Raw genomic sequence first — 57,671 nt, forward strand, 5'->3', positions numbered from 1 at the left:
ACCCCCACCCCCCCCCCCCACCCCCCCCCCCCCCTCCCCCCCCCCCCCCCCCCCCCCCCCCCCCCCCCCCCCCCCCCCCCCCCCCGGCAACTGGTGGAACTGGCCACCATCCTGCTCGTCGCGGGGCACGAGACCACGGCCAACATGATCTCCCTCGGGACCTACACCCTGCTGCGCCACCCCGAGCGCCTCGCCGAACTCCGGGCGGACCCCGCGCTCGTCCCGGCCGCCGTCGAGGAGCTGCTGCGCTTCCTGTCCATCGCCGACGGACTGCTGCGGGTGGCGCGCGAGGACATCGACGTCGACGGGACCGTCGTCCGGGCGGGCGAGGGCGTGGTGTTCTCGACCTCCGTCATCAACCGGGACACCGACGCCTATCCGGATCCGGACACCCTCGACTGGGAGCGCCCGGCCCGCCACCACGTCGCGTTCGGGTTCGGCATCCACCAGTGCCTCGGGCAGAACCTCGCCCGCGCGGAGCTGGAGATCGCCTTCGGGACACTGCTGCGCCGGCTGCCGGAGCTGCGGCTGGCCGTGCCCGCCGACGAGATCCCCTTCAAACCGGGCGACACGATCCAGGGGATGCTCGAACTCCCCGTGACCTGGTGAGAGGAGCACCGCGATGCGTGTCTCGATCGACGGCGACGTCTGCATCGGCGCCGGACAGTGCGCCCTGACCTCCCCGGACGTCTTCACCCAGGACGACGACGGCTTCGGCACGGTGCTGCCCGGCCGCGAGGACGGGGGCGGCGGGGCGATGGTGCGGGTGGCCGCCCACGCCTGTCCCGTACGCGCGATCACGGTCCACGAGACCGACGGGCCGCCCCGGCCGTGACGGCGGACCGGCACCGTGCCTGGGGCGCGGTGCCGGTCCGGGGGGGGGCGGGGCCCTGCGGGGTCCGTCAGGCGGAGACCTCGGGGAGCAGGCCGGTGGCCGGTGCGGCCAGGTCGGTGAGCTGGTGGAGCTGGTTCAGGTCGTTGACCCGGTTCAGGCCGCCGAGCTGCTCGGCGATGCCCGGCAGGCGGTCGCGGGACTCCTCGGGGATACCGGTCGCCGTGAGGGAGTCGATCTCGGCGATCGGGCTGATGGGCGGGCCGAGCGGGCCGGTGGCGGCGACCGCTTGGGTCGCGGCGCCGCCGAGGCAGGAGAAGGCGGCGGCGACGGCCAGGACGGAGGACATGCGTCGGGTTGAGATCACACCCACACAACGGACCGCGGCGCCGACGGACACGGTCCCGCCCGGCGGGCACCCTCCGAACGGGGGTCCCACGGAAGACCCCGGCCGCGGGGGCCGGGGTGACCTGGCGGGGCGAGCCGGGCTCCGTCGTCGCCCGGGTCGCCCGCTTCGGCCCGACGGCCCGTCAGGCTGGTCCGGTCAGCCGAAGTCGGGGATGGGGTGGTCCGGGGCGAGGGCGGCGGCGATGCGCTGGGCGATCACGTGGGCGCTGTGGCCGGCGGCCGCGGAGGGCCCGTTCGTGGTCGAGACGGCGAGGGAGAGGCGCTCGGACGGCAGGTACGCCATCGAGGCCGAGTAGCCGAAGAACAGCGGGTGCTGGGCCACCCAGTCACCGAGCACGAGCACGCCGGCGCCGTAGTGGGTGGCGGCGGTGTTCGCGCGGCAGACCGTCGCCGGGCACGTCTTCGTGGGGCGGCCCAGACCGACCGTCCCCGGGTCGAGCAACTCCCGGTACCCGGCCGGGGAGAGCAGGCGGCCGGAGCCGATCGCGGCGGCCGAGCGGGCCAGGTCGCAGATGTCGGTGGTCTGGACGGCGCCGGGCGCGGTGGTCCACGAGGGGTTCCAGAAGGTCGACTCCTCGTAGGTCCCCCGGTCGGCGGTGAAGGCGTGCAGGACGGGGGCGGGGATCTCCGGGGTGAAGGCGTTGCGGGTCTCGCGCAGTCCGAGGGGCCCGAGGACCTCCCGCTGGAGGAGGACGTCGAGCCGGGTGCCGGTGATCTCCTCCAGGGCGGCGCCCAGGAGCACGAAGTTGGCGTGCGAGTAGCTCCAGTTGGTGCCCGGCTCGTACCACCGCTTCTCGGCCGTCGCGAGGGCGACCAGCTCCTTCGCGGTCCACTGGCGGAACGGGTCGGCGACGACCGCCTGCTGGAACCCGGGCAGGCGGACGTAGTCGACGAGGCCGGTCGTGGAGGCGGCCAGCATGCGCAGCGTGATCCGGTCGCCGTCCGCGAGGTCGGGCAGCCAGCGGCCGACGGGGTCGTCGAGGCCGACCCGGCCCTGGTCGACGAGGCGCAGCAGCGCGGTGCCGAGGTAGCTGATGGCCACGTTGCCGTTCCGGAAGTGCATGGCCGGCGTGGCGGGCACGCCCGTCATCGACTCGCCGAGCGCGGTGGTGACGACGTCCCGGCCGTCGGCGGTGACCCGCACGATGACGGAGGCGAGACCCATCTCGGCCTTCGCCCGCTCGGCGATCCGCCGGACCTCGTGCGCCGGACCCCGTTCCGGCACCTTCGACGCGGCGCAGGGCCGCCGGTGCCCCGACTCCCCGGGCGCGGTGCCGGAGGCCGGCACGGCGGCCCCGATGACGCCGAGGGCGAGCAGTGCGGTGAGCGCGGCGAGGCGCGCGCGGGACGGGGTGCGGGCTGGGCTCATGGTCGGAGTATCGGCAGGTCCCCGCGCCGCCGGGGACGTACGCGCTGCCGGACCGCGCGAACATCACCCGTCAGGCCCGCCGTCACGGGAGGCGTGGCGGGCGGGTTCTCCGACGCCCGGCGGCGGGAGCGGGACGGGGCCCGGCGCGCTCCCGGACCATGCCCCGGTCGTCAGGGCGTCCGGGGCCGGGGCGGCGGCGGGATCGCCCAGCGCAGGGCCCCGGTGATCGCGCGGCCTCCGGGGCGGGCCAGCGGCAGCGTGAGGCGGGTGAGGGCGGGCGGGTCGAGGGCCGTGACGGCCCAGGCGGGGAGCAGGTCGACGGCGGCGGCCGCCAGGAACGCGTACGGCAGGCGGGCCGGGGCCGGGAGCGGGGGGTCCGACAGCAGGAAGCGGGCCGCGGAGCGGGACTCGGGGGTGGCGCGGAGCTCCGGACGGTACGCGGCCAGGCGGGCGATCAGTCCCGCCCGGGTGACGGGCGGGTCCTCCACGCCGAGGCGCCGCGCGACCCGGGCCATGTCGGCGACGTAGCCGTCCATTCGGTCCGGGGGCAGCGGGGCGCGCCCGTAGCGCTGGTGGGCGTGGAGGAAGCAGGCCGTCTCGGCGACGTGGACCCAGCCGAGGAGGTGCGGATCGGAGGCGTGGTACGGCACACCCTCGGAGGTGGTGCCCCGGATCCGCCCGTGGACGGCCCTGACCCGGCGCACCGCCTCCTCCGCGTCCCGGGCGGTCCCGAAGGTCGTGACGGCGAGGAACGTGCTGGTGCGCTGGAGGCGCCCCCACGGGTCGCCCTGGAAACCCGAGTGGGCGGCGACGGCCGCCATCGCGGTGGGGTGCAGCGACTGGAGGAGGAGGGCGGCGAGACCGCCGACGTACATCGAGGCGTCCGCGTGGACGGTCCGGACGGGACGGTCGGGGGCGAACCAGCGCGGGCCGGGCGTGCCGTGGATGCGGTCCCGCTTGCGGTGCGCCTCGGGACCCGCGACCCGGTGGAGGAGGGCGTCACCGGCCCGCTCCCGCAGGGCGCCGACGTACGACGGTGACCGGAGCACACCCCCATTATGCCCCCGCGCCGCCGCCGGAGGGGAGGGCGCGGCCCCGGGACCGCTTTCCCGTCACGAGGCAACCGGCCCCCACCCGTTGCCGTCCTCCGGGGGCAGAGGGGCGCGGGGGAGGCTGGGGCCGGCGGTGGCGACGGGGGTTCCCGGCGGCGTGCCGCGCGGACCGGACTCGGGCCCGTGCCCCACCGACCGATCGTGAGGAAGACCGCTTTGATACGTGTCACACGCGCCGTGGCCACCGCCGCGGCGTTACTCGCGCTGGCCGCGGTGGCGCCCGGGCCGGCGTTCGCGGAGCCCGCTCCGGCGGACCCGTCGGCCGCGTCCGCGGGGAACCGCCCCGGTGACCGGGGACTCCCCGAAGGATGGCGGGTCAGCGGGACCGGGGCGGGCCGGCAGCTGGTGTGGACCTCGCCCGAGCCGGTGCCCGCGGGCGACGCCCGGGTGGAGTTCCACGCCGGAGACCGGCTGCTCGGCCGACCGGTGCCCGCGCCCGACGGCCGCACCTTCCGGCTGCCGCTCGGCGGCACCCGGCCGGCCGAGGGGGCGCCGCTGCGGGTGACGGCCGCCGGCCGCCGGCTGGACGCGGCCGCTCCCGCGCGGGCCGCCGTCGAGCGTCCCGGAGCGCCGTCGGCCGTGCCGCCCGCCCCCCTGCCGGTGAACGGCGTCGACCCCGGGGTGCCGGGCCCCTTCGCCACGGTGACCGGCCGCTACGACCTCGCGCCCGTCCGCCTGCCGGGGTTCGCCGCACCCGTCGAGATGCGCGCCGTCGTGGTGGGACCGGCCGGCGCGCCGGGGAAGCGGCCCGTGGCGCTCTTCCTGCACGGCCGCCACGCCACCTGCTACGCCCCCGGCACCGAGGAGGTCCGCCTCGCGTGGCCCTGCGAGGCGGGGACGCGGCCGATTCCGAGCCACGAGGGGTACCTGCGGGCCCAGCGGCTCCTGGCCTCCCAGGGGTACGTCACGGTGTCGGTGTCCGCCAACGGCGTGAACGGCCAGGACTACCTGGCCGAGGACGGCGGTGCCCAGGCCCGCTCGTCCCTGGTGCGGCTCCACCTGGCCCGCTGGGCGCAGTGGTCCACGCACCGGTCGGCCGCACCCGCGGCCGTCCGCGCCGTCGCGCCCGCCGACCTGGCGCGCGTGCTGCTCGTCGGCCACTCCCGCGGCGGCGAGGGCGTCAACCGGGCGGCGGTCGACAGCGTCACCCCGCCGCCGGCCGCCCAGGACGGCTACCGCGGACCCGTACGGTGGACGATCCGCGGCACCGTCCCGATCGGGCCGACGATCTTCGGCAACAACCCGGCTCCCGACGTGGCCTCGATGACGATCCTGCCCGGGTGCGACGGCGACGTGTCCGACCTCCAGGGCCAGAACTTCGTGGACGGCACCCGGGGCGTCAGCCGCGGCGCGGCCCTGCACGGCGCGGTCTACGTGATCGGCGCCAACCACAACTTCTTCAACAGCGAGTGGACCCCGGGACAGGCGAAGGCGCCCGCCCTGGACGACTTCTCGTCCGAGGACGGGACCGACCCGGTCTGCTCCCCCGGCACGGCCACCCGGCTGACCGCCGGGCAGCAGCAGGCCGTCGGCGCCACCTATGTCGCGGCCGCCGCCCGGCTGTTCGTCGACGGCGACGACCGGGTCCGTCCGCTCCTCGACGGCACCGGCCGCCGCGTCCCCTCGGCCGGCCAGGCCCGGGTCCTCGCCCACGCCGTCGGAGCGCACCGCACGCCGGTCGTGCTGCCGGACCCGGCCGTCACGGTCTCGGCGGGCGGCAGGCTCTGCGGCCAGGTCGACCCGGACCCGGCCCGGTCCTGCCTGCCGCCCGAAGAGGGCGGCCGGTCACCGCACTTCGCGTACTGGGACGCCTCGCCCGAGCCGGGCCGCGACGCGGTCGCGCTGGAGTGGGAGCGCCCCGGCACCCCGGTCACGGTGCGCCCCTCCCGGCCGGTGTCCCTCGCCGGCGCCGACGCCCTGGCCCTGCGGCTGATCGTCCCGCCGAACACCGCCGGCACCCTGTTCGACGTGTCCGTCACCGACGCCTCCGGCCGCCGGGCGGAGCTGGGCCGTGCCCGGGTCGACGGTCTGCCGGGCAGCGAGCGGACCGCCTCGTACTGGGCGCGCGAGGTCCGGGTGCCGCTGTCGGCCGCGCGCCGCGGCGGCCTGGACCCGCGGCGGATCTCGGCCGTGTCGCTGACCCCGCGCGGCGGCGCCGGCCGGGCCTGGCTGATCGACGCCTGGGGCTGGCGTCCCGGCACGCCGGCCGTCCGTCCCGCCCCGCTGGCGCGGGTGGACGTCGGCCGCCTGACCGTCAAGGAGGGCGACTCCGGGACCCGGACCTACCGGGTGCCCGTCACCGTCTCCGGGCGGGGCAGTGGCCAGGTCCGCCTGTTCGTCCCCCGGCCGGACTCGGACGAGGTCACGTCCCGGCTGGTCACCGTGCGGCCGGGACGGCACGACATCGACCTCCCGGTGGAGGTCCGCGGCAACACCCGCTACGGCTACGACACGGTGCGGGACGCGTTCGTGAAGGCGGTGCGCGGCACCGTGGTCGGCTCGCACCGGGGCGGGGTCACCGCGCTGAACGACGACGACATGCCGACGCTCCGTCTCGACCCGGTCGCGGACGACGTGGCCGAGGGCGCGGCCCTGCGCTGGCGTCTGACGCTCTCCGACGCCGCCGACGCCGACATCACGGGCGAGGTGTCCTTCCTGGCTCCGGCCGGGGGCCCCGAGCTCACCACGGCCGATCTCGATCGCGCGTGGCTGGAGGAGCGGCTGGGCAGTGTGCCGGACCCGGCCGTGCCGCTCTCCGAGGCGGGCCGGCTCGGCCTCTACCTGTTCGCCACCGTCCCCGCCGGGCGGACGACCGCGGAGCTGACCGTCCCCACCGGCCGCGACGACGCCGCGGAACCGGCGGAGTTCCTCCGCGGGCGGCTGACGACGTACGACGGCTCCTGGGAGCCCGTGCCCGGACCGGAGTTCACGGGAACGGTACGGGACGCGCCGTGAGCGTGGTCTGATCACCGGCCGGGGCCGTCGCGGAGCGATCCGGGGCGGCCCCGGCCTCAGCCGGCCGGCGTCAGGTCCGCCCACAGGGCGGCGGCGTCCGGCGACAGCGCGACGATCTCCCGGCCGGGTGTCGGGCCTGACCCGTCCCACCACACGCCCTGGCCGGGGGTCATCGTGGGCCCGTCGGTGCCCGCCCGCCAGCCACCGCTCAGCACGTGGAACACCCCGGCGTGCCCGGCGGGCGGCGCCACCGGACCGGTGACCCGCTCCACCGTCGCCGCCCAACGGCCGCGCCGCACCATGATGTTGAGCACCCGGCAGGGCCCGCCGGCGAGTTCGGCCGTCAAGGTGAGGTCCCCGGGGAAGGCGGTCGGCTCGCCGACCCGCGTCAGCAGCCGGTCGAACACCCCGGGAGCCGTCAGCCGCACGCCGTCGCCGGCCAGCGGGGTGAGCGTCCGGTCGACCCCGGGGAACGCCGAGAACGGCCCGTCCCGGTCGATGTCGGCGATGCTCGCCCGCCACCCGAACTCCTCGGCGCCCGAAGGCCGCGAGGCGACCTCCCGGGTGGCGCCCCCGCCGTTGCGCCACCGGCCCGCCGTCAGGGTCTCGACGTCGTAGGGGTGCATGCGTGCTCCTGAGTCGGTCGCGGTAGGGAAGCGGAGTCTATGCGGCTCCCTCGGCCGGGTGGGCGGTTCCCTCGGCCGAGCGGGCGGCTCCCTCCGCGCGTCGGGGGTTCTCCTCGTGGAGTCGGCGGTTCCCTCCGCGCGGTCGGCGGGTCCCCGGATGCGAGGCGGTTCCCCCCTGCGCGGAATACGGCCAAGAGGAGGGACGCGCTCCGCCGCCGGGGGCGCGCGGCACCGGAACCCGTGCGGCGCCTGCCCCGAAACCCGGTGCGGAGGGGCCGGGACCCGCCGCCGTCGCGGAAGCATCGTCGGCGCGTCGTGGCCCCGTCACGGCTCCGTCGTCGTCCCATCACACTCCGGGCCGCCGGGATGGCCGGAATCCACGCGCTCGGGCCCGTCCGGTCCGGACCGCCGTTGATCACGCCGTTCCGGCCTCACATACTGCGCTGACCAGCGGCGGGCGACGTTGCGCCCCCGGACTGGAATCCCACTCACCGACCTCGTCCCAAGCTCCTGGGGGAGACTTGCGCGCACATGTGAAGCGGTCACACGCCTTCACCCTCGCCGCGGCCACAACGGTGGCCCTGATCGCGGGCATGACCGGCCCGTCGACGGCGATCGCATCGAACACGACGGCCTCCGCGGAGGCCGCCCCGAGACCCGGCGGGACCCAGCGGATCCCGCTCGTCACCGGCGACCGCGTGGTCGTCGACACCGACGGCCGCATGGTGGGCTTCGAAGCCGCCGCGGGCCGTGAGCACATACCCGTACAGGTGCAGCGCACCCCGGGCCACACCCTGGTGGTACCGGGCGACGCCCAGCGCCTGATCGCCACCGGCCGGCTGGACCAGCGGCTCTTCGACCTCGACACCCTCACCGCGCGGCAGCTGCGCGCGAGCCACCGCGACGGCCTGAAGCTCATCGTGCAGTACGAGGGGGCGGCGGGCGCCGCGCGGGCCGAGCTGCGCGCGGCCGGGGACACCCGGATCCGGCGCTCGCTCCCCGCGATGAACGCCGAGGCCATCGGCACCCCGCAGGACGACGTGGCGCGGGTGTGGGAAGCGCTGACCGATCCCCCGCGGGCCGGCGTGCGGACCACCGCGGCCGGCATCGGCAAGGTGTGGCTCGACGGCGTCCGTTCGGCGAGCCTGGACCGCAGCGTCCGCCAGATCGGCGCCGACAAGGCGTGGGCGTCCGGCTTCGACGGCAAGGGCGTCACCATCGCCGTCCTGGACACCGGAGTCGACAAGACCCACGCCGACCTGCGGACCCAGGTCGTCGGCGAACGGAACTTCTCCTCCTCCCCCGACACCGCGGACCGCGTCGGGCACGGCACGCACGTCGCGTCGATCGCCGCCGGCACCGGCGCCGCGTCCGGCGGCCGTTTCAAGGGCGTCGCCCCCGGCGCCCGGCTGATCAGCGGCAAGGTCCTCGACGACGACGGCTACGGCGACGACTCCGCCGTCATCGCGGGCATGGAGTGGGCCGCCGCCGAGGGCGCCGACGTGGTCAACCTCAGCCTCGGCAGCCCCGACAGCCCCGGCGTCGACCCGGTGGAGGCGACGGTCGACCGGCTCTCCGCGGAGAAGGGCGTGCTGTTCGCCGTCGCCGCGGGCAACGACGGCGAGGGCGGCGCCTCGACGCTCGGCTCGCCCGGCACCGCGGACGCCGCGCTGACCGTCGGCGCCGTCGACAAGGACGACCGGCTGGCGCCCTTCTCCAGCACCGGCCCGCGCCTCGGCGACGGCGCCGTCAAGCCGGACCTCACCGCGCCGGGCGTCGCCATCACCGCGGCGGCCGCCGCGGGCAGCGCGATCGACACCAGCCCCGGCACGCCCCACCCGGCCCCGGGCTACCTGCAGATCGACGGCACCTCCATGGCCACGCCGCACGCGGCGGGCGCGGCGGCGCTGCTGAAGCAGAAGCACCCGGAGTGGAAGGCCACCGAGCTCAAGGGCGCGCTGATCGCCTCGGCCGAGGGCGGCGACCACACCGCCTTCCAGCAGGGCGCGGGACGCGTACAGGCCGACAGGGCGCTGTCCCAGACGGTGATCGCCGAACCGGTCTCGATGACGTTCGGCACGGCGCGGTGGCCTCACGCCGACGACCGGCCCGTCACCAGGAAGGTCGTGTACCGCAACCTCGGGACCGACGACGTCACCCTCGACCTCTCGGTGTCCACCGTCGACCCGACGGGGAAGCCCGCCCCGGCCGGCTTCTTCGCCCTCGGCGCGGAGAAGGTGACCGTCCCGGCCGGCGGCACCGCCGGCGTCGACCTGACCGCCGACACCCGTGTGGGCAACGCGGACGGCACCTACTCCGGCTACGTCACGGCCACCGCCGCGGGACAGTCGGTCCGCACGGCCGCGGTGGCCGAGCGGGAGGCGGAGTCGTACGACCTGACGCTCCGGGCCGTCGGCCGCGACGGCGCCGACGCGCGGAACTTCTCCAGCACCCTCATCGGGGTCTCCGGACCCGCCGCCGGCTTCCAGACGCGGATCGACGACGAGCCGGGTGTCCACACGCTCCGCGTGCCCAAGGGCTCGTACACCTTCAACACGGCCGTCTACCAGGACCCTTCGGACTTCACGAAGGGCACCGACTGGATCGCGCAGCCGAAGCTGGAGGTCACCGGCGACACCACGGTCACCGCCGACGCGCGCACCACCAGGCCGGTCAGCCTCACCGTGCCGGGACTCGACACGGTGGACTACGGCGGCACCTACTACGAGCGCGCCACCGACATCGGCCGCGTCGGCAACGGCTGGGTGCTCCGGGGCTTCACCGGCTTCCGCACCGCCCACCTCGGCCCGGCCGTCACCGACGGCTCGCTCCTGCAGACCTGGGACGGGCACTTCCTGAAGGGCGCCGACACCCACTACTCGGTGGCCTTCGGCGGTCCGGCGCGCACCGTCGCGACCGGCTACACCCGGCACGTGAAGGCGGACGAGCTGGCGACCCTGAAGGTCGGCCTCGGCTCCTCCGCCACCGGGAAGACCGCCCTGGCCTCCCCTTTCGCCCATCTTCCGGGCGCCCCCGAGGGCAACGGGTTCTCCGCGCCGCAGGCGGCGCCGGGCACGCGCACCTTCCACGTCTCCACCGGTGACGGCGTCACGTGGCTGACCCGGTTCACCCAGGCCGGACCGCCCGACGAGTGGGGCTACCCGGCCTTCGAGGGCAGCTACGAGATGGTCCGTCCGAAGCGCTACGAGGCCGGCCGGACGTACCGCGAGGACTTCAACACCGGTGTCGTCGGCCCCCTCCTGGACCCGGACACCGGGGTGTTCCGCACCGCTCCCGACCCGGTCACGGGCGAGCAGTCGCTCGTGGGCTCGGTGCGCCTGTTCGCCGACGGCAAGGGTCACACCGGTACGGTCCCGTTCGCCACGGCCACCTCGACGCTGTTCCGCGACGGCGTCGAGATCGGCCGCAACGACGATCCGCTGAGCGGCTCGAAGCCCTTCGCGGTCGACGGCTCCGACGCCGAGTACCGGCTGACGACCTCCGTGGAACGCCCGGCCGGTACGACGGCGGTCTCCACCCGCGTCGACACCTCCTTCACGTTCCGCTCGCGGCAGGTCGCGGCCACCACCGCGCTGCCGGTGTCCACCGTCCGCTTCGCGGCCCCCGTCGACCTCGCCTCGCGGGCCCCCGCGGGCGCGCCGCTGCGGGTCCCGGTGACCGTGCAGGGTGCGGCCGCCGGCGGCAACCTCGCGTCGCTCGCGGTCGCGGTGAGCTACGACGACGGCGTGACCTGGCAGGCCGTCCGGGTCCTCGGCGGCGCGATCACCGTGAAGAGCCCCGCGAAGGACGGGGCCGTGTCGCTCCGCGCCGAGGTGAGGGACCGTCAGGGCAACACGTCGGGGGTGACGATCCACCGCGCCTGGTCCGGCAGGTGACCCCGGTCCGCTGACGCGGAGGTGCCGGGGAACGTCCGAGGACGTTCCCCGGCACCTGTCGTCCCTCGCCGCGCCGGCTCATCCGGCGTCCGGGAAGAGCCCCCTCGTCGGGAACGGCGGCCGCGCGAGGCGGACGAGTTCCAGGGCCTGCTGGGGGAACCAGGTGCCCGCGGCGGGGTCGACCGTGCCGCGCTCGGGGTCCTGGGGTCCGGCGGTGCCGCGCAGGCACAGGCCGTCCGACTCGCCGGGGATCTTGATCCAGAGCTTGGCGTCGTACAGCGGGTCGCCGGTGGCGGTCGTCGGCCGGTCGCCGAGACCGCGGCCGGGCGGGTTGCACCAGTCCTGCGCGTCGGTGTACTTGCCGGCCGGGGCGGTCCACGGGCCGAGGCCGTTGCGGCTGGTGTCGGTGACGAAGTGCTTCCGCCGGGAGGGCGGCGTCGTCACGTGCCCCGCGATCCACGTCTCGGCGTCGGCGCGGGGCCAGTACTGGTTCGGGCAGTCGGCGGCGGCCCCGCCGTCCTCCACGTATCCGACGCACGCGGAGATCAGCGTGCCGTACCAGCGGCTGTCGTCCTCCGTGCGGTAGTTGGAGGCGTTGGTGAACACGCCGGTGGCACCGGAGACGCCGGCCCGGATGAGCCGGGGCACGATGGAGCCGACGCTGTGCCAGCCCGGGTGTCCGGTGTCGAGGTACACCTTGGTGCGGCCGAGCCGGCCCAGGGTGTCGACGGCGTACTTCACCTCCGTGTACCGCGCGGTGGTCCTGGTGCCCTGGGCGTCGTCCTGACCGCAGTCGGCCGGCAGCAGGGCGAGCGAGTCGGGTTCGAGGACGACCATGGCGTCGTGGCCGCCCACACCGCGCGCGACGGCGTCCACCCACGCCTGGTACTCGGCCGTGGTCGACGCCCCTCCGCCGGAGTAGTTCGCGCAGTCGCGCCCGGGCACGTTGTAGAGGGCGAGCACCGGCACGGCGCCCTTCCGCGCGGCGTCCCTCACGACCGTCCGCGCCAGTCCCTCGACCTCGGCCGGCGTCTGGTCGCCGTACCAGACGGCCTGGGGGGTGAGGGCCATGGCGAGGATGCCCGCGGCGTCCTCGTACCGCCCGTCCTTCAGCAGTCCGGCGGCCTGCCGGTACGCGTCCGGGTTGGCCTTCGGGGTGTAGAGGCGGGCTCCGCGCGCGTCCGGAGCGCCCGTGGGCACCCCGGCGGTGGCGGCCTGCGGCCCGGTCAGCAGGGCTGCCGCGAGGACCAGGGGCAGCGCGAGGGAACGGGCGGCGGTTCTGCGGCGCATGGGTGGGGGACCTCCGTCGACGGCACGCTGGGGAACGCTCCCGGACCGTCCTAGTCGATGGGAGCGCTCCCATGAGACTCCCGGAGCTTCTGGCGCGCCGTCAAGAGCCGTGCACCGACGGGGCGTCGCGGAAGGACCGGGTCCGGCTCAGTCCGCCGGCCGGTCCGGCAGGCGGAAGCCGTCGAACAGGTCGTCCATGGCCCGCACCGCCAGGCGGTCGGGGATGGCGCGGACCACGAGGTCGCGGGCCGCGGCGGCGAGCGGATGCCGCAGGGCCCCCACGCGGCCCGCCCGACGGGCACGGACGCGCACGGCGTCGGTGCGGCGCAGACGGGCGGCGGTGTACGCGGCGAGGGCCCGCGGCACGGCGGCCACGACGGCGCCGTCGTGCTCTCCACCGCCGCCCTCTCCACCGCCGCCCTCGTCGCGGTCGGCCCGGTCGCGGTCGGCCCCGCCGCCGTCCCCGGACGGCAGGAGACGGCCGAGGACGACCGCGTCCTCGATGGCCTGGCAGCCGCCCTGGCCGAGGTTGGGCGCCATGGCGTGCGCGGCGTCGCCGAGCCAGGCGATCCGGCCGTGGTGCAGGCGCGGGAGCGGGGCGGCCAGTTCGTACAGGTCGTGCCGGAGGACCGCGTCGGGAGCGAGGGCGTCCACCCGGTCCAGGAGTGCGGGGATGGGGTCGTGCCAGGCGCCGAAGCGGCGCCGCAGTTCGGCCCGCGGGTCCTCCGGCCGCGGACCGGCCGGGACGGCCGCGGTGGCGTACAGGTAGAACCGGCCGTCGGAGAGCGGCGTCACGCCGAACCGCTGCCCTCGCCCCCAGGTCTCGCTCATGGCCTGGACGCCCAGGCCGGGGGCCTCGACGAGGGCCCGCCAGGCGGTCTCGCCGAGGTAGCTCAGGCCGGGATGGGCGGGGAAGTACGCGCGGCGCAGCGGGCTGTGGATGCCGTCGGCGGCGACGACCAGGTCGGCGGGGAGCCCCGGGCCGTCCTCCGTCCGCACGAGCGCGCGGTCCCCCGAGTCGTCGACAGCGGTCACGGCGGTGCCGTACCGCAGCCACCCCGAGGGAAGGGCGGCGGTCAGCGCGGCCGTGAGCGCCGGGCGCGGTACGGCGATCGGCGGCACACCGTGGCGTGCCGCCATGTCCGCGGTGGCGGCGCGGGTGAGCCAGCGGCCGTCGGGGCGGCGGACTCCCATCGCCTCGGGCACGGCGCTGCCCGTCGCGGGGGTGATGTCGACGGCGACGGCCCGGAGCGCGCGCAGCGCGTTGGGGGCGAGGCCGATGCCGGCGCCGGTGCGGGGCGCCTCGGGGGCGGCCTCGCAGACGGTCACGTGCCAGCCGCGGCGGCGCAGGGCCACCGCGGCCGTCAGACCTCCGATCCCGGCGCCGACCACCACCGCGCGCGGTCCCGTCACAGCGCCCTCCCCCTCGTCCACAGCCCGGCCCCTCGTGGAGCCGGCGCTTCCCCCGTTCGGTCGTACCCACCGTACGGCCGCCGTTCGCGTCCGACGGTAGTCCCCGACGGCGGGTCAGAGCGCGCCGACGATGTCCTCGACGCGGTCCTTCGCGTCGCCGAAGAGCATGGAGGTGTTCTCGCGGAAGAAGAGCGGGTTCTGCACGCCCGCGTATCCGGAGGCCATCGAGCGCTTGAACACGATGACCTTGCCGGCCTCCCAGACGGTGAGCACCGGCATGCCGGCGAGGGGGCTGCCGGGGTCGTCCGCGCCGGCCGGGTTGACGGTGTCGTTGGCGCCGATGACGAGGACGACGTCGGTGGCGGCGAAGTCGTCGTTGATCTCGTCCATCTCCAGCACGATGTCGTAGGGCACCTTGGCCTCGGCGAGCAGCACGTTCATGTGGCCGGGGAGGCGCCCGGCGACGGGGTGGATGCCGAACCGCACGACGACGCCCCTCGCCCGCAGCTTCGAGGTGAGCTCCGCGACCGGGTACTGCGCCTGCGCGACCGCCATGCCGTATCCGGGCGTGATGACGACCGACCGTGCCGAGCCGAGGAGTTCGGCGGCGGTCGCGGCGGTGATCTCCTGGTGCTCGCCGTAGTCGACGTCGGAGCCCGAGGGCGCCTCGATGCCGAAGCCGCCGGCGATGACGGAGAGGAACGAACGGTTCATCGCCTTGCACATGATGTACGACAGGTAGGCGCCCGAGGAGCCGACCAGCGCGCCGGTGATGATGAGCAGGTCGTTGCCGAGCAGGAACCCGGAGGCCGCGGCGGCCCAGCCGGAGTAGCTGTTGAGCATCGAGACCACGACCGGCATGTCGCCGCCGCCGATCGAGGCCACCAGGTGCCAGCCGAGCGCCAGGGCCACCACGGTCACCGCGACGAGCAGCCAGGGCTCGGGCGTGATCACGAACCACACGGTCAGGGCGACGGACAGGCCGAGCGCGCCGAGGTTCAGGGCGTTCTTGCCCGGGAGCACGAGCGGCGCGGAGCCGATCCGCGCCGAGAGCTTCAGGTACGCCACGATCGAGCCGGTGAACGTCACCGCGCCGATGAACACCCCGAGGAACACCTCGGCGTGGTGGATGCCCAGCGTGCCGAGGGCGTCCAGCGCCCGGGCCTCGTGGCCGTCCGGTGCGTTCTCGACGTTCAGGAAGCCGTTCCAGCTGACGAGGACGGCCGCGAGACCGACGAAGGAGTGCAGCAGCGCGATGAGTTCGGGCATGCCGGTCATCTCGACGCCGCGTGCCTTGCGCAGCCCGATCAGCGCGCCGGCCAGCATGGCCAGGGCCATCAGCCCGAGGCCGGCCGTGCTGACGTCGCCGTCGATCGCGAGCACGACCGTCGCGACGAGCGCGACGCCCATGCCGAGCATGCCGAAGGCGTTGCCGAGCCGTGCCGACTCGTGCCGGGAGAGTCCCGCCAGCGCCAGGATGAACAGCAGCGCGGCGACGAGGTAGGCCGCCTGTGCGGCGAGGGTGGCAGACATGTCAGCTCCTGTGGAACATGGCGAGCATGCGACGCGTCACCGCGAAGCCGCCGAAGACGTTGATGCCGGCCAGGAGGATCGCCACGAAGGACAGCACGGTGACCGCCGTGCCCGTCCGGCCGATCTGCAGCAGCGCGCCGACGACGATGATCCCGGAGATCGCGTTCGTCACCGACATCAGCGGGGTGTGCAGGGCGTGGTGGACGTGGCCGATCACGTAGTAGCCGATCACGATCGCGAGCACGAAGACCGTGAGGTGGGGCAGCAGCGCCGCCGGGGCGAGGCCCGCGGCGAGGAAGAGGACCAGGGCGGCGAGCGCGACCCCGCCGAACCGCCGCGCCGGGGTCACCGGCGCCCTCCCGGGCTTCGCCGGCGCCGCGGCGGCCGCCGGCGGCGCGGGGGCGGGTGCCGCCGAGACCTGGACGGGCGGCGGCGGCCAGGTCGTCTCGCCCTTGCGGACGACGGTGATGGAGCGCTGCACCGGGTCGTCCCAGTCGAGGACCAGCCTCGCGTCCTTGTCCGGCGTCATCAGCTTCAGCAGGTTCACCAGGTTGGTGCCGTACAACTGCGACGCCTGCGCGGGCAGTCGGCCGGCGAGGTCGGTGTACCCGATGATCGTCACGCCGTTCCCGGTGACGACCCGCTCCCCCGCCACCGTGCCGACCACGTTGCCCCCGTTGGCGGCGGCCATGTCGACGATCACCGAACCCGGCTTCATCGCGGCCACCATCTCCGCGGTCACCAGCGTCGGCGCGGGGCGTCCCGGGATGAGCGCCGTCGTGACGACGATGTCGACCTCACGGCACTGCGCGGCGTACAGCTCGGCCTCACGGGCCTTGTAGTCGTCGCCCATCTCCTTGGCGTAGCCCGTCGTCGAGACCTCGACCTCCGGCGACTCGATCGACAGGTACTCGCCGCCCAGGGACGCGACCTGCTCGGCCACTTCGGGGCGGGGGTCGGTCGCCCGCACGATCGCGCCGAGCGAGCCGGCGGCGCCGATCGCCGCCAGCCCCGCCACCCCCGCGCCCGCGACGAGCACCTTCGCGGGCGGCACCTTGCCCGCCGCCGTCACCTGACCCGTGAAGAAGCGCCCGAAGGCGTGCGCCGCCTCGACCACCGCCCGGTAGCCCGCGATGTTCGCCATGGACGAGAGCACGTCCATCGACTGCGCCCGGCTGATCCGCGGGACCGCGTCCACGGAGAGGGCCGTGAACGGCCGCCGCCCCAGCGCCTCCACCATCCCGGGGTCGAACGCCGGCGCGAACAGCGCGATCACCGTCGCCTCCGCCCGCACCCGGTCCAGCTGCTCCGTGCTCGGCGCGTTCACCCCGAGCACCACGTCCGCGGCCGCCGCCGGGCCGATCGCTGCCCCGGCCTCCTCGAACGCGGCGTCCGTGAAGCCCGCCGCGACCCCCGCTCCGGGGTCCACGACCACGTCGTACCCCAGTCTCCGGATCGCCCCGACCGTGGCCGGCGTGGCCGACACGCGGTGCTCACCCGCCCGGGCTTCCTTGAGGACTCCGACCTTCACGCGCGTTCTCCGTTCGCCGCTGTTCCGCTCGACGGCCGGGCGCCGAACCGACGGACGCCCGGCCGGGCCCCGCCCTTCGGTCTCGCTCCACCGTCCTCGCGAGCCGGCCGTGATCCATGCCACACCATGTGCCCCGCCCTTGGCGAGAGCCCGCACGGCCGAATCACCCGTGGGCGCCCGCGCGCGGGGGCGGAGCGACCGGGACCCGCGGCCCGGGCCGGGAGGCGGAGGTCTCAGGCCACGCCGCGGATCCGGCGGACGAGCAGGCCGCCGACGAGGGTGACCAGGGCCGCGGTGGCGTAGAGGCCGGTGTAGCCGCCGGCGTGGGCGATGACCGGCGCGGCGAGCGCGGGGGCCAGGACCTGGGGGCCCGAGTTGGCGATGTTGATGACGCCGAGGTCCTTCGCGCGGTCGGCGGCCTCGGGCAGGACCTGGGTCACCAGGGCCTGGTCGACGGCGAGGTAGACGCCGTAGCCCGCGCCGAGGACCGCCGCCGCGGCGAGGGCGGCGGGCCAGGTGTGGAACAGGGCGAGGAACAGGGCCGCGGCGGCCATGACCAGGGAGCTGAGGACGACGAACCCCTTGCGGCGCCCGACGCGGTCGGACAGCACCCCGACGGGGACGGCGGTGAGCGCGGCGCAGGCGGTGTAGACGAGCGTGAGGACCAGGACGCCGGTGCCGGGGGCACGGTGGTGGACGGCGTCGGTCAGGAAGTAGAAGAGGTAGAGGGTGCCCAGGGCGTTGCCGAGGTTGACCAGGAAACGGGTGAGCCAGGCCCAGCCGAAGTCGGGGTGACGGCGCGGGCTCACCCACAGCGAGCGGGCGAGCGCGCGGGCGTCGAAGGCGGGGCGCAGCGCTTGGGGCAGCGGCGGCTCGGCGTACCGGAACACGAAGGGGCAGGCGAGGGCGACGGTGAGGACGGCCAGCGTCAGGTAGCCGGGACGGACGCCGGTGACCAGGAGCGTGGTGATCAGTGCGCCGAGCACGAGGCCGACGGACTGCATGAGGCCGGTCCACCCGGAGACCTGGGCGCGCTGGGCGAGGGGCACCCGGTCGGCGACCGGGGTGGCGACTCCGGCCAGCATCGCGTTGAGGCCGGCCTGCGCGAGGCACCAGCCGACGGCGACCCCGGCCACGGTGTGCTGGGCGGCGGTCACCGCGAGCCCCGCCGCCCCGGTTAGGGCGCCGCCGAGGATCCAGGGCCGGCGCCGGCCGAACCGGCCGGTGGTCCGGTCCGACCAGGCGCCCGCGAGCGGATTGGCGATCACCGCCACGAGCGCGCCGAGGCCGGTGACGAGGGAGAGCGCGGCGTTCTTGCCGTCCGGGTCGATGTGCTCCAGCTGGAGCGGCAGCAGGATCTGGATGGGCGTCATGAAGGCCATGAAGACGGCGAGCGTGGCGACCGAGAGGCCCGCCGTCCAGGAGGCCGTGACCGGGGCGGTCGGCTCGTCCAGGACGGCGGCGCCCGCGGCGTCCGCGTCGTCCGTCGCGGGGGCGGGGACCATGGGGGCTCCGTCGCTCAGGGCCGCTGGGAGGCGATGAGGTCGCGGTACCAGGCGAAGCTCGCCCGGGGCGTGCGCCGCTGGGTATCGAAGTCGACCTCGACCAGGCCGAAGCGCTGGTGGTAGCCCTCGGCCCACTCGAAGTTGTCGAGCAGCGACCAGGTGAAGTAGCCGCGGACGTCCACTCCCCGGGCCAGGGCGTCCCCGACGGCGGCGACGTGTCCCGCGAGGTAGTCGACACGCTCACGGTCCTCGATGCCGGCCGGCTGCGAGCAGCCGTTCTCGGTGATCCACACCGGCGGCAGGGCATCGCCGTAGCGGGACCGGAGTCCGGTGAGCAGCTCGGTGAGTCCGTCGGGGACCACGGGCCAGCCGAACGCGGTCCGCCGGTACGTCTCCTGGGGCTCGGCGAGGTCGAAGGGGAACCCGGCGGCGGGGTCGGCGGGAGCGGTGATCCAGGTCGGGTTGTAGTAGTTGACGCCCAGTCCGTCCAGCGGTCGGGCGATGGCCTCCAGGTCTCCGTCCCGCACGATCCCTCCCCACGCGGGGTCGCTCATGCCGTAGGCGGACAGGTCCGGGTACGTGCCCAGCAGGACCGGGTCGTTGAACAGCCGGTTGTGCAGGGCGTCGTAGGCGGCGGCCGCGGCCGTGTCCGCGGCCGACCGGGCGTCGGGGCGCAGACGGACGGGCGTGCAGTTGTTGGAGAGCAGCACCTGCGCGTGCGGCACCGCGGCGCGCAGGGCGGCGGTGGCCAGCCCGTGGCCGAGGAGCTGGTGGTGCGCGACCGGCAGCGCGTCCAGCATGAGCGCGCGGCCCGGCGCGTGGACGCCGAAGCCGTAGCCGAAGGACATGTGCACGAAGGGCTCGTTGAGGGTGATCCACCGCGTGACCCGGTCGCCGAGGCGTTCCGCGGTCACGGCGGCGTACTCGGCGAACCGGTGGGCGGTGTCGCGGTTCAGCCACCCGCCCTCGTCCTCCAGGGCCTGCGGCAGGTCCCAGTGGAACAGGGTGGGGGTCGGCTCGATCCCGGCGCCGAGCAGGGCGTCGACCAGCCGGTCGTAGAAGTCGAGGCCGCGCGGCTCGACCCTCCCCGTGCCGGCCGGGAGCACGCGCGGCCAGGAGACGGAGAAGCGGTACGCGTCGAGGCCGAGCCGGCGCATCAGCGCGACGTCCTCGTCGAACCGGTCGTAGTGGTCGCAGGCGACGCGGCCGGTGTGGCCGTCCCGCACGGCGCCGGGCCGCTGCACGAAGGTGTCCCAGACGGAGGCGCCCTTGCCGTCCCGCCCGGTGGCGCCCTCGATCTGGTACGCGGCCGTGGCGGCGCCCCAGACGAAACCCGCCGGGAACCGCGGCGGTGGTACGGACTCGGTGGAGCTCGCGGTCACGGGCGCTGCCTCCGTTGCCGGTGCGGGAGACGCCGCGGGGACGCCCCGACGGCGCGGGCCGGAAGGGCGGTCGACGTACGGACCGCCGCCCCGGGTGGGCCGCACCCTAACATGAACAGTTGTTCACGTTATAGGGGTCGGACGCGGTCCCGCAGATCCGCCCAGTAGGCGTCCAGCATCCGCTTGAGCTCGTCGACCGTTTCCCGATCGGGCTCGCCGCCGCCCTTGAACACCTCGTGCAGCACGGCGTTGGCCGCCCACACCACCATCCGCGTCGCCCGTCGCACCCGGTCGCCGCCGGGCCCGCCCGTCAGGTGCTCCACGATGCGCGCCAGACCCTCGGCGATCAGCGCGTTGCTCTCCTCGTCGGCGCGCGCGAGTTCGGGACTGAGGTGACGCCCGGCCCACAGCGCCATGCCGCCCGGCTGGGTGCGGAACACCTCGGCGTACACGTCCACCATCGTGCCGACCGGGTCCGGCAGCCCGTGGGCGACGGCCCGCTCCACGAGCTCGTCGATGGCGGTCCGGAACGCCTCCAGGTACCGCCGGCCCAGCGCGTCCACGACGGCGCCCTTGTCGGGGTAGAACTGGTAGATGCTGCCCACCGGCGCACCCGACTCCTCGGCGATCCGCCGCATCGTCAGCGCCTCGTACCCCTCCTGGGACAGGATCCGGTCGGCCGCCGCGAGGACCGCCTCGACCCGCGCCCGGCTCCGCGCCTGCCGCGGCTCCCTCCGCACGCGCGCCCGCGGCCCCGTCGCTTCCGTCACCCCGTACCTCCCGGATCGTGCGAAGCAGGGACCGTATCAGCCGGCCCGGCGCCGGCCCCGGACGCGGCGCGGGTACGGGAAGAGCCGTGGAGGGCGTTTCGCCGCCACGTCCTCGACCCAGCCGAAGGTCAGCACCAGCAGTCCCGTCAGGGGGATCGCCACCAGCAGCGGGAACCACTGGCTGGTGAGCAGCCACTGGAAGTGCTCATAGACGAAGCCGACGGACCAGAGGGGGTCGATCAGCGGGATGGCGGCCACCAGCGCGGTCTCGTGCCAGAGGTAGACGCTGACGGCGCGCGAATTGAGCAGGCTGACGAGGCCGTTCCAGCGTTCCAGCGGCCGGGGCCACCGGTCCCAGGAGGGACTGACGTGGAGCAGCAGCGCGACGAAGCCGAAGGACCACAGGGCCTGGGCGATCGGCCAGCTCTCGATGTCGGTGTGCACGGTCGGGTCGACCGGCCGGGACTGCAGGTACCACCAGCCGGCCACCATGACCAGCGGCGCGACGGACGGCACGACGTACTGCGGGATCTTCTTGAGCAGTCCCTCCTGGTGCGCCATGCCGAGGATCCAGCAGGAGCCGAACATGGCGAAGTCGCTCGCCGTCTCCCAGACCCGGCTGTAGACGAACTCCTGGTCGGGGAAGAACGTGCTCATCACGATCGTCAGCGCGATCGGCACGGACAGCGTCACCACCGGCATCCGCCGCAGCGCCCACAGCATCAGCGGGGAGAGCAGGACGTACCAGAGGTACGCGCGGAGGTACCAGAGCGGGACGATGACCTGCACCGCCCAGCCCTGCCCCACGAGGTGGTCGAACCCGTTCAGGGACTCGGCGTACGGCGGCGTGCTCAGCGGGACGATCCAGAAGAGCAGCTTGCCCCACCACCAGTCGGGATGCCCCTCGGCGTCGGGTCCCCAGCCGTCGGCGATCTCCAGGGCGAGCATGACCCCGCCGAAGACCCACATCGGCGGCAGCAGCCGGCGCAGACGCCCCCGGATGACGCCCAGGGCGGGACGGCTGAGCGAGCGCGCCATCAGCGACCCCGCCAGCGCGAACATCACGCCCATCGACGGGAAGACGATGGGCAGCCAGAACCACCCGAAGTTGTGGTAGATCACCACACGGATCAGCGCCAGCGCGCGCAGCAGGTCGAGATAGCGGTCGCGGCCGCCCTTGCGCGGGGCCGGCGCCGCGGGCTCCGGCTCCGGCGGGGCCTCCTGGCGCAGGGCGGCGGGAATCCGGAGCCGGACGGTGTCCTGGACTCCCCTGAACTCGAAGGACGCGGTCATGGTCAGGCCTCCACCGGTGCGGCGACCTCGCCGGTGCGCCGGAGCTTCTGCCAGCGCAGCCGGCCACCGGTCAGCGCCGTGATCGTGGACTGCAGCAGGACGATGTACATCAGCTGCCGGTAGACCAGCTGCTGGATCGGCAGGCTGATCAGGTGCAGGGGCTTCTCGCCGTCGAGCCGGAAGGCGTACCACGACAGCACGGCCTGGAGCAGGATGAAGCCGCCCCAGCTGGCGAGGGTGATCGGGGCGTCCGCGAACAGCACGCCGTACAGCAGGAACAGGTCGACCAGCGGCGCGAGCAGCGGGGCGACGACGCCGAACATCACGACGAGCGGCAGTCCCAGGCGGCCGAAGCGTCCGGCCGGGCCGCGGGCGATCACGGCGCGGCGGTGCTTCCACATCGCCTGCATGGAGCCGTAGCTCCACCGGTACCGCTGGGACCAGAGCTGCGGGAGGCTGGCGGGGGCCTCGGTCCAGGCGCGGGCGCGCTCGGCGTAGACGATCCGCCAGCCGTCGCCGAGCACCGCCATGGTGATGTCGGTGTCCTCGGCGAGGGTGTCGTCGCTCATGCCGCCGACCCGTCGCAGGGCCTCCTTGCGGAAGGCGCCGACCGCGCCGGGGATGGTCGGGATGACGTTGAGCATGTCGTACATCCGGCGGTCCAGATTGTGGCCGAGGACGTACTCGATGTGCTGCCAGGCGCCGATCAGGCTGTCGCGGTTGCCGACCTTGGCGTTGCCCGCGACCGCGCCGATGGCCGGGTCGCCGAACGGCTGGACCAGCTCGCGCACGGTGGACGGCTCGAAGACGGTGTCGCCGTCCATCATCACGATGATGTCGTGCGACGCGGCCGCGATGCCGGCGTTGAGCGCGCTGGACTTGCCGCCGTTGGCCTTGCGGATCAGCCGGACGAAGGGCAGGCGCATCGCCTCGACGATGTCCGCGGTGCCGTCCGTCGAGCCGTCGTCGATGACGATCACCTCGATCGGATGGTCGCCGGCGATGAGGGAGTTCAGGGTGTTCGCGATGCACTCGCGCTCGTTGTAGGCCGGCACGAGGACGGTGACCGGCTCGGTGACGGGCGGGCCCCACGCGTCCCGCCGCCGGGAGCGCCGGGCGTGGAGCGGGGCGAGGACGAGCATCAGCGCGAAGCGTCCGAAGTTGAGGAAGCCGACGACGGCCAGCAGCGCGACGAGCACCGGCAGGGTGAGGACGGCGGCCTGGGTGGCCCAGATGTAGCCCTTGCCCGCCCACAGCTGGTAGCCGTGCACCGGCACGGTGGCATCGGTGGCGCCGAGCGCCTCCGAGACGGTGGCGAAGCGGTACCCCTCGCCCTTCAGCTTGACGATGATCTGCTCCAGCGCGGCGATGGTCTCGCTGCGGTCGCCACCCGCGTCGTGCAGGAGGATCAGCTCGCCCGCACCGGGCTTGCGCGGCATCGCCGCCTTGACGATCTCCTCGACGCCGGGACGCTTCCAGTCGTCGGTGTCGCGGTCGATGAACGCGGTGAGGTAGCCGTGGGAGCCCACGTACTTGATGACCGGGTAGTTCCAGTCGTCGAGCGCCGAGGCGTCGGAGGAGTACGGCGGGCGGAACAGCGCGGTGTGGACGCCCGCGACGCCGGCCAGCGCCAGTTGCGTCTGCGCGAGCTCCCAGCTGATCCGGGCCCGCGACTGGTACGCCAGGTCGGGATGGGTGAAGGTGTGCAGGCCGAGCTCGTGTCCGCCCGCGACGATCTGCCGGATCAGCTCCGGGTGACGCGTGGTCATCGCGCCGGTCACGAAGAAGTCCGCGCGGACGTCGTGGGCCGCGAGCACGTCCAGGATCTTCGGCGTCCACTCCGGGGAGGGGCCGTCGTCGAAGCTCAGGACCACGGTGTGGTCGGGGATCCGGTAGCTCACCGGGCGGTCGTTCCTGGACCCGCGCGCGTCGATGACGGGGCCGCCCTTGAGCAGGTTCTCCGGCACGGTCGTCTTGTCGACCGAGGTCGCGATCCGGGTGTCGTGGAACGCCTCGTTGGTGGCGAGGCCGCGCAGGACGAGGAGCGCGAGCAGACAGGCCAGCAGCGACAGCGGCATGAAGAAGCGCAGTGGCGGCGCAGCCAGGCGGCGCGGCCTCAGCAGGGACTGCCGACGACGCTGGTGGCGGGACAAAGGGCGCTCCTGGAGATGGGTGGTGCGGAGATCGGGCACACGCCGCCGGCCCGCAGTGGCTGCTCCGGGCGGCACGACGGTGGCGTATGCCGGGGAAGGTCCACGAGACCCGGCGGGACGGCCGGACCTCGCGGGCGTGTGGGGGTTGCCGACGGCGCGGTCCAGGGGGTGTCCTGTCGATCAGGCCGGATCAGGGAGCGGGGTCCGATCGGGCAGGACACCCCCTAGGGCCAGGAAGGCGACAGGGGGCCCGTGACGGGCGCGTACAGGGGCTTCGGCGGTATCCCCATCGCCGGGGCGTCCGACTGCATGCCGATCAGGCTGCCGCCCATGGCGGCCGCCAGGACCGCGCCGACCAGGGAGACCGGCCAGCCGAAGCGCCGGAACAGACGGCTGCGCAGGCCCGACTCGTCGACGAACACCGGTGCCGGGTCCGGCTCCGGCTGACGTGAATCGGCCACATAGGGCTGGACCGAGGGGACGGACCCGAGCCCGGAGGATGTGGCGGCTTGGCGCATGACTTGTGGCCTTTTTGTGCAGAGCGGGGAGACTGCTGAAGCGTAGAGCGGACCGTAGCGCATGAACTCCGTCGATTGATGTGCGATGGAGGCTTTTGACATATTCCGATCGGTTGTCGTAACCGGATCGGAATGTCGGCGGGCATCTCTCGATCCCTGGATGACCGGGTGACGAACAGACGGCGAGGTGGCTTGAATCTTTCGCTAGGATGACCGCTCGATTCACGCGATCAGCGAGTGATCCGCATGCAACGGGCGTGTCCGTCCACCGCCTTTACGCGCCCCAAGGAGCCCGTGTGAGCCAGACCCGCCGCACCCCTCGTCGCCGAGCGTGGACCGCGCTCACGCTGCCCGCCCTCCTGTGCGTGCTCGCCGCGTGTTCCGCCGGCCCGGCGAGCAGCGGGAGCACCGACGCCGCCGGGCCCAGGCAGGAAGCCTCGCCGACGCCCACCGGACCGCCGGCAACCCTGTTCGACGACTTCGACTACACCGGCGCCGACGACCCCTCCCTCGCCGCGCACGGCTGGGAGATCCGTACCGGCGGGGGCGGCCCGGGCGTCCAGGACACCTGGCGCGCCGACGGGGCCTCCTTCCCCGCCGACCCGACGGCCGAGGGCGGCCGGGTCCTCCGGCTGCGCTCCTCCACCGACGGCACCGCGCAGGGCACCACGCAGGTCGAGGTGCAGACCACGAGCCGGAGCTTCTTCACGGGGACCTACGTCGCCCGGGTCCACCTCAGCGACCGGCCCGCGGAGGGACGCAACGGCGACCACGTCGTCCAGACCTTCTTCCCGATCTCGTCCTCGGACTCCTCGGAGAACTACAGCGAACTCGACTTCGAGTACCTGCCGAACGGCGGCTGGGGTTCGGTGGGTCCGCGGCTCGACAACGTCAGCTGGTACCGCGCCGACCCGCCGGACCGGGTCCACCACACCCTCAAGCGGCGCCTGGAGGGCTGGCACACCATGATGATCACCGCCATGGACGGCAAGGTCACCTACGCGCTGGACGGCAAGAAGCTCTTCACCAGCTCCGGCACCTACGTCCCGCGCGAGCAGATGGACATCCACTTCAGCAACTGGTTCGTCGACCTCCCCTTCACCGGCGGCACCCGCGCCTGGGACATGAAGGTCGACTGGGTGTACTACAAGGCCGACGAGGCGCTCTCCCCGGCGGACGTCCAGCAGACGGTGGCCGACTTCCAGGCCACCGGCACCGCCTACGTCGACACCGTCTCCCGGCCCTGACCCCACCCGCCACGCGGCACCCCCCGACGTGCCGCTCCTCCCACGGGAGAACCGTCACCACGGGGCGGACTCCCCCGCACCCGACCCGGCCGGAGCACACCCCGGCCGGGTCGGGCGCGCCGGTCCCCGGGGTCCCCGAGAACGAGCGAGGGGCCGTTTCAGATTGCTCTGAAACGGCCCCTCGTCTGCGACTTCGAAAAGTCGGGACGACAGGATCGGGACCTTCGCCCCCTCGACCTCCAGGAGTAGGAGTCGATGGACCCGCGGACCGCCGCCCAGGTGGGACGAGGAAGGACGGATCTCGCGGTCTCCATGAAATCAAGACCCCCCCTTGCCACAATGGGCCCGCTGGGCCGTCTCGGCGCTTGTGCCGGGGCCGACCGGGGGGAGCGGGAAACCAGTGGCCGATGGGCCTTCCATAGAGGTGGACGTCGCGGTTCTGCTGGATGCGATGCCACCGCTCAGGCAGCGCGAGGAGATCCGACGCGCCCTGCTCTCCCCCCGGCAACCGGCCTTCACGTACGTCAAGGAGCGCGTTGCCGCGGAGGATGTCACGGCTCTGCAGGTGTTACGGGATGGGAACACGCCCCTACACCGGCTGCTGACGCCCCGGGCGGCCGCCGCGTCCAGTGTCCGCTCGCTCGTGGGACGTCGACCGTTCCTGTCTGAGGAGCCCGCCGCGACCCAGTCTCTCCGCGCGTCCGCTGCCATGGGTCTGGCGCTCGTCGGTGACGCCGCACAGAGCGCCGACGAGTTGGCGACCGGGCTGCTTTGGCTACGGGCCAACCAGGCCCACCCGGGCCACGAACACTCCTGCCCCCGGGACCTGTTGAAGCGGACCGACGCCGGGCACGCCACTCGGCTGCACCGCCTCATAGACGCCGTGCCCGCGACCGACCAGGACCTGGCCCTGTCCGCGCTGACATGGCTGCTGGCCCTCGACGGCGCTCTGCCACAGCCTCGCCCCACAGCGAAGGCGACCGTCCTGTTCGACGACGGACGGGGCGGTGTCCGCGGCACCCTCACCCTCGCCGTACTGCCTCAAGGACCGCCCGCGCTGCTGCCCGATCCGCGCACCATGTCGGGATTCCGCGGAGACGAGCGGTTCCTGCAGTCACTGCGCGACGCCTGGGACGGCATCGGGAGAGGCGTCACCACTACCGTGCTCTGGTCGCTGACCGACCCGGACGGTGTGGTGGGCATGGTCGAGGACAACTCCCTCGGGTGCGCCTTCGCGGTCCTACTGGGAGAGGCCGAACGGGCCGAATGCCGATTACGGCCACCCGCACTGCGCCGGATCAACCCGCGCACCGCTCTGGTCGGTGGCCTCGACGCCGCGGTGCCCGGCGCACTGGTGTCCGTGGGCGGGTATGCGGCCAAGCTGAAGGCAGCCGGAGAGGGCGCCAACGTCGTCGTGCCCGCCGCCGACCGGGACGAGGCCCGACAGGCCCTGCCGGGCGGCACCGCGGACCGGCTCCTGTTCGCCGCCACCGTCGGGGAGGCGGCCCGCAGGGCGCGTGTCTGGGACTTCCCCGTGGTCAAGCGGGTCAGCTACACCGTGGTCGCCACGCTCTCCGTGCTCGCTCTGCTCAGCCTGTACCTGGCCAACCGGTTCGGCGCCACCAGCGAGGCCGAAGCCCGCAGAGCGCTTGCCTCGGACCTCGCTGCCGAGGCCATGCTGCTGCGCCAGACCGATCCGAGGCTGGCCGCCCTGCTCGGCCTCGCGGGGTACACGATGGAACCGGACACCCCGCGCGCCGTCCAGGCCATGCGGGACGTGCTGGAGGCCAACTCCGGGGTGCGCCTGTCGTGGCGGGCCAGCCCGGAAGAAGTGCACAGCATCGCCGTCGACGACCGGCACGGCCGGGTGTACACCACCGGAGACGACCCGTACCTCAAGTCCTGGGACCTGCTCACCGGCAAGGAGCTCGGCAGGACCGGCGGAGCCGTCACCGACCTCGTTCTCGACCACCCGAGTGGTCTGCTGGCCGCCCGCGACGGCACGACGGTGTCGGTGTACTCGGTGCTCCGGCCCGTGCCCCGGCTCATGGGCCGGCTCGCAGCCCCCTCGTGCGGGGGCAAGGGTGGCAAGCCCGTCGCGAACACGTTCGCGGGTAACGGGGCGAGGCTGGTGGAGGTGCTGAGCGACGGAGCAGTCGCTCAGTACGACACCACGACCCTGGAGGAGCTCGACTGCCGACGCACCGGGGACGTCGTCAACCAGGGCCATCTCATCCGCGCGGCCGACGACAGCGTGGCCGACGCCACGACCGCGCCCAGCCCGCCGCCGGCCCTCGCCGGACAGCGGCACGGCGAGGACCAGGCTCTGCTGCTGCTCAGTTCCGGCGACGTCATGACGCTGGGACTCGACACGCACCAGCTCACCACCGAGATCAGGAGCAGCGACGTCCAGGGAAACGCGCTCCAGATCGACGCCGGCGACACCGCGGTGCTACTGGCGACGCCGCTCGGGGTACAGGCCTGGGACCGGCGCAGCCGTCGGACCCTCTCCTTTCCGGTCGGCGGCCTGAGCTACCGGCCCCGCGCCATGGCCGCGTACAGGGGCAGTGTGGCCATCGCCGGGAACGACGGCACCGCTCTCGTCCCCGTGGGCGGCGGTGACGACAGGATCGCCAGCCGCGGGCTCGAAGTCCCGCGTGGGGGAACCGCATTCACCGCCGCAGTCGGCGATCTGTTCACGGTCGTGTCCGGCGGGCGCGGCGGCCGGGTGAACGTGCTCGACGACCGGCCCGATCCCCTCGGCCTCAGCCCCGCCTCGCACGCGGACGTCGCCTCCTTCGGTCCGGACGGGCTGCTGCTGCTTGCCGACGGCGGCGAGCCGTTCAGCTCGGACGGCGTCTACACGATCGATCCGCGCACCACCCCCGAGATCGCGCTGAATCCGGCAGCGCAGTCGTACGCCCACGTCGCGGAGTACCCCTTGCGCGGCACCTTCGAGTTCCGCGACGCCGCCACGGCGGGATCTCTCGTCGCGGCCGTCGGCCGGAGTGACGACAACGCGGCGGCGGCCGTCGTGTGGCGCGGTGAGGGTGCCGACCCGAAGGTCCTGCCCCTGCCCGGTCCGGGCCGGGTCGCCGCCGGTGAACGCCTCCTCACCAGCGTCGCCTTCGTGCCGGAGGCGGACCTGCTCGTCGCCCGGCATGCCACCGGCCCCGTGATGATCTGGTCCACCAGGACCTGGCAGCTCGTGGCCGCCATCCCTCTGAGGGCGGGATCAGGTCTGGCCGTGCACGGCACCCAGGCCCTTGCCCTGGAGAACCGCGGAGCCGAGGGTCCCCGCATCGTCCTCCTCGACCTGACGACCCGCGCCATCACCCGGTCCGCCCCAGCTCCCGGTGCGCGGTTCCTCGACTGGAGCCGTGACGGCACCCGAATCGCCGTGCTCACCCAGGACAACACCGTGCACTACCGGGACACCGCTCTGAAGGAGACCGGCGCACCCCTCGTCCTTCCCGAGACCGCCGAGGCTCCGACCGCGATGGCCCTGTCTCCCGACGGCCGACGCATCGCCATCGCCGTCGACGACCAGGTCCTCGTCCACGAGACCGCCACCGGTCTGCAGGCCCTTCCGACCTTGCCCGCCGCCGCCGTGCCGGGCACCCTCCGCCTCTCCTGGTCACCGGACGGCGACTTCCTCGCCGGGGTGGGCCGCCGGGACGACAGCGACTACTACGCCGCCGGCGCCGCGAACGTGTGGCGAGTCGGCGGAATCGACTGGCGCCGACAGATCTGCCGGTGGACCGGTGGGACGGGCCTCAGCACCGGGGAATGGCGAAGCCACATCGGCGACCGCCATCCCTATGCCGACCTCTGCGCCGAGACGAAATGAGCCGCCTCATGCCCCGCGGGCCCCGCGCCGGACGCCACCTCCGCAGGCTCCTGCCCTGCGCCCTGGCCACGCTCCTCACCGCCGTCGCGTGCACCTCCGCCGACGGCGGCCCCCCGACGTCCCACGCCACCGCGTCGACTCCCGCCGTCCGGGCCCCCGACCGGCAGCACCCCGTCATCGCCTTTCTCCGGTACGAGAAGGAGCCGGACATGGCGGTCGTGATGGCAGACGCGGCGGGCCGGACCTGGAAGGCCGCCGACGTGTCCCCTGTCCACTCTCCCCTGTCGGGCAGCCGGTCGTGGCCGAACCGGCTGGTGTGGTCGCCCGACGCCGACCGCCTGGCCTGGCTGGACAAGGACGACTGGGCCGAGACGGGAGAGATCCACCTGCTCGACGTGCGCACCGGCCGAGAGACCTCACGCCCCTGCCCCTGCAGCGGAGTCGGGTTCCTGGGTGAGGACGCCGTCAGCCTGAGCACCGACGGCCGCTCCCTGCTGCTGTTCCCGCCCGACGGCACCGCGCGGCGCATCGCCTTGTCCGAACACCTGCTTCCCTACTCGAAGCTGGCCGCCGGTGGGGCCGACGACGTCGTCCTGTTCTCCAAACTCACCGAGGGGCCCGACCTGGGCGTGTTCCGCGGAGAGGGCACGCTCGCCGTGGCCGACCGCCGGGGCAAGGTCCGGCAGCTGCTACCGGGCAAGGGGCACACCACCCTCCACGAGGCCCGGCGACAGCCCGGAGGTCCGGCCGTGGCCTGGTCGAACCACGACTCGGGGGGCGTCTGCTGGGGCAGGGAGAGCGTGCTCACCCACGCCGTCACCACGGGCGGCCCCAGCCGACCGCTCCCCGACGACGCGGCATTCCGCCACGCCCTGGTGCCGGAGGCGCGCCTGGTGACCTCTCTGGACTGGGCGGGTGAGGGCCTCACCGTCACCTTCAGCGCCCTGCCGAACTGCAGTGTCATGTACCCGGAGCGTTCCGCCTCCTACTACGTCCGCGACGGCCGGTGGACCTATCTCGGCAGCGGCATGCTCGGCATCGCGTACGGGGCCGACGGCCGGGTCGCGCGATTCGACTCCCCCGTGTACGGGAAGGCCACCATCGATTCCGGTCCGACCACAGGCAGGCTCACCCTCACCACTGGTGGCGAGAGACACGTCCTGGGCGAGGGAGTGTCCCTCTTCGCCTTCACCCCTGCCGAAAGCGCGGCCGCCCGGCCTCCCTCAGCACCGGCTCCCCCACCATCGGAAGGCGTGACCGCAGAGGACGACCACGGCGCCCCCCTGCCCGATGCCGTGCGCGTACTGGCCCGGAACATCGAGGCCGCGGCTGCGGAGGGCGACACCGGCCGCCTCGACGCACTCTGTGACCCCTGCAGCACGGCGGAGCACGACTGGATCCGCTCCGCCGAAGGCCCGCGGGCCGTCCTGCGCGCGATCCGCACCCACCCCAGGAGGGTGGACGCCGAGCTGGTCTACCCGGGTCCGGGCAGCTGCGCGGACGCGATCGACCGGGAGGACACCTGCACCCCGCAGCAGCTCCGGGACGCCGCCGTCCTCGGTCTGAAACCCGGGCTCGGCCCCTCCTACTCCGCGGCGGAAGCCGTACGCGTACCGCTCACCCTGCGCATCGAGGGAGGAACCGCGCGATGGACCGGGATCGCCGCGGGGTGACGTGCCCCGCCGTCACCCCGCCCACCCCCCGCCAGGCACCGGACACCGACACCACGGAGCCGATCCTGACCGGCGACACCGTCGAGGGCCGGCGGGTGCTCGGGTTCGCCTGCACCGCGCGGGCCGCACCCACCGCGGCCGACGACCAACTACTCCTCCAGGGTGATGAACAGGCCGACCGCCCACCCCGGCGGAGCTCCGACCCCGCGGACCACCCGAGCCTGCTGCGCACGGGCAGGCGACCGGGCAGCCAGATGCGGACCGACCCGGTCCGCACCCACCGGCCCGACGACCTGCGCCCCGGTCTGGCCAACCGCTTCCGGGACCTGATCCACGGCCCGTGCACACCGCACTTCACCGCGGTGCTGATCGAGCACCTGACCGCATCGGGCCACCACACCTGGCTGAGTGGAGGCGCCCCCCGGGACCTGCTGTCCGGGGCCACCCCCCACGAGGTCAGCGACCTGGACCTGACGGGCACCGCGCCCGCCGGAGCCTTCACCGAGACGACCCGCCAGGTGCTCGACCTCGACGGCACGAGTGCGGAGCACCCCCAGAGGTTCAGCCCCGACACCCTCGCCTGTACGGTCCTCGACCCCGTCGCCCGCACGGGCGGACCGAGCCTCGACTACCGGGGCCTCGGCCTCGGCCTCGACGGCACGTCCTTCCCGGCCACAGGCACCGACCTGTTCCAGGACAGCATGCAGCGCGACCTCACCGTCAACACGCTGCTCTACGACCCCGTGCAGAACCTGGTCGTCGACCCGCTGGACACGGCACTCGACGACCTGACCGACGCCGACGGCAAGCGCCGCCTCGTCCCTGTGAACACCTCGACGGATCCGCTGGTGTGCGCCGAAGTACTCCTGCGCGGCGTGAAGTTCCGGCTGCGCTGGGACGATCGCGTCCTGGACGACGGCCCCCTGCGCGCATGGGCCCTGGCTCTGCCGGACGATCTGCTCGACCGGCTCGACCGGTGCGGCGAGGAGACGTGGCACCGTCTGGCGGGGCTCTGGGGCCAGTGCGTCCCCGACCCCACGTCTCCCGCGCTGAAGGAGACGGTCCGCCGACTCGGAACCGTCGCCGCCCAACTCCACGCACGGTGCGAGCGGGCAAGCGGATGACGGCCCCTCACCCCGAAGGGGCCGCCCTGCCCCCACATCGGCCCCTCAGCGACTGGATCGCCCGTGTCCTGCCGGGCGCCCCGGGACAGCCTCCCGCACTCGGCCGCATCAACGACGGTGACGAGCGCGCCGACGCCCGCTTCTTCCCGCGGTTCCGCACCCAGCCCTGGACACGGACCAGCGCGGTCGTCGAACAGGCCGGCGAGCTCTGCCGCGCCCTGGCACTGCGGGCGCCCGACGGGCAGGTGGTCGTCGAACTCGACGACCACGGCGCGCCCGTGCCCGTCTCCGAGCCGGGCACCGACCTGGTCACCAGTCTGGAGGAGCGGTGGGCCGGCCCCCCGGCCCATCCGGAGATCGTCGCCGGCCTCCATGCCGAGAGCCTCGCGCTGCGCTACTTCCTCCTCCACCGACTCACCCGTGAAACCCTCCCGCCACCGAGCCTCTTCCACTGTCTTCCCTGGGAGCGTGTCGACGCCGCGGCCCGCTCGGCCGCAGCCCGACTGCAACCCGAAACCAGCTCCTCACCCGCCTTGCCGATCCCTCCGCCGAACGGAGAACTGCGCCACTGGTTCACCCCTGCCGCGTCATCGCTCGCAGGCCCCCTTCAGGTCCTCGAAGCCGGCCTCCGCACCGAGCGGACCGGCCCCTGGTTCGGCAGGGAGGCCGCGCACCTGCTGAGCGGTCTCCGCGCCGCGGAACCCGCGCGTCTGCCCGCCGCGACCCGGCATGCCCTGGCGGGGCTCGTCGACGCACTCGGCGAGGCGGACCGGGCTCTGCGCCACTCCGCGCGGCTGGTTTCCGAACGGCTGACCGGGCTGCGACGCATCGAACCGATCGCCCTGACAAGACGCCTGGACTCGGACTTCGTCCTCCGGGCGTCCTCGGGGGGCCGGCGGACCGGCCGCACCGAGTTCCTCGAGCATTGGCCGGTCGCCGTGGGCCTCACCGTAACCGGCGGCGGACTGCTGGAGATCGAGATGGAAGTCGAGGACCACCCCGTCCCGCCCTTCCGGCGTCTCACCGACGGCGCACTCTGCCATCCGGTGACCATACGGCTGGGCACGGACACGGACGCCGTTGGCTCCGGCACGGGCATCCGATACTGGATGGTCCTCGACGCCGCCGAAGGCGTGCTGCACGGCTTCGTGGCGGTGACCGCGCCGGACTCCACCTTCGAGGTCGACCTCGACGCACCGCCCGTACCCCTACGCTTCCTGGACCGGGTCTCCCGGGAAGAACTGGAGGCATCGCTCACCGCCAACGAACATGTCACGCTGTCCCAGTGGCACCAGTTGATCGACGGCCTGCCCCCGCACCACCCGGCCCATGCCGCCCTGACCGCCTACGCGGCCCGCCGTGCATGACGCCAACTCCCTTGGCCTGCCTCACGGTTCCGCCCCACGCGGAATACGACACCGGTACCGTGGGCGCGTGGATACCGAAGATCCGGCCGGCCTCGACAGCGACACCCGCCGTCGCCGGGCCATCGAAGCCGAACTCAGACGGATCGAAGAGAGCGCCATGTACAGCGCGCAGTCCCAGTTCGAGGAGACCAAGCGCTGGCGCACCGTGCACATCCTCCTGGGCGTCCCCGCCACCTTGCTCGCCGCCCTCGCCGGCACCACGGCCCTCGTCGAATCCACGGGGCGGACCGCCGCCGGCATCCTCGCCCTGGTCGCCTCCGGCCTCGGCGCCGTCCTGACCACGGTCAACGCACCCCAGCGATCCGCCCAGGCCGCGGCATCGGCCAACGCCTTCCTGGAGATCCAGACCGCCGCCCGTCAGCACCGTGAGATCGACCTCGACCATTGGACCTCGGAAGAGGCCCGCCAAGCCCTGACCGCCCTGACCGCCCGGCGCGACGAACAGAACACCAAGGCACAGGTTCCCAGCCGCCGCGCCTACCACAAGGCACAGGCGAACCTGCGGGCGGGGACGCAGACCTATGCGGTCGACGGGGATGCCTGAGGGGCATGGCACCACGTCGGCTCCGTCCGGCGCTCGCTACCGGGCAGACAATCGACTGACGGTGCGACACGCTTTGGCCGGGTCAAGGTGCGCTCCGGCGTGATGAAGCACGCTGGTCCCCCACCGGTCTCCAGAAATGATCAAAGGCCGTTTCAGATTGCCCTGAAACGGCCCCTGACCTGCGACTCTTTCGAGTCGGGACGACAGGATTTGAACCTGCGACCCCTTGACCCCCAGTCAAGTGCGCTACCAAGCTGCGCCACGTCCCGATGCGCGTTTCGGCGGGGTTTCCCCTGCGTCGGCGTGCAGGGAAGACATTACCTCACTCCGGGGGTGGGATGACGCACGGGTAGTCACGGGGTGGCCGGGGTGGGAGGAGCGCCGCAGGAGGCGGCGAGGCCGGTCGCGTGGGCGAGGTCGGAGGGCGAGCCGGTGGCGTGGGCGAGGTCGAGGCGGGCAAGGGCCTCCTCGTAGCGGGACGGGGAGGTCGCGAGGTGGGCGACGGCCCGGGTGAGGAGGCGGCGGGACTCCGGCGGGTCGGCGAAGAGGGCGAGGCAGCGGAGGGCTTCGCCGAGGGCCGTGGGGGTGCCGAGGCGGGTGGCGTGGGTGTGGGCGTCGGCAGCGACGCGGGCGGCGCGGCCGGGGTCGGCGGGGGCGAGGGCGCGGGCGAGGTCGAAGGGCCAGGGGGCCCAGACGCCGTGGTGGCGGCCGCGGACCGTGAGGGCCTCGGCCGCGGCCTCGAGGGTGTCGACGGCCTCGTCGCGGCGGCCCTCGGCGAGGAGCAGGCGGCCGAGGACGCTGGGGCCGTCGGGGAGGACGATCGCGCCCGGCCAGGGCGGGCCGAAGGCGTAGCGGTCGGCGACGGCGCGCGCCTCGGCGGTGCGTCCCCGGGCGAGCAGGGTGTCGACGAGGAGGCAGGCGGTGTCCCAGTGGACGGGGAGTCCGCCGCCGACGCGGTCGGCCAGCCGGAGCCCCTCCTCCAGGTGGTGCTGCGCGCGCGGGAGGCGGCCGCGCCTGCGGTGGACCAGGCCCAGGAGCGTGTGGGCGAAGGCGAGGTGCGCGCCGCTCCAGCCGGAGATCTCGAAGGCGCGGACCGCCTCGGTGAAGAGGGCCTCGCCGCGGTCCGGGCGGTCGGCGAAGACGTACGCGATGCCGGTGAGGGCCGGGATCTCGAAGCCCCAGGTGGGGTCGGTCCAGCCGAGTCCCCGCGCGGGGAGGCCGTCGGCGAGGGCCCGGTCGCAGAGCCGGACGACCTCGGCGGCGGGTTCCCCGCGCAGCATGGCGTCGAAGGCGCGGACGGCGAGGAGGGCGCGCTCGGAGTTGTCGGCGCCGGTGAATCCGGCGGTGAGGTCGGCGAGCCGGCGCGAGCGGTCCGGGCCGTCGTCCTCCGCCGCCTGGAACCCCTCGTACATGAAGTGGGCGGCCTGGAGCCGTCGCCGTCCGGTGCCCGGCGGGGTGCGGCGCGCCTCGGCCGCGACGGCCCTCGCGGCCTCCTGGAGCTGGTTGTTGTGGGCGAGCGCCTGGGCCAGCCGGTAGGTCGCGTCGGTCCGGAGGCCCTCGTCCAGCCCCGGCAGGTCGAGCGCCGAGCGCAGGTGCCGGACGGTGGCCGCCGGTGAGGTGAGCAGGGAGGCGCAGCCGAGTTCGTACAGGACCCGGGCGTACGTCTCCGGGCGCGGCGGTTCCGCCAGCGCCCGGTCCAGGCAGCGGCGGGCCGCGTCGGGCGCCCCGGCGGCGAGGTGCTCCGCCGCCGCGGCCCGCAGGCTGTCGACGACGTCCTCGTCCTCGTCGGGATGCACGGCGAGGAGGTGACGCGAGACCGCGGCCGGGCCGTGACCGGCCGCGGTGAGCGCCCACGCCGCCCGTCCGTGCAGCGCGGTCCGCACGGCCGCCGGCACGGAGCCGTACACGGCGCTGGCGATGAGGGGGTGGGCGAACTCCGGCGGCCGGCCCGGCGCGGTGGGCGCGGTGCCGGCGCCCGGGGCTGCCGTGGGGTCGCTCTCCGGGGCGGCCGCGGCGGCCTCCGGGTGGGGACGGGCGGGCGCGGGCGCGAGGATCCTGGCGCGGCGGAGGCGTTCGGTGTGGTCGGTGACCTCCTCCGGCCTCATGCCGGTGAGCGTGGCGAGGAGGCGGTCGGTGCCGTCCGCGCCGAGGACGGCGATCGCCCAGGCGAGGCGGGTGGGGCCGGGGCCGAGCGCTTCGAGGCGGGCGACGAGGCCGCCGCCGCGGGCGCCGGCGCCGAGGCCGCGGAGGAGCACGGCGGATCCGGCGACGGGTTCGAGCATCCGGTCGCGGGCCTTGGCGAGCAGTTCGACGGTCTCGTACGGATTGCCGGAGGTCACCGCCCACAGTTCGCGGCAGAACGGCTCGTCGGCGTGCGCGCCGAGCGCCTCGCGGGCGAGGGCGGCCGTGGCTTCGGGAGTGAGCGCGTGCAGGCCGAAGGTCAGGACGGCGCGGTCGGCGAGCGCCGCCAGGGTCGCGTCCGCCGGCCGGCCGGGGTCCGGCTGCGGCGGCCGGTGGGCGAGGACGACCAGGACCGGGAGGTGCCCCTCCCGCCCGCCGCCCGTGAAGGCGTCGAGCCACGCCAGGGATTCCGCGTCGGCCCACTGGGCGTCGTCGACGAGCAGCAGCGGCGGCCGGTCGCCCAGCCGGTCCGCGAGGCGGCACAGGAGGCCGGCGAGGCCGTCCCGTACGCCCTGGGGGTCGGCGGGCGCGGGCGGCGCGGAGGGCGCCGACGCGATCCCGAGCGCGGGGGCGAGGAGGTCGTGGTAGTCGCCCAGGAGTCCGCGGACCTCCTCGGGCCCGAACCGGTCGAGGGCCGGCTGGAGGAGCTGACGGGTGAGGTGGAAGGGGACGGAGGCGAGCGTCTCGCCGCCGCGGGCGGTCAGGACCGTGCAGCGGTCCCGGGCGGTGCGGTGTATCGCGGCGAGCAGCGTGGTCTTGCCGATGCCCGGCTCACCCCGGTAGACGAGGATGCCGCCGCGCGCGCCGCCGCCCCCGGCCGCTCCGCCGACCAGCGCGTCGACGGCACGGGCCGCCGCCGCGAGCTCCGGGTCCCGTTCGAGCAGACCCCTCGCCTCCGGACCGCCCGGCGGTACCGCTCCCACGAACGGCGTTGCGGACGACGGCTGTTCGGCTTCCGACGGCAACGGTGCCCCACTCCCCCACGCGAGCTCGTCGGCCGGACGCGGCCCGCGCGGTCCACCCGGCCCGCGCGGCCCCGCCGACACTGGACCGACGAGCCTAGCGGCCCCGCACGCCCGGAGGGCGACAATGGAGGGGTGAACCGGACACCGCGTGACCGCACCGACGCCCCGCGCTCCGGCGCGCGCCGTGACGACCGCGACGACCGCGACGACCGCGACGAAGAGCGTCGGGACGACCGCCGGAGGGACCTCGCCCACGACGTGGGCGCATCCGACGACGGCCGGGGCGCATCCGACCGCAGCGAGGGCGCATCCGACCGCCGCGAGGGGGAATTCGGCCGCCGTGAGGGGGAGTTCGACCGTCGTCGGGGCGACTTCGGCCGCGGCCCGGAGGCGACGGGAGACGGCGGCCCGGAGGCGAGGGGCGACCGCGACCCGGAGGCGACGGGCGACCGCGACCCGGACGACGGCCCGGGTCAGGAACGTGGCCGGGGGCACGGGCGGGGGCAGGGACGTGACCGGGGCCGTGAGCGAGGCCGGGATCGCGACGACGCGGGGCGCGCCCGGAGCGCCCGCCCCCGCGACGGGCTCGGGCGGCCGCTGCCGTACGGGACGGAGGGCGTGCCCCGGCAGCCCGAGGGGGTCGCGCGCGAGCCCTCGGAGACCCTGGACGAGGCGCAGCGGCTGCTCGACGCCGGGATGCCCTTCCACGCGCACGAGGTGTTCGAGGACGCCTGGAAGTCCGGCCCCGAGGACGAACGCGACCTGTGGCAGGGGCTCGCCCAGCTCGCCGTCGGCCTGACGCACACGGCCCGGGGCAACACCGCCGGCGGCGCCCGCCTCCTGCGCCGCGGCGCCGCGCGCCTCGCGGACGCGACGCCCCGGGCCGAGGCGTACGGCATCGACGCCGGTGGACTGGTGGCGTGGGCCCGGGAGTTGGCCGATAGGACGGAGAAGGGCGGCCCCGACTCCTCTCACGCCCCGTCCGACTCCCCCGGCCCGTCCGACCCTCACGCCCCGTCCGACTCCCCCGGCCCGTCCGACCCTCACGCCCCGTCCGACTCCCCCGGCCCGTCCGACCCTCGCATCTCGTCCGGCTCCCCCGACTCCCCCGTCCACCCCGGGGAGGCCGTCGACGCCGTCGCCGAGGCGCCCCGGCTGCGCCGCGACACCGTCTGACCGGGTCGCGTCGGGCGGCGGGAACAGGAGCGGGCGGCGGGCCGGCGGGCGCTCCGAGCCCCGGGGCGCCGCCCTACTCCCCCGCTCGCTCCAGTTCCCGCCGCAGGACCGAAGTGTGGCTGAGCGTCGGGTCCTTGGTGGCGGTGAGCAGGGTGAGGGGCTGCTCGGCGGCGAGGGCACGGAGCCGGTCGAGGGCCGCGGCGGCATCGGGGGCGGCGAGTTCGGCCTCGTAGCGGCGGCAGAACTCGTCGTACGCGCCGTCGGTGCCGTGGTACCAGTGGCGGAGTTCGGTGGAGGGGGTGAGCGCCTTGGGCCACTCGTCGATGCGGGCGTCGGTCTTGCGGAGGCCCCGCGGCCAGAGGCGGTCGACGAGGACCCGTACGCCGTCGTCGGGTGACGGGTCGTCGTAGACGCGGCGGACGCGGACGGTGGGGTGGGTTGCGGCCATGGGGCCAGCGTGCCGGACGGCACGCGGAGTCACCCGGCGACGCGCAGCGCCGGAAGGAGGACGGCATCGACGAAGGTCCGCAGGGTGGAGGCGTCGGCGAAGCGCTCCTCGAAGAGCCGCTCGATGCGGAGCATGCCCATGAAGCTGGGCGCGACGAAGACGATGGCCGGGTTGTCGGCGGCGACCTCGCCGCGTTCGACGGCGCGGGCCATGACGGCGTCGATGGCGGCGACCTCGGGGGCGATGACGGTCTCGCGGAGGGCGGCGCGCAGGTCGGGGTGCTGGATGAACGCCTGGGCGACGGCCTCCATGAGCTCGGCGTCGCGTTCGCGGTGGGAGGCGGCGATGCGGGCGGCCTCGCGCAGGTCGTCGGCGACGTTGCCGGTGTCGATGCCGGCGAACACGGTGCAGCGGCGGCGGGCGAGGGCGGCGGTGACGAGCCGGGGCTTCGTGCCCCACTGCCGGTAGAGGGTGGCCTTGCCGCACTTGGTGCGGGCGGCGACGCCCTCCATGGTCACCGAGTCGTAGCCGCCTTCGCGCAGGAGGCAGAGGACGGCGTCGTAGAGCTCCGTCTCGCGCTCCGGCGTGATCTTGCTGCGACGGGCGGCGGCGCTCGCGGCCTGAGTGGACATCGATCCCTCCTGGACACCTCTGTCTCTGCACATACGAGAGTAGGGGGTGCACAATCGAGACGCAAACGTATCGAGACGCTTGCGTCTCGATGAAATCGGATCTAGGCTCACTCCGTTTGTTGGCGATTTGACGGATTAGAGGGCCGCACGATGGCTGCCGGGTTGAGCGGGATACGAGGACCACGTCCTGCAGGACGGGGGATGACACCCATCCCCGGCCCCGTCAGGCACGACGGAACCGAGGACGGGGAGACGACGGGCGGCGACGCGTCCGGCAGCACCCCGGCCGCACCCTCCGCCGCACCGGCCGCCGGGCCGGACGGCCCGGCGCCGACGGGACGTCCGGGGTCCGCGAGGCCGCCACTCCTGCGCGAGCTGCTGCTGGTGACCGCGCTCTTCCTCGTCTACAAGTTCGGCCGGCTCTTCGCCAACGGCCACGAGGCCCGGGCCTTCCGCAACGCCGACCGCGTCTGGGACGCCGAGCGCGCGCTCCACCTGCCGGGCGAGGGAACGATCCAGCAGCTGCTGCTGCACGGCGAGCCGCTGATCCGCGCCGCCAACACGTACTACGCGGCCGTGCACTTCCCGGCCACCCTCGCCTTCCTCGCCTGGCTGTACTGGCGCCGCCCCGCGCACTACGTGTGGTCGCGCCGGGTCCTCGCCCTCGTCACCGGCGCCGGACTCGCCCTCCACCTGCTGATGCCGCTGGCCCCGCCGCGGATGCTCGCCGCGTCCGGCCTCGTCGACACCGCCCGGGTCTACGGCCCCTCCGTGTACGGGGCGACGCCCGAGACGGACTCGATGGCGAACCAGTTCGCGGCCATGCCGTCCCTGCACTTCGGCTGGGCGCTGATGGTCGCCGTCGGCCTCATCGTCGCCACCCGGTCCCGGTGGCGGGCGCTGTGGCTGCTGCACCCGCTGCTCACCCTGCTCGTCATCGTCGGTACCGCCAACCACTACTGGTTCGACGCGCTCGCCGCCGCCGCGCTCCTCGGCCTGGCACTGCTCGCCGTCCGCGCCCCCGGCCACCGCCGCACGGCGCCCCCGCCGCCGGCCGCCCGCGCCCTCGGCCCGACCGCCCTCCCGGCGGGAGCCCTGCGATGAGCCCCGCCGCCGGCACCGCCGTCGCGGTGCTCCTCTCCCTCGTCTCCGCCGCCGGTTACGCGCTCGCCGCGGTCGCCCAGTCGCGGCTGGCGGCCGCCTCGCCCGCCCCCGACGACGGACGGGGCGCCCTGCGCGCGCTGCTCGCGCGCGGGCAGTGGTGGTCGGCGGTCGGCCTCAACGCGGCCGGCGCGCTCGCGCACGTCGCCGCCCTGCACTACGGGCCGCTCACCCTGGTCCAGCCCCTCGGCGCGCTGACCCTCGTGGCGGCGCTGCCGCTCGGCGCGCACCTCGCGCACCGGCGGGTCACCCGGACCGAGTGGCGCGGGGCGCTCTGGACGCTGGGCGGCCTGGTCGGCCTGGTCGCGGTGACCGGTCCGACGGCCCCCGGCGAGGCGCTCAGCCTGCGCGAGTCCCTGGCCGTGGCCGCGGCGACCGCGCTCCTCATCGCCGCTCTCGCCTCGGGCCGGTTCGCCGGGCGCGGCACGTCCGGGACGGGCGGGCGCTCCGGGCGCGGCCTGGGGCACGCCACGGCCTCCGGGATCGCCTCGGGCGTCGCCTCCGCGCTCACCCAGACACTCACGGCCGCGCTGGCGCTCGAACTCCCCGGCGACGAACCGGTGTGGTGGCAGACCGCGCTGCTCGCGGTCCTGATCTCGGCCTTCGCGACGGGCGGGCTCCTGCTGTCCCAGGCCGCATACCGGGGCGGCCTCGCGGCGCCGCTGGCCGTCGTCAACCTCTCCAACCCGGCCGCGGCGGCGGTCATCGGCGTGGCCCTGCTCGGCGAGACGTTCCGGGCCGGTGCCTGGGGCTGGCTCGTCGCCGCCGGCGCCTCGCTCGTCGCGGCGCGGGGCGTGGTGCTGCTGACGAAGGGCGGGCCCACCGAGGCGGGTACGGGCCCGGAGGCGGTCCCGGCCAGGGAGGCGGAGGCGGCCTCGGGAGCGCCGGCGGCCATCGGGGTGGTCGGAGTCCCGACGGGCGCCGCGGAGGGCCTGCCGCCCGTCGGCGCGCCCCCGGCCGTCCCGGTCGGCGCGTCGGCGGCACCGGCCGTCGTCCTGACCGTCCCCGCGCCGGCCGTGGCGACGCTGGGCGCGGTCCCCTCCCCCGGGGCGGGGCCCGACTCCGCCGGACCGGTCGTCATCCCGTCGCCGTCCCTGCCGGTGCCCGCGGCACCGCCGCACATGGCGTGTCCGTGAGCGACAGCGGGCCCGTCGGCGCCGCGGGGCGCACCGCGCTCCTACTTTCGTCATCTTGACGACAAGCCATGGAACCCCCTATCGTCAAGATGACGACAAGGGGGTTCCATGGCTGACATCACCCGGCGGGCCGGCTGGCGGCATCTGCGCTCCGCGCCCACCGCGCACATCCGCCACCAGCGCGGGGGCAAGCTGGTCCACGACGGCGAGGGACTGAGCTTCTGGTTCCGGCCGCTCGCCGCCGCCCTCTCGGAGGTCCCGGTGAACGACCGGGAGCTGGCCATGGCGTTCCACGCCCGGACCGCCGACTTCCAGGACGTGAGCGTCCAGTCCACCGTGACGTACCGGATCGGCGACCCGGCGACGGCGGCCGCGCGGCTCGACTTCTCGATCGACCCGGACACGGGTGCCTGGCGGGGCACGCCGCTGGAGCAGATCGCCACGCTGCTCACCGAGACCGCCCAGCAGCACGCCCTCGACGTCCTCGCCCGCACCGCGCTGGCGGCGGCGCTGGTCGACGGCGTGACGGCGGTGCGGGACCGGATCACGCAGGGGCTCGCGGCCGAACCGCGGCTGCCCGCCACCGGCATCGAGGTCGTCGCGGTCCGGGTGGTGGCGATCCGCCCCGAGCCCGAGGTCGAGCGGGCCCTGCGCACCCCCGCCCGCGAACAGATCCAGCAGGAGGCGGACCGCGCCACCTACGAGCGCCGCGCGGTCGCCGTCGAACGCGAACGCGCCATCGCCGAGAACGAGCTCGCCAGCAAGATCGAGCTCGCCCGGCAGGAGGAGCGGCTCGTCGAGCAGCGCGGCACCAACGCCCGTCGCGAGGCGGAGGAGAACGCCGCCGCCGACGCCGTACGGGCCGAGGCCGAGGCCGCCCGGAAGGTCCGGCTCGCCCGGGCCGAGGCGGAGGCGGCGCGCGAGGTCGGCGAGGCTCGCGCCACGGCGCAGACCGCGTGGCTGCGGGCGCACGGCGAAGCGGCCCCCGCCACGCTCCACGCCCTCGCCGTGCAGCGGGCGGCGGAGAACCTCCCCCGCATCGAGCACCTGACGCTCTCCCCCGACGTCCTGACGGGTCTCCTCGCCCGGCTCGGCGAAGGCGGGACGGGCCCCGGAGCCGGTTCGTGAGCCTCGCGCCGCGCGCGGTGCTCGTGCACCGCACCACGGAGTACGAGGAGCTGCTCGCCCGCCACGGCACGCACGGCCAGGCCGCGTTCTTCCTCTCCGCGCGCGGCCGTTCGGTCGAGGCGGTGCGGGAGCGGCACGAGCGCGCCCGGCGGGCGCTCGCCGAGGTCGCGGGCGCGGTGCCGCTGGCCTGGCGGCAGACCCGGGTGGAACGCGCCGACCTGGACCGGTTCCTCTTCGGCCCCGAGGACGTGGTCGTCGTGGTCGGGCAGGACGGCCTGGTCGCCAACGCGGCCAAGTACCTGACCGGGCAGCCCGTCGTCGGCATCGACGCCGATCCCGGGCGCAACCCGGGCGTCCTGGTGCGCCACCGCGCGGCCCAGGCGCGCCGGCTGCTGCCGCACGCGGCGGGGGCCGGGGCTGCCGTCGACGAGCTGACGATGGTCGAGGCCGTCACCGACGACGCGCAGCGGCTCCTCGCCCTCAACGAGATCTACGTCGGTCCGCCCGGCCACCAGACCGCCCGCTACACCCTCGGGCTCGACGGCACCGGCCTCCCCGCCGAGGCGCAGGCCTCCTCGGGCGTCCTCGTCGGCACCGGCACGGGGGCCACCGGCTGGCTCCGGTCCCTGTGGGAGCAGCGCTCCAGCGCCCTCGCGCTGCCGGGCCCCTCGGACGCCCGCCTCGCCTGGTTCGTCCGCGAGGCGTGGCCGTCCCCCACCACCGGCACCAGCCGCGTCGAGGGCCTCCTCGCCGCCGGCCAGGGGCTGCGCCTCACCGTCGAGTCCGACCGCCTGGTCGCCTTCGGCGACGGCGTCGAGTCCGACGCCCTGCACCTGACCTGGGGTCAGACGGTCACCCTCACGGTCGCCGGTCCCCGCCTGCGCCTGGTCGGCTGACCACGCCCCGCCGCGGCGCCGGCAGTCCTCCCGGCGGGCACGGTCCGGGGTCCCCCGCGGCGTGGTGCCGTCGGAACCCTTCCCCTGCCGGGAGACCCCGCCCCGGGTGGTCGGGGGCGCACCGGCGCCGGCCCGGCCGAAATCGATCGGCGTGCGGCGGGGACGGTCCGGGGCGGCGTTATGCTCGGCGCGCTCCGCCCGGTTCGCACCGGCCGCTCCGCTCCGGGCAGCTGAAGGAACCCCATGACCTCCGCCTCCCCCGGTTCGCTCTCCGTCGCCCCCGCCACGCTGAGGGAATGGGACCTCGTGCGGGGCTGGGCGGCCGAGGAGGGGTGGAACCCCGGTCTGGCGGACGCGCCGGCGTTCTTCGCGCAGGACCCGGGCGGCTTCTTCCTGGGGCGGGTCGACGGGGAGCCGGTCTCCGCCATCTCGGTGGTGAACTACGACGAGGCGTACGCGTTCCTCGGCTTCTATCTCGTACGGCCCGAGTTCCGGGGGCTCGGCCACGGGCTGGCGACCTGGCGGGCGGCGCTGGCGCACGCGGGGGCGCGGTCGGTGGGACTCGACGGCGTGCCGGCGCAGCAGGACAACTACCGCCGGTCCGGGTTCGCGCCGGCGTACCGGACGGCGCGCTACGTCGGGGCGGTGCCGGTCCCCGAGGCGCCGGTGACGGGTGTGGTGGCGGCCGATCAGGCCGACCCGGCCGCGCTGGCCGCCTACGACGCGGCCTGTCATCACGCCGGACGTCCGCGCTTCCTCTCCGCCTGGCTGACCACTCCCGGCCACCGCGCCCTCGTGCGGGTCGTCGACGGGCGGCTCACCGGTTACGGCGTGGTCCGTCCCGCCGAGGACGAGGCGCGCGTGGGGCCGCTGTTCGCGGACACCCCGGCCGACGCCGCCGCCCTGCTCGACGCCCTCGCGGCGGCGGCCCGCGCCTTCGGCTCCGACCGGATCGCGGTGGACATGCCCGAGGCGAATCCGGCGGCCGCCCGCATCGCGCGGGAGCGCGGTCTGGAGCCGACCTTCGAGACGGCCCGGATGTACACGGGGCCGGTGCGGCCGGTGGCGCCGGAGCGGGTCTTCGGTGTCACCACCCTCGAACTGGGCTGAGCGACCGGGGGCGTGGCGCCGACGCGCACGCCCCCCTTTCCTCCCCTCTCGTCGGCCATGTCCGCCCGAGTGAGGGTTGCGTACCGGATGGGCCGATTGCAGGCGATTCGACGGCGGGGTCATCCGCCGCTCGCCCGTGGGGAGTTCCGGCCTCGCGCCCGGTTCCCGGACCACCGCGCACGGCGTCCGACGTGCGCCTCCGCGGAGGACATCATCCGCCGGGGCGGCTCGCGACGGGCCTTCTCGCCCGGCCTCCGGCGGGCCGCGCGCCCCTCGTGGCGCCCCTGCTCCGCGTCCCCTCGCCGCACCCCCGCAGCCCGGTGAGGGGTGACAAGGGTTTTCCCCGTATCGGGTTAACCCCCCCGTTCCCTACTGTCCTCCGCACCGGCAGATATCATCCCCCCAGCGCACCCTGACAGGTGCATGCGGAGGGTGATGTCCGCCGGTGACGGCCTTGACCCGGGCCGTCGCGCCGGTGGCGGCGCACGGGCCCCCCAAGCCCAGGGAACGTCGGACGCGACCCCACTTCGCCCCGTGTCTCCCGCGCCGCCGCCACTGCTCCGCAGTTACGTCGTACTCGAAAGGGCCACACCTTGAACGGTTCCAGGCGGAGAGTCATATCCGTGGTCGCGAGCGCCGCGATCCTCGGCGCCGCTGCCACCACCGGGGCGATCGCCGCCGCCCCGGGCGCTGCCACCCCGAAGCCGGCTCCGGCTTCGCAGACGATGCGCGCGCTGCCCAGCGCCCCCGTCGAGAAGGTCATCGTGACCTACAAGAGCCAGGCCGCCGAGGCCGGTTCGAACACCGCCGCCAAGAGCGACACGGCCGAGAAGGCCGCGAAGACGGGCGAGAAGCTCTCCTTCGAGCGCCGCCTCTCCGGCGGCGGCGCCCTGGTCGACCTGGGCGACAGCGCCACCCAGCAGGACGTGGCGGAGGTCATGGACGCCTTCCGCGCCGACCCCTCCGTCGCCACGGTCGAGCCCGACATCCGCGCCTACGCGATGGCGGTCACCCCGAACGACACCGACTACGCCAAGCAGTGGGACCTCTTCGAGGCCACCGGCGGCATGAACGTCCCCGCGGCCTGGGACAAGACGACCGGCACCGGCGTCACCGTCGCCGTGATCGACACCGGCTACGCCGCCCACTCGGACGTGGCGGGCAACATCGTCTCCGGCTACGACTTCATCTCGACCTCCGCCGACGCCCGCGACGGCAACGGCCGCGACGCGGACCCGAAGGACGAGGGCGACTGGAACGCCACCGACGGCGAGTGCGGCACCGGCTCCAAGGCGTCCAACTCCTCCTGGCACGGCACCCACGTGGCCGGCACCATCGGCGCCGTCACCAACAACACCAAGGGCATCGCGGGCATCGCGTACAACGCGAAGATCCAGCCCGTGCGCGTGCTCGGCAAGTGCGGCGGCTCGTCCTCGGACATCGCCGACGCCATCACCTGGGCCTCCGGCGGCACCGTCGCGGGCGTCCCGGCCAACGCGAACCCGGCCAAGGTCATCAACCTGAGCCTGGGCGGCGCCAGCGCCACCTGCCCGAGCGTCTACCAGACCGCGATCAACGGCGCCGTCTCGCGCGGCACCACCGTCGTCGTCGCCGCGGGCAACAGCAACGCGAACGCCTCCGGCTTCACTCCCGCGAACTGCTCGAACGTCATCACCGTGGCGTCGACCAGCCGTGAGGGCAACCGGTCGTACTACTCGAACTACGGCACCATCGTGGACGTGGCCGCCCCCGGCGGCGAGACCCGTCGCGCCACCGACACGCCCGGCACCGTCACCACCCCCGAGAACGGCATCTACTCCACGCTGAACTCGGGCACGACGACCCAGTCGGCCGAGAACTACAAGCCGTACCAGGGCACCTCGATGGCCGCGCCGCACATCGCCGGTCTGGCCGCGCTTCTGAAGTCGGCGAAGAGCAGCCTCACGCCGGCCGAGATCGAGTCCGCGATCAAGACCAACGCCCGTCCGCTGCCCGGCACCTGCACCGGCGGCTGCGGCACCGGCATCGCCGACACGGCGAAGTCCGTGGACGCCGTCCTCGGCACCACCCCGCCGTCCGGCAACGTCTTCACCAACGCGACGGACGTGACGATCTCCGACAACACCACCGTGTCGTCCTCGATCGCCGTGACCGGCCGCACCGGCAACGCCCCCGCCGCCCTCAAGGTCGGCGTGGACATCAAGCACACCTGGCGCGGGGACCTGGTCGTCGACCTGGTCGCCCCCGACGGCACCGTGCGCAACCTGAAGGCGTCCTCCTCCTCGGACAGCGCCGACAACGTCCTCGCGACGTACACGGTCGACGCGTCGAGCGAGCTCGCCAACGGCACCTGGAAGCTCCAGGTCCGCGATGTGGCCACGGGTGACACCGGCTACATCGACTCGTGGAGCCTCACCTTCTGATCCCTCGGTGACACCCCACTGAACCACCCCCCACATCAGCATCCTTGCTGGTCAGCGACGCGTCCGTGGTCTACACCACGGGCGCGTCCTGGCGTGTCGGGGGACGGGTCCGAAAGGATTCGCTGTCCGTATGCCGGACAAGGGGCCTGGACTCCTCCGGTGGGCTCCGTATTCTCTGCGCACGGGGCTCGTGGGCCGGGACCCGAGGGCCGGAGGTGGTGGACAGTGACGACAGCACCGCACCGCGCTGCCCCGGTGGGGCGCGAGGAACTCCTCTCCCGGGTGGAACGGGCCCTCCACGCCCGCGGCCGCGCCCTGCTCACCGGGCCCGCCGGCGTCGGCAAGACCGAGATCGCCCTCGCCGAGGCGGCCCGCGCCGAGGCCCGCGGCGAGACCGTGCTCTGGCTGGCCCCGCTCCCCTCCGACCGCGACATCCCGGGCGCCGCGGCCGCCGCACTCGTCGCCTCGGTCGCGGCCACCGTGAGCGTCGGGGTGCCCTCGCCCGGCGCGCCGGTCTCCGGCATCCTCGCCTCCGGGGTCTTCGACGAACTCCCCGGCCCCCAGCGCACCGCCGTCGCCATGCTGTGCCGCGAAGCGCCGATCGACGCCGGCGGCTGGGACCCGATCGCGCTGCGCCTCGGTATCGCCCGCATCCTGCGCGCCCTCACCTGCAACGGCCCCGTCCTCCTCGTCGTCGACGGGGTGCAGCACGTCGACGCGGACAGCGCGGACCTGCTGCGCTTCGCCCTGCACCTGGCGCCGCCCGCGCTGCGCGTGGTGTCGGTGGAGACGCCGGAGCCCTACGGGGAGGTCCACGAGCCCTACCGGGAGCCGCACCGCCCGGAGGACCCGCACGCCACGCACCTGTGGGTGCCGTCCGAGGCCGACGTCCTGCTCGTGCCCCCGCTGGCCGCCGACGAGATCGCCGAACTCCTCATCCACCACCGGCTGCCCTCCCGGATGGCCGGGCGCATCCACCGGGCGAGCGGCGGCAACCCGCGGCTCGCGCTCGCCGTGGGACGCTCCCTCGCCGACGCGCGGACCCCGGTGCACCACGCGGAGGCCCTGACCCTGTCCGGCCGCGCCCGCGACCTCGCCCGGCAGCTCCTCGGCGCCGCGCCGGCGGCCGTCCGCGAGACGCTGCTGCTGGCCGCGCTGGCGCTGCGCCCCTCGGCGACCCTGGTGCGGCGGGCCGGGCGGCCCAACGCGGAGGCGGACCTCGCGGCGGCCGAGCGGGCCGGTCTCGTCTCGCTGGCCGAGGACGGGTCGGTGACGTTCACCGCGGGACTGCTGCCCTCGACCCTGGTGCACGACGCCTGCTGGGCGGAGCGGAGCGCCGGGCACGCGGCGCTGGCCGGGGTGGTGGACGACCCCGTGGAGGCGGTGCGCCACCGCGCGCTGGCCACCGACTGCCCGGACGAGGAGCTCGCCGCGGAGGTCGCGGAGGCGGCGGACCTGGCCCGGCGGCGCGGGAACAGCGCCCTCGCGGCCGAACTCGCCCTGCTCGCGGCCGAGTCGACGCCCGGACGGCACGGCGGGAAACGGATCGCCCGCCTGGTGGACGCCGCCGAGGAGGCCGCCCGCGCCGCCCGCGCCGATCTGGCCATGCGGGCCGCCACCGACCTGCTCGCCCGCGACGCGGTCCCCTCCGACCGGGTCAGGGCGCGGCTCGCCGTGCTCGACACGGCCGGGCAGGGACTGACCGGGCTCGACGAGATGTACGTCCACGCCATGGAGGACTCCGAGGGGGACACCGCGCTGCGGGCCGCGGTGCAGCTGCGGCTCGCCGTCAAGTACGTCCTGGCGGACGGCGACCCGCTGCGGTCCCGGACGGCCGCGGTCGAGTCGGCCGCGCTGGCCGCGTCGATGGGCGACCCCCGCACGGCGGCGCAGGCCCTGACCGTGCAGGCCCGGATGGAGCGGGCCCTCGGTTCTCCGGACGCGGAGGCCGTGCTGGCGCAGGCGCGCTCGCTGGAGCTGGCCGAGCGCCCGCTGGGCATCCGCAACGCCGCGCAGATCCTGACGATCCGCCACGCGCTCTTCGACGACCGTCTGGTGGAGGCGCGCGACGAACTGGGCGCCCTGCTGCCGCTGGTGCAGCGCCGCGGGTCGGTCGAGGACGCCATCGAGCTGTTCCGCACGCTGGCCGAGATCGAGTCGCGGATAGGGCCGTGCGCCGCCGCCCTCGCGCACGCGGGCCAGTCGCTCGCCCTGACCCTGGAGGCCGGGCTCTCCCCCGGCCCCGCGTGGTACGCCCTCGCGCTCGCGGAGACGGCGGGCGGCAGCTTCGCGCGGGCCGCCAGCTACGCGCGCCGCAGCGTGCAGGCGTCGGAGGAGGAGGGCGACCGGGTCTTCCTCTCCCGCAGCCGGTACGCGCTCGGCCGGGTCCAGCTCATCAACGGGGACGTGGCCGCCGCCCTGGAGACGCTGCGGCGCGTCCAGGCCGACGAGCGCGCCCAGTCGACCGTCGACCCGTCGATGCTGCGGTGGCATGAGGAGCTGGCCGAGGCGCTGCTGGCCCACGACGCGGCGGACGAGGCCCTGGCGCTGCTCGCGGAGGTGCGGCCCGTGGCGGAGCGTCTGGGGCGTTCCACGGTGCTGCTGGGCTGCGACCGGGCGCACGCCCTGTGCCTGGCGGCGGAGGGGCGCACCGACGAGGCGGCGGAGCTGCTGACCCGTACCGCCGACCGGTTCGGGCGGGCCGGGCTGCCGCTGGAGAGCGGCCGGGCGCTGATCGCGCTGGCCCGGGTCGAGCGCCGTCGTCGGCGTCGTTCGGCGGCGCAGAGCGCGCTGCAGGCGGCGGCTTCGGTCTTCGAGCGGGCGGGCGCGGCGCCGTGGCTGGCGCTGGCGGGCGAGACCCCGGCGGGTGAGGGTCCGGGGGCGGGCGGGGGCGTCGAGGAGGCGCTGCCGGCGCTCTCCTCGCTCACGGAGGGCGAGTTGCGCCTCGCGCGGCTGGTCTGCCAGGGCGCCAGCAACCAGGAGGCGGCGGCGAAGCTGTACCTGAGCGTGAAGACGGTCGAGGCGCGGCTGACCCGGATCTACCAGAAGCTCGACGTCCGCTCCCGCGCGCAGCTGGCGACGGCGCTGCGGCCGTGACCCTCCGCGGCACGTCCCGCCGCCGCGATCGGGTGGGGTCGGGCCGGGTGCGGGCGGGCCGTCAGATCGTGAAGGGCCGCTGGTCGAGGAAGCTCTCGTCGGGCGCGCCGGTCAGGTAGAGGTGGGGGCGCTGGGTCGGGGGCAGCCGGTGCTGCACCGCGCGGTGGAGGTCGCGGTAGCCGCCCTGGAAGGCGCCGTCGTCCCAGGTCCGGAGCAGGGCTTCGGTGAAGGCTCCGTTGACGTCGCCGTCGGAGGCGACCTGGTCGTCCTGGCAGGCCGACACGAGGAGGGCGTCGGGGCCCTTGCGGTCGGCGGGCGCGGCCGCGGCGAGCGAGCGGCGGAGGTCGGCGAAGAACTCCCGGTCGCGGTCGTCGAGCTGCCGTCGCGTCGGTTCGGGCAGGTAGCGGCCCCGGTCGTCGCCGGCTCCGGGCGCCTCGATGGCGCTGCCGCTGTGGCAGCAGTCGAAGAGGGCGACGATGCGCACGCCGTCGGCGAAGGCGCGGAACGCCTGGTGGACCTCGTCGTCGAGGAACTGGCGGTCGTAGAGGACGAGGGTCTCGTCGAGGGCGTCCGGTTCGTCGTCGGCGTCGGAGCCGTCGGCGACCTGGCCTCCGTGTCCGGAGTAGGTGAGGAACAGGATGTCGCCCGGGTCGAGCCGGGCGGCGGCGTCGCGGAGCGCGGAGGTGACGTGCGCGACCGTGCCGTCGGGGGTGAGCAGGGTGGTGGTCGTGAATCCGGCGGTGCGGGCGAGCGCCTCCATGTCGCGGGCGTCGTTCTCGCAGGCGACGAGGGTGCCGTCCCAGCCTTCGTAGCGGGCGGGGTCGACCCGGTTGAGTCCGACGTGCAGGGAGAGTCCGGTGGCCATGGGGTGCCTCCTGGAGGGGAGCGGAGGGGATGCCGGGGGCGTCTGATCGAGTGGCCTGTGGTCCGGCGCCGAGCACGACCCTCTCCACGCGGTACGTACATCCTATGAACCCTTCGGTCCCTTCGCCCCCTCCGGCCGCCGGACCCGGCGGGCGGCCCCGCGCCGACGCGCTCGCCGACCGCACCGGCTACGACGCGTCCTTCCTCGGCCCCGAGGTCCCGCTTCCGGTCCCGGTGCGCGAGGCGGTCGCGACGGTGGTGCTGCCGTACACGCACTTCACCGTCGTCTTCCGGCCCGACCGGCGGCTCGCGGCGTCGACCGCCGTGTGCATCGAGGGGCGGGAGCTCCTGGAGGACGTGCCCCGCGGCGACGACTGGCGGTTCGACCCCCGGCTGCCCGAGGAGCAGCAGGCCGGCGACGACGTCTACCGGAACAACAGCCTCGACCGCGGCCACCTGGTCCGCCGGCTCGACCCGGTCTGGGGGACGCCGGCGGTCGCGGTCCGCGCGAACGACGACACCTTCCACTTCACCAACGCCGCTCCGCAGGCGGACGTCTTCAACCAGGGCAAGCAGCTCTGGCAGGGGCTGGAGAACCACCTCCTCGACCACGCCGCCCTCTACGACCGGAAGCTGACGGTCCTCACCGGCCCGGTCCTCCACGACTCCGACCCGCCCTACCGGGGGCTCCAGGTGCCGATGCGGTTCTGGAAGGTGGCCGCTTTCCTCCAGGACGGGGCGCTGGCCGCCGCCGCGTACGTCCTCGACCAGAGTCCGGACCTCAGCCGGGACGCGGAGCGGGCCCTCGCGGGGGCGACGCCCGGAGCGCCGCCCCCGCTCGGACCGTTCCGGACGTACCAGGTGCCGGTCTCGGACGTCGCGGAGCTCACCGAGCTGGAGTTCGGGCCGCTGCCGGACGTGGACGTGATGCCGGCGGCGCGCGGGCCCGAGGAGCGCTGGCGGCGCCTGGAGTCGTACGACGACATCGTGCTGCACCCCTGAGCCGCGGGTTCCGGCGGCCGGCCGCGGGCGTCCGGGACCGCGATTGCGACGCCCGAGGCCCGGTGGAACGATGGAGGTACCTCCGGCGTCGGAGCGTCCGGCGCTGCGCGAAGAGCGCCGGGCAGGTGCGGTATGCCGCTCACCGAGACGGAGTGGGGCCTCGTCGCCGGCTGGGTGCGGGACCATCTCCTCGACACCGCCGAGCCGCGGGAACGACTGCTGCGCGCGGGTCTGCCGGCCGACTTCGTCGAGGACCTGCCGCTCACCCCGGACGCCGGCCGGAACGCCCTGCTGCTCGTCGACGCCGCCCGGCGGGACATCGCCCACCAGCGCCGGCTGCTCGCCGTCCTCGCGGGCCTCGACGCGCTGGCGGCCATCGACCATCCGCACGCCTTCGAGCAGGGCTCGGAGGCCCGCAGCCTCCTCACCCGGCTGCGGGAGGACGAACGGCTGCGGCGCTCGCCGCGGGACCCCTTCGACAGCCGGCTGCTGAGGCACGGCACCTCGGTCTTCCTCGACCGGCGCGAACTCCGCTCGAAACTGAGGGACTTCGTCGCCGACCCGGAGCAGACGGTGCTCGTGGTCGACGGCCCGCCGGACAGCGGGCGGTCGTACACGTACGAGTTCATCCGCCACCTCGGCCAGCACTGCGGCTTCCGGCCGGTGCGCGTGACGCTCTCCCGCACCTCCACGGCCGCGCGCCTCCTGGAGCGGCTCGCGGCCTTCGTCTCGGTACCCGGAGCCGACGCCGTCCTGGCGGACCCGACGCGGCTCAACGATCCGCTGCCCCGTCTCGAGGACGCCGCGCACCGGATCGTCGCCCGCGCCACGGCCGCCGAGGACCGGTTCTGGCTGGTCCTCGACGACTGCGACCGGCTCGACCCGCAGTCGGACGTGTGGGACTGCATCGGCGTCCTCGCCCGCGCCGTGTACGAGCACACCCCGGTGCGGGCGGAGACCGTGCCGCGCCTCGTCCTGCTCGGCTACGCGACGACGATGCGCCAGCTCCCCTACGAGGTGCGGAAGAACGAGTGCCGCGACACCACCCGTCCGGTGGACGCGGACGACCTCCGCGAGTTCTTCGCCGAGTTCTTCGCCGACACGCTCCCGCCCGGCCGGGAGGGGACCGTCGGCGAACTGACGGAGACCGCCGTGGCCGAGGTCCTGCGGGCGGTCGACGCGGCCGGGGACGGCGACAGTCACATGCGGCGGGTGTGCACGGCCGTGGAGGACGTCGTACGGCTCCGCCGGGCCCTGCCGCCGTCCCCCGCGGAGGGCCCCGGGGAGGCGGGTCCGCACCTGCGGGACGCCCTGCGCACCGGCCTCGCAGCCCCCTCCGCCGCCCTGCCCGACCTGCGCCGGTCCTACCGCGAGGCCGCCTGCCTGCTCCAGGAGTTCGACCCCGCGCTGCTGCGCCTGCCGGGCGAGGAGCGGCCCACCGGTCGGGCCGTCCTCGAACTCGTCGACGACTGCGCCGGGCTGCCGTGCCCCGGCGGCGAGGTCGCCACGGTGTGGACACTGAAGCCCGAGGTCCGCGACGCGACGCTCGCGGGCCTGGCGGGGCCGGACGCCGCCGTGCGCGTCCTGCGGGCCAACATCGGCCTGCGGCCCGAGGGGCCGGGTCCCGAGCGCGCCGCGCTCGCGCTGCTCACCGCCCCCGGCGCCCCGGCCGGGCCTCCCGCGTCCGGCGCCCTCGCCGCGGCGGAGCCCCCACTGCCGTTCCCCGGGGCCGGACCGCCGCCGCGGGACGCCGCCGACGGCTCCGCCGCCCCGTCACGGGACCCGGTGGAGGTTCTGTCCGACACCCTCCAGGCCGTCCTCTGGCTCAGCCGCGTGCCGGGCGTCACGGGCCTGCCCGCCGTCGACGACGTCCAGCACCGGCTGGAGAAGGCCCGGCTGCTCCAGCCGATGCACCGGCTGGTCCGGGGCACCTTCCACGGCCGCACGGCAGAACTCGACGCGCTGCACGCCTACCTCGCCCTCCCCGAGGAACCGGCCGAGCCTCCCGTCCTGCTGCACGGCGTGGGCGGCATCGGCAAGAGCACGCTGCTGGCCAGGTTCCTCGCGGAGGCACTGGCCGCCTCCCCCGACGGATTCCCCTTCGCCTTCGTCGACTTCGCGCGGCCGACGCTCTCCATCCACGAACCCGCCACCGTGATCGCGGAGGTGGCCCGTCAGCTCGGCGTCCTCCACCCCGCCTTCCGCGCCGACTTCGACGCGCTGGCGGACGAGTGCGAGCGGACCGCGGCCGTGCAGCGCGGCGAGCGCGACGAACTCGACGAGCTGTACCAGCTGGCCGGCACCCGGGCCACGATGGGCCGCGACCACTCCGCCGACTTCCACGCCCGGGCCAGCGCCCGGGAGCAGGAACTCGCCCACCGGGCCGCCTCGCTGGTCGCCGAGGCCGTCCGGCCGCCGCCCGGCGGGACGGCGCCGCCCCTGCTCGTCGTCGTCGACTCCTTCGAGGAGGCCCAGTACCGGGGCTCCCCCGTCATCGGCCGGATGTGGGCGATCTGGACCGCGCTGCGGGCCGGCTACTCGCGCCTGCGGTTCATCGTCTCCGGGCGCGCGCCCATCGACCACCCCGCCCGCATCCTCGACCCGCGCACGATGGAGCTCACCGAGCTCGACCAGCGGGCGTCGGTGGACCTCCTGATGTCCTCCGGGGTGGACGACCAGCCCCTCGCCGAGGACCTCGCCGACCGGATCGGCGGCCACCCGCTGAGCCTGCGCCTGGCGGCCCGTACGGCGGTGGCGCTCGGCACGGACTCGGCGTCGCTCGGCGAGCTGCTGCGCGGACTGCCCTCCCGGCGCCGCTACTTCGACCGCCAGGTCGACCAGATGCTGATCCAGGGCACACTGTACGACCGGCTCCTGAACCACATCGCCGAGGACGACGTCCGCGCCCTGGTCCAGGCGGGCCTGGCGCTCCGGTCCATCACCCCCGACCTCGTCCGCGAGGTCCTGGCCGGGCCCGCGGGGCTCCGGGTGGACTCGCCGGGCGAGGCCCGCCGGCTCTACGGGCTGCTGACCGCGCGGGTGGACCTGATGGAGCCGGCCGGGCCGGGGGCCATCCGGCACCGGGCCGACCTGCGGGCGATCATGCTGCGGCTCTCGGACCGGGCGCGGACCGATCTGATGCGAGCCGTGGACCGCCGGGCCGTCGCCTACCACGCCGCCCGCGAGGGGGCCCGGGAGCGCGCCGAGGAGATCTACCACCGGCTGCGGCTGGGCGAGAACCCCCGGACGGTGGAGGCACGCTGGGAGCCGGGCGTGGCCCCGTACCTGGGCGGCACGACGCACCGGGAGATGGCGCACCGCTCGGCCGCGTTCCTGCTCGGGCTGATCGGCGGCCACGTGCCCGACGCGATCATGGCAGAGGCCGACCAGGAGGACTGGGAGCGGATCGCCGCGCGCGAGGTGGAGGACCTGCTCACCCAGGGGTACGTGGACGCGGCGGCGCAGCGGCTCGCGGAGCGGCGTCCCTGGACGCCGTGCAGCAGGCTGCACGCGCTGCTCGCCGAGACCCTCGCCCGGTCCGGCCGCACGGAGGAGGCGCGGGCGGGCGCCGAACGGGCCGTGGACCGGGCGGAGGAGGCGGGCTGCGCGGAGACCCAGCTCGAACTGCTCCAGCTGTCGGCGCGGCTCGCGCAGGACTCCGGGGAGTTCGCGGCGGCGGACCGCGACCTGGAGGAAGCCGAGGAACTGGCGGCGGGGCTCGGGCTGCGGTACGAGTCCCTGGGCGTCCTGGTCGCCCGGTCCCGGCTCGCGGCCCTGGCGGACACCGACTCCTCCCCCGCGGAGGAGCGGCTCGCCCGGACGCTGCGCGGGATGCCGGACGCGGACCTGGCCCGGCAGCCGTCGCTGGCCCGCACGGCGGCGGCCACGGCCTGCCGGGCCGACCCGCGGCTCCTCGAACACACCCTGCGGCTCGTGGGGCTGCCGGCGGACGAGGAGGCCGTCGTCACCGAGCTCGCCCGCTGGATCGACGCCACCCTGACCGACGAGCCGGGTCTGCGCGGGCCGCTGACGCGCATCCTGGAGTCGGCGGCGGGCTCGGCCGGCACGGAGGATCCGGACTTCCGGGAGGCGCCGGACCGCCCGGACCTCGCCCGGATCGAACGCGACCTGCGGGAGGCGCGGCGGCGCGGCACCCTGGACGGCGTCGCACGGCAGGCGCTGACGCTCCGTGACACCAGCGGGGACCTGCTGCTCGGGGTCGCCTCCGCGATGGACGCCGGCCCGCACGGCACCGGACCGGACGGCCGCGCGCCGGACGCGGCGGAATCGGCCGTACGGGGCGGGGCGCGCGCCCGGCAAGGCGGCGCCGGACTGTGGACGCGCCCGCCGCCGAACGCCGCGGGGGCGGCCCTGCGCAAGGTGCCGTTCCTTCCGCAGGAGGAACTGGTCCGGGTCCGCAACGCGGCCATGGAGGCGGGACTCGCGGACCGCGCGCTGCGGACCGCGCTGCTCAAGGGCATCCCCCGGTACTTCACGGCCACCCTGGAGCCGCTCGACGACCCGCGGGAGCAGGCGCACGCGGACCTGAACGCGATGAACCAGGTCGAGCGGCTGCTCGACGGCCTGGTCCCGCTGGAGATCTGGCTGCACAACGCGATCGAGCACGTCCACGACCGGGGTCCGCGTGCCGTGCTCCAGGGCGCCCTGGACGCCGTGGCGCGCGAGATCACCGGGGAGGCGGAGCTCCCGGCGGAGCTGATGCCCGGCGAGATGAAGGAGGAGATCGTCCTCCAGGACGACACGGTGCCGTACGAGTTCCTGCACGGCGGCATCCGGGCCGGCGCGTCCGTCGCGCTGCTGCGGATCCCCCCGTACGAGTCGGGGGCGCCGCTCCTCCCCTCGTACCCGCACGGCGGCACCGGCTGGATGCTCGCCCCGGGGCTGCTGATCACCAACCATCACGTGGTGATGGCCCGTTCGTGGGAGGCGGGCGTACGCCCCTACGTGAGCGACGAGGACCTGCGCCTCCAGGCCCTGATGT

Annotated in this window: 36 protein-coding genes, 1 tRNA gene and 2 pseudogenes (1 of these 39 running past the window's edge); 20 read left to right on the forward strand and 19 right to left on the reverse strand. The window is 74.9% G+C overall.

What is annotated here, in order from left to right:
* Nucleotides 1–87: 87 nt before the first annotated feature.
* Nucleotides 88–609 (forward strand): annotated as a pseudogene (locus ACZ60W_RS23640) (cytochrome P450); the annotation flags it as partial.
* 13 nt (nt 610–622) lie between these two features.
* A complete protein-coding gene (locus ACZ60W_RS23645; RefSeq protein WP_469757341.1) occupies nt 623–835 on the forward strand; it encodes a ferredoxin in 213 nt (70 codons plus the stop codon).
* Between the two features lie 67 nt (nt 836–902).
* Here ACZ60W_RS23645 and ACZ60W_RS23650 read toward each other — a convergent pair whose 3' ends face one another.
* From ACZ60W_RS23650 to ACZ60W_RS23660, 3 genes are all read right to left on the reverse strand, one after another.
* Complete coding sequence (locus ACZ60W_RS23650) at nt 903–1,181, reverse strand: hypothetical protein (protein WP_469757342.1); 279 nt, start codon at nt 1,179–1,181, stop codon at nt 903–905.
* Nucleotides 1,182–1,376: 195 nt separating this feature from the next.
* Entirely contained in the window at nt 1,377–2,609 is a 1,233-nt protein-coding gene (locus tag ACZ60W_RS23655) for a serine hydrolase domain-containing protein (protein ID WP_469757343.1), read from the reverse strand.
* Nucleotides 2,610–2,779: 170 nt separating this feature from the next.
* Complete coding sequence (locus ACZ60W_RS23660) at nt 2,780–3,658, reverse strand: oxygenase MpaB family protein (RefSeq protein WP_469757344.1); 879 nt, start codon at nt 3,656–3,658, stop codon at nt 2,780–2,782.
* Nucleotides 3,659–3,877: 219 nt separating this feature from the next.
* Here ACZ60W_RS23660 and ACZ60W_RS23665 point away from each other — a divergent pair, with 219 nt between their 5' ends.
* Complete coding sequence (locus ACZ60W_RS23665; protein WP_469757345.1) at nt 3,878–6,676, forward strand: hypothetical protein; 2,799 nt, start codon at nt 3,878–3,880, stop codon at nt 6,674–6,676.
* 56 nt (nt 6,677–6,732) lie between these two features.
* On the opposite strand, the gene ACZ60W_RS23670 is transcribed toward ACZ60W_RS23665, so the two are convergent.
* Nucleotides 6,733–7,302, reverse strand: coding sequence for a HutD/Ves family protein (locus ACZ60W_RS23670; RefSeq protein WP_469757346.1), 570 nt, complete (start codon nt 7,300–7,302; stop codon nt 6,733–6,735).
* A gap of 593 nt (nt 7,303–7,895) precedes the next feature.
* On the opposite strand from ACZ60W_RS23670, the gene ACZ60W_RS23675 reads away from it, so the two are divergent.
* A complete protein-coding gene (locus ACZ60W_RS23675) occupies nt 7,896–11,198 on the forward strand; it encodes a S8 family peptidase (RefSeq protein WP_469757392.1) in 3,303 nt (1,100 codons plus the stop codon).
* A 78-nt stretch (nt 11,199–11,276) separates the two neighbouring features.
* Here the strand turns inward: ACZ60W_RS23675 and ACZ60W_RS23680 are convergent, their stop codons facing one another.
* The 10 genes from ACZ60W_RS23680 to ACZ60W_RS23725 form a co-directional block, all read right to left on the reverse strand.
* Complete coding sequence (locus ACZ60W_RS23680) at nt 11,277–12,488, reverse strand: glycoside hydrolase family 6 protein (RefSeq protein WP_469757347.1); 1,212 nt, start codon at nt 12,486–12,488, stop codon at nt 11,277–11,279.
* A 147-nt stretch (nt 12,489–12,635) separates the two neighbouring features.
* Entirely contained in the window at nt 12,636–13,901 is a 1,266-nt protein-coding gene (locus tag ACZ60W_RS23685; protein ID WP_469757348.1) for an FAD-dependent monooxygenase, read from the reverse strand.
* A 114-nt stretch (nt 13,902–14,015) separates the two neighbouring features.
* Nucleotides 14,016–15,434: a Re/Si-specific NAD(P)(+) transhydrogenase subunit beta gene (gene pntB / locus ACZ60W_RS23690; RefSeq protein WP_469757349.1), complete on the reverse strand. Its 1,419-nt coding sequence runs from the start codon at nt 15,432–15,434 to the stop codon at nt 14,016–14,018.
* A gap of 1 nt (nt 15,435) precedes the next feature.
* On the reverse strand, nt 15,436–16,965 hold the full coding sequence (locus ACZ60W_RS23695) for a Re/Si-specific NAD(P)(+) transhydrogenase subunit alpha (protein WP_469757350.1): 1,530 nt from the start codon (nt 16,963–16,965) through the stop codon (nt 15,436–15,438).
* A gap of 233 nt (nt 16,966–17,198) precedes the next feature.
* Complete coding sequence (locus ACZ60W_RS23700; RefSeq protein WP_469757351.1) at nt 17,199–18,470, reverse strand: MFS transporter; 1,272 nt, start codon at nt 18,468–18,470, stop codon at nt 17,199–17,201.
* A 14-nt stretch (nt 18,471–18,484) separates the two neighbouring features.
* The gene (locus ACZ60W_RS23705; protein ID WP_469757352.1) at nt 18,485–19,852 is read right to left on the reverse strand and encodes a GH1 family beta-glucosidase; all 1,368 of its coding nucleotides are present in this window, start codon (nt 19,850–19,852) and stop codon (nt 18,485–18,487) included.
* 128 nt (nt 19,853–19,980) lie between these two features.
* Nucleotides 19,981–20,622 carry a TetR/AcrR family transcriptional regulator gene (locus tag ACZ60W_RS23710; protein WP_469757353.1) on the reverse strand — a complete coding sequence of 214 codons (642 nt, stop codon included), beginning with the start codon at nt 20,620–20,622 and terminating at the stop codon, nt 19,981–19,983.
* Between the two features lie 36 nt (nt 20,623–20,658).
* Nucleotides 20,659–21,915, reverse strand: a complete 1,257-nt coding sequence (locus ACZ60W_RS23715) for an acyltransferase family protein (RefSeq protein ID WP_469757354.1) — start codon at nt 21,913–21,915, stop codon at nt 20,659–20,661.
* A 2-nt stretch (nt 21,916–21,917) separates the two neighbouring features.
* On the reverse strand, nt 21,918–24,068 hold the full coding sequence (locus ACZ60W_RS23720; protein WP_469757355.1) for a bifunctional polysaccharide deacetylase/glycosyltransferase family 2 protein: 2,151 nt from the start codon (nt 24,066–24,068) through the stop codon (nt 21,918–21,920).
* A gap of 224 nt (nt 24,069–24,292) precedes the next feature.
* Entirely contained in the window at nt 24,293–24,529 is a 237-nt protein-coding gene (locus ACZ60W_RS23725; protein ID WP_469757356.1) for a hypothetical protein, read from the reverse strand.
* A gap of 353 nt (nt 24,530–24,882) precedes the next feature.
* Between ACZ60W_RS23725 and ACZ60W_RS23730 the strand changes: the two genes are divergently transcribed.
* From ACZ60W_RS23730 to ACZ60W_RS23755, 6 genes are all read left to right on the forward strand, one after another.
* The gene (locus ACZ60W_RS23730) at nt 24,883–25,833 is read left to right on the forward strand and encodes a glycoside hydrolase family 16 protein (protein ID WP_469757357.1); all 951 of its coding nucleotides are present in this window, start codon (nt 24,883–24,885) and stop codon (nt 25,831–25,833) included.
* A 709-nt stretch (nt 25,834–26,542) separates the two neighbouring features.
* Nucleotides 26,543–29,683 (forward strand): WD40 repeat domain-containing protein, encoded by a 3,141-nt coding sequence (locus ACZ60W_RS23735; protein WP_469757358.1) that lies wholly within the window; start codon nt 26,543–26,545, stop codon nt 29,681–29,683.
* 8 nt (nt 29,684–29,691) lie between these two features.
* The gene (locus ACZ60W_RS23740; RefSeq protein ID WP_469757359.1) at nt 29,692–31,356 is read left to right on the forward strand and encodes a WD40 repeat domain-containing protein; all 1,665 of its coding nucleotides are present in this window, start codon (nt 29,692–29,694) and stop codon (nt 31,354–31,356) included.
* Entirely contained in the window at nt 31,332–32,480 is a 1,149-nt protein-coding gene (locus tag ACZ60W_RS23745; protein ID WP_469757360.1) for a nucleotidyltransferase family protein, read from the forward strand. The genes ACZ60W_RS23740 and ACZ60W_RS23745 overlap by 25 nt, the downstream gene beginning before the upstream one ends.
* Complete coding sequence (locus ACZ60W_RS23750; RefSeq protein WP_469757361.1) at nt 32,477–33,847, forward strand: hypothetical protein; 1,371 nt, start codon at nt 32,477–32,479, stop codon at nt 33,845–33,847. Before ACZ60W_RS23745 ends, ACZ60W_RS23750 begins: the two co-directional genes overlap by 4 nt.
* A 67-nt stretch (nt 33,848–33,914) precedes the next feature.
* Nucleotides 33,915–34,451, forward strand: a complete 537-nt coding sequence (locus ACZ60W_RS23755; protein ID WP_469757362.1) for an SLATT domain-containing protein — start codon at nt 33,915–33,917, stop codon at nt 34,449–34,451.
* A 195-nt stretch (nt 34,452–34,646) separates the two neighbouring features.
* On the opposite strand, the gene ACZ60W_RS23760 is transcribed toward ACZ60W_RS23755, so the two are convergent.
* Together ACZ60W_RS23760 and ACZ60W_RS23765 are read right to left on the reverse strand one after the other, a co-directional pair.
* Nucleotides 34,647–34,720, reverse strand: a tRNA-Pro gene (locus ACZ60W_RS23760).
* Nucleotides 34,721–34,804: 84 nt separating this feature from the next.
* On the reverse strand, nt 34,805–37,555 hold the full coding sequence (locus ACZ60W_RS23765; protein ID WP_469757363.1) for an AAA family ATPase: 2,751 nt from the start codon (nt 37,553–37,555) through the stop codon (nt 34,805–34,807).
* A 567-nt stretch (nt 37,556–38,122) separates the two neighbouring features.
* On the opposite strand from ACZ60W_RS23765, the pseudogene ACZ60W_RS23770 reads away from it, so the two are divergent.
* A pseudogene (locus ACZ60W_RS23770) lies at nt 38,123–38,554 on the forward strand (DUF309 domain-containing protein); the annotation flags it as partial.
* A 292-nt stretch (nt 38,555–38,846) separates the two neighbouring features.
* Here ACZ60W_RS23770 and ACZ60W_RS23775 read toward each other — a convergent pair.
* Both ACZ60W_RS23775 and ACZ60W_RS23780 read right to left on the reverse strand, forming a co-directional pair.
* A complete protein-coding gene (locus ACZ60W_RS23775) occupies nt 38,847–39,221 on the reverse strand; it encodes a DUF488 domain-containing protein (RefSeq protein WP_469757364.1) in 375 nt (124 codons plus the stop codon).
* 29 nt (nt 39,222–39,250) lie between these two features.
* Nucleotides 39,251–39,853, reverse strand: a complete 603-nt coding sequence (locus tag ACZ60W_RS23780) for a TetR/AcrR family transcriptional regulator (protein WP_469757365.1) — start codon at nt 39,851–39,853, stop codon at nt 39,251–39,253.
* Nucleotides 39,854–40,054: 201 nt separating this feature from the next.
* Between ACZ60W_RS23780 and ACZ60W_RS23785 the strand changes: the two genes are divergently transcribed.
* The 7 genes from ACZ60W_RS23785 (at nt 40,055) to ACZ60W_RS23815 (ending at nt 50,803) form a co-directional block, all read left to right on the forward strand.
* Nucleotides 40,055–40,957, forward strand: a complete 903-nt coding sequence (locus ACZ60W_RS23785) for a phosphatase PAP2 family protein (protein ID WP_469757366.1) — start codon at nt 40,055–40,057, stop codon at nt 40,955–40,957.
* Nucleotides 40,954–42,150 carry a DMT family transporter gene (locus ACZ60W_RS23790; RefSeq protein WP_469757367.1) on the forward strand — a complete coding sequence of 399 codons (1,197 nt, stop codon included), beginning with the start codon at nt 40,954–40,956 and terminating at the stop codon, nt 42,148–42,150. The genes ACZ60W_RS23785 and ACZ60W_RS23790 overlap by 4 nt, the downstream gene beginning before the upstream one ends.
* A 108-nt stretch (nt 42,151–42,258) precedes the next feature.
* Nucleotides 42,259–43,278 carry an SPFH domain-containing protein gene (locus ACZ60W_RS23795; protein ID WP_469757368.1) on the forward strand — a complete coding sequence of 340 codons (1,020 nt, stop codon included), beginning with the start codon at nt 42,259–42,261 and terminating at the stop codon, nt 43,276–43,278.
* Nucleotides 43,275–44,174: a diacylglycerol kinase catalytic domain-containing protein gene (locus ACZ60W_RS23800; RefSeq protein WP_469757369.1), complete on the forward strand. Its 900-nt coding sequence runs from the start codon at nt 43,275–43,277 to the stop codon at nt 44,172–44,174. Before ACZ60W_RS23795 ends, ACZ60W_RS23800 begins: the two co-directional genes overlap by 4 nt.
* 243 nt (nt 44,175–44,417) lie before the next feature.
* Nucleotides 44,418–45,284, forward strand: a complete 867-nt coding sequence (locus ACZ60W_RS23805; protein WP_469757370.1) for a GNAT family N-acetyltransferase — start codon at nt 44,418–44,420, stop codon at nt 45,282–45,284.
* Nucleotides 45,285–46,009: 725 nt separating this feature from the next.
* The gene (locus ACZ60W_RS23810) at nt 46,010–47,707 is read left to right on the forward strand and encodes a S8 family serine peptidase (protein WP_469757393.1); all 1,698 of its coding nucleotides are present in this window, start codon (nt 46,010–46,012) and stop codon (nt 47,705–47,707) included.
* A gap of 225 nt (nt 47,708–47,932) precedes the next feature.
* On the forward strand, nt 47,933–50,803 hold the full coding sequence (locus ACZ60W_RS23815) for a helix-turn-helix transcriptional regulator (RefSeq protein ID WP_469757371.1): 2,871 nt from the start codon (nt 47,933–47,935) through the stop codon (nt 50,801–50,803).
* A gap of 61 nt (nt 50,804–50,864) precedes the next feature.
* Here the strand turns inward: ACZ60W_RS23815 and ACZ60W_RS23820 are convergent, their stop codons facing one another.
* Nucleotides 50,865–51,668, reverse strand: coding sequence for a caspase family protein (locus tag ACZ60W_RS23820; RefSeq protein ID WP_469757372.1), 804 nt, complete (start codon nt 51,666–51,668; stop codon nt 50,865–50,867).
* Between the two features lie 104 nt (nt 51,669–51,772).
* Here ACZ60W_RS23820 and ACZ60W_RS23825 point away from each other — a divergent pair, with 104 nt between their 5' ends.
* Both ACZ60W_RS23825 and ACZ60W_RS23830 read left to right on the forward strand, forming a co-directional pair.
* On the forward strand, nt 51,773–52,669 hold the full coding sequence (locus tag ACZ60W_RS23825) for a DNA/RNA non-specific endonuclease (RefSeq protein ID WP_469757373.1): 897 nt from the start codon (nt 51,773–51,775) through the stop codon (nt 52,667–52,669).
* A 132-nt stretch (nt 52,670–52,801) separates the two neighbouring features.
* A protein-coding gene (locus ACZ60W_RS23830; RefSeq protein ID WP_469757374.1) for a trypsin-like peptidase domain-containing protein crosses the window boundary here: on the forward strand, nt 52,802–57,671 show its 5' portion. The gene runs 539 nt beyond the window's last position; 4,870 of the gene's 5,409 nt are visible here — the first part of the coding sequence; its start codon is at nt 52,802–52,804; its stop codon lies off the right edge, out of view.

The sequence above is a fragment of the Streptomyces sp. NPDC104202 genome, from assembly GCF_055584185.1.

Coding starts and splice junctions, on each gene's coding strand:
- ACZ60W_RS23645 (WP_469757341.1), top strand. CDS start 623: ATGCGTGTCTCGATCGACGGCGACGTCTGCATCGGCGCCGGACAGTGC.
- ACZ60W_RS23650 (WP_469757342.1), bottom strand. CDS start 1,181: ATGTCCTCCGTCCTGGCCGTCGCCGCCGCCTTCTCCTGCCTCGGCGGC.
- ACZ60W_RS23655 (WP_469757343.1), bottom strand. CDS start 2,609: ATGAGCCCAGCCCGCACCCCGTCCCGCGCGCGCCTCGCCGCGCTCACC.
- ACZ60W_RS23670 (WP_469757346.1), bottom strand. CDS start 7,302: ATGCACCCCTACGACGTCGAGACCCTGACGGCGGGCCGGTGGCGCAAC.
- ACZ60W_RS23675 (WP_469757392.1), top strand. CDS start 7,896: ATGACCGGCCCGTCGACGGCGATCGCATCGAACACGACGGCCTCCGCG.
- ACZ60W_RS23680 (WP_469757347.1), bottom strand. CDS start 12,488: ATGCGCCGCAGAACCGCCGCCCGTTCCCTCGCGCTGCCCCTGGTCCTC.
- pntB (WP_469757349.1), bottom strand. CDS start 15,434: ATGTCTGCCACCCTCGCCGCACAGGCGGCCTACCTCGTCGCCGCGCTG.
- ACZ60W_RS23700 (WP_469757351.1), bottom strand. CDS start 18,470: ATGGTCCCCGCCCCCGCGACGGACGACGCGGACGCCGCGGGCGCCGCC.
- ACZ60W_RS23715 (WP_469757354.1), bottom strand. CDS start 21,915: ATGACCGCGTCCTTCGAGTTCAGGGGAGTCCAGGACACCGTCCGGCTC.
- ACZ60W_RS23735 (WP_469757358.1), top strand. CDS start 26,543: ATGGGTCTGGCGCTCGTCGGTGACGCCGCACAGAGCGCCGACGAGTTG.
- ACZ60W_RS23740 (WP_469757359.1), top strand. CDS start 29,692: ATGCCCCGCGGGCCCCGCGCCGGACGCCACCTCCGCAGGCTCCTGCCC.
- ACZ60W_RS23745 (WP_469757360.1), top strand. CDS start 31,332: ATGGACCGGGATCGCCGCGGGGTGACGTGCCCCGCCGTCACCCCGCCC.
- ACZ60W_RS23750 (WP_469757361.1), top strand. CDS start 32,477: ATGACGGCCCCTCACCCCGAAGGGGCCGCCCTGCCCCCACATCGGCCC.
- ACZ60W_RS23775 (WP_469757364.1), bottom strand. CDS start 39,221: ATGGCCGCAACCCACCCCACCGTCCGCGTCCGCCGCGTCTACGACGAC.
- ACZ60W_RS23780 (WP_469757365.1), bottom strand. CDS start 39,853: ATGTCCACTCAGGCCGCGAGCGCCGCCGCCCGTCGCAGCAAGATCACG.
- ACZ60W_RS23785 (WP_469757366.1), top strand. CDS start 40,055: ATGACACCCATCCCCGGCCCCGTCAGGCACGACGGAACCGAGGACGGG.
- ACZ60W_RS23790 (WP_469757367.1), top strand. CDS start 40,954: ATGAGCCCCGCCGCCGGCACCGCCGTCGCGGTGCTCCTCTCCCTCGTC.
- ACZ60W_RS23795 (WP_469757368.1), top strand. CDS start 42,259: ATGGCTGACATCACCCGGCGGGCCGGCTGGCGGCATCTGCGCTCCGCG.
- ACZ60W_RS23805 (WP_469757370.1), top strand. CDS start 44,418: ATGACCTCCGCCTCCCCCGGTTCGCTCTCCGTCGCCCCCGCCACGCTG.
- ACZ60W_RS23810 (WP_469757393.1), top strand. CDS start 46,010: ATGCGCGCGCTGCCCAGCGCCCCCGTCGAGAAGGTCATCGTGACCTAC.
- ACZ60W_RS23820 (WP_469757372.1), bottom strand. CDS start 51,668: ATGGCCACCGGACTCTCCCTGCACGTCGGACTCAACCGGGTCGACCCC.
- ACZ60W_RS23825 (WP_469757373.1), top strand. CDS start 51,773: ATGAACCCTTCGGTCCCTTCGCCCCCTCCGGCCGCCGGACCCGGCGGG.